Raw genomic sequence first — 55179 nt, forward strand, 5'->3', positions numbered from 1 at the left:
CACGGCCGTGGCAGCAACCACTGTATTGTTACGCTACTGGAGCGTAAAACCGGACTGGTCATGATAGGAAAGCTAGCTGACAAATCAACGAGATCGCTTAACAAAAAAGTTATCCGGTTAATTGCCAGAGACCCACTTAACTTTAAGACGATAACCGCGGACAACGGTACAGAATTCCATCAATACAAAATGATCGAAGCCCGATGCCAAACCAAGTTCTATTTTGCCACCCCCTATCACTCATGGGAAAGAGGTAGTAACGAAAATGTGAATGGGCTGATCCGTCAATACCTTCCGAAAACCCAGAGCATGGAAAGCCTAACTCAACAACAATGCGACGTAATAGCAAATAAATTAAATAGCCGCCCCAGGAAACGATACGACTATAAAACACCGGAGGAAATGTACTATGGAAAATAACTATCGGTGTCGCACTTCAAACTTGATACTAAGAGGCTCAAGGGCAATCGGAAAAAATGTGACGGCTTATTTTTCACAGATTCGATCAACGAAGGGCGGTAACAAATTGCTACCAACCGCAATTCAGCTGAACGCCACGGCTGCTCTGAGATACAGCGTTATTCAACGTGGTATGGTGAAATTTTTGGGCTACTGGGCGAAGCAAACAGTTACCTAACTTTACGCACGGCCCACTATGCACCTGTGCCTCAGCGGCAGCGTAAGGCTGCCGCTTAGCGGTTGAGGGTTTTTCCCAGGCAGGTTGCCACTGGCTCATTCTTTTCTGCAAGCTCCGCAAAGGGGCTGTCGTTTGTTGTTTCCAGTAACGCCAGATAACTGAAGGCGCTTTCGCTCATGGCAATAAAGTAAGACCGGTTTAACCCCCGTCGTTGCCAAACGGTTGGGAAGAACGCAGCCAGAAACAGGGCGGTATCGCCCAGGGTCTGTATTAAACCATTACGTTCTCTTTTGCTACTGGCAGACAGTGCATCGCGGTATAAAAAGGCCAGCGTTGGCAGGCTTTTGCCATCACCTTCCTGCATAAAAATCTGGTCGCTGTGGGCATAGCGTACCGCCAGGTTGACTACATAGTGCTGGCTTTTTTCGTCCAGTTTAAGTTCGATTTTTCGGCATTCGGCACGAAAATTTTGGTAGAAAAACTCAGTCATCGTCTGATCAGAAATATGCATATTGTTCACACGACAGATATCTCTTGGCTCAACAAAGAAATTACATTTTGATAATTTTTTAGCACTTGAAATTAAAAATAACAATCCCTATTTTTTTGCCCGAAGCAGGATTGGTATGAACGATGACTGTTTATAACACCTTCTTCAATAATTTTTATTCAGTTATTCATTATTGGAGAAAGCAAATGGCTTTAAAACCACTACATGATCGATTGGTTGTTCGGCAGGTCGAAGCTGAAAACACAACCGCTGGCGGTATTGTTATTCCGGATAAAGCAACTGAAAAACCGAACCAGGGCGAGGTAATCGCAGTGGGTTCCGGTCAGGTACTGAAAGACGGATCAACACGGGTTTTGGATGTCAAAGTAGGTGACCTTGTACTGTACAGTTCTTACGCAGGTAACAAAATCAAACATGCGGGAGAAGAGCTTCTTATCCTGAAAGAAAGTGATGTACTGGCAATTGTTGAAAAAGAAACCGCGAAGGAGAAAGCAGCATGAGCGCTAAAGAATTAATGTTTGCCGATGACGCCCGTCAGAAGATTTTATCTGGCGTCAATATTTTAGCCGATGCCGTAAAAGCTACCTTAGGCCCTAAAGGCCGCAATGTTATTCTGGACAAAAGCTTTGGCGCACCGCGTGTCACCAAAGACGGCGTATCTGTCGCCAAAGAAATTGAGCTGAGCGATAAGTTCCAGAACATGGGCGCGCAAATGGTGAAGGAGGTGTCTTCAAAAACGGCTGATGTCGCCGGTGATGGTACCACCACGGCCACCGTTTTGGCGCAGGCGCTGATGCGTGAAGGTCACAAAGCCATTGCTGCCGGTATGAACCCGATGGATCTGAAACGCGGTATCGATACCGTTGTCAAAGCGGCGGTGGAAGAGCTGCACGCCATCTCCAAGCCTTGTAACGATTCCAAATCTATCGGTCAGGTGGCGACGGTTTCTGCCAACTGGAATACCGACATTGGCGATATTCTTGCCGAAGCGATGGAAAAGGTCGGCCGCGACGGTGTGGTGACTGTTGAAGAAGGTAAATCACTGCAAAACGAACTGGATGTGGTGGAAGGTATGCAGTTTGACCGCGGTTACCTGTCACCGTACTTCATCAACAATCAGGAAAAGATGCAGGTGGAACTCGATAACCCGAGCATCCTGCTGGTGGATAAAAAAATCAACAACGTGCGCGAGTTGATCAGCATTCTTGAAGCCACCGCGAAAGACGGCAAGCCTTTGCTGCTGGTTGCCGAAGATGTGGAAGGCGAAGCGCTGTCGACGCTGGTGGTGAACCAGTTGCGCGGCATTATCAAGGTGGCGGCGGTGAAAGCGCCGGGCTTTGGTGATCGCCGTAAAGCCATGCTGGAAGATATTGCCATTCTGACCGGTGCGACGGTCATTAACGAAGAAGTCGGCCTGTCATTGGAAACCACCGAGCTTAGCCATTTGGGTTCCGCTAAGCGTGTGGTTATCGGGAAAGACTTCACCACCATTGTCGATGGCAGCGGCGAGAAAGCCGCTATTGAAAAACGCGTGGCGCAAATCCGTGCGGAAATTGACAAGAGCACTTCCGATTACGATAAAGAAAAGCTGCAGGAGCGCGTTGCCAAACTGGCCGGCGGTGTTGCTGTCATTAAAGTAGGCGCGGCCACCGAGGTGGAAATGAAAGAGCGCAAAGACCTGGTGGATGATGCCTTCCACGCGACCCGCGCGGCGGTTGAAGAGGGGATCGTCCCCGGTGGTGGCGTAGCGCTGGTACGCATTGCCGACAAGGTGAAAAACATGGATCTGCAATACGCTAATGAAGACCAGAAAGTGGGTGCCCGTATTGCGCTGAAGGCGATGGAAGAGCCGTTCCGTCAGATTGTGGCCAATGCCGGTGTGGAAGCCAGCGTGGTGCTCGAGCAGGTGCGAAAAGAAAGCACCGAAACCTACGGCTACAACGCGCAAACCGATGTCTATGGCGATATGTTGGAGATGGGCATTATCGACCCCGCCAAGGTGACCCGCTCAGCGCTGCAGAATGCCGGTTCCATTGCCGGGCTGTTGCTGACCACCGAAGTCATGGTGACCGACGCACCAAAGGAAGCTTCTAAGGCGCCTGCGATGCCGGATGCCGGTATGTACTAAGCCGCTCAGTACGAATGGAAATACCAAAGAGGAAGCGGATGCTTCCTCTTTGGTTGTGGATAACCCCGCCGCCGAAAAGGTATCACTTAAATGGACCGCTGCAAGTATCGTCCTGATACGCTCGACGAAAACATCCATGTTTTCGACGTCCATTTAAGTGATACCTTTTCACCGCCTCGAAGGCAGCGGTAGTTTTGTCATCAGTCTGAGAGGAAGCCGATTCCTCTTTTTTTATGGGTTTAATTCTGAATTCAGATAAGCATCCAGTATTTGGCTAATCGAGATATCCACCGCCGTCAAACCATAGCCAACGTTCCAGGCGTAAGGGTCCAGATAAACCATCTGATTTTTCTGAGCGGCCGGGGTTTGTGCGATCACCGCATTTTGCATCAGCGTCCGGGCCGCTGCTGCCTGCCCCAGGCCGGCATCCCGGTCGAGAATAAACAGCCAGTCCGGATGCACGGAAAGTATCCATTCAAATGAAACCAGCTGGCCATGATCGCTGCTTTCCGTGTTGTCTATCGCTGAAGGAATGGCTAAATCCTGATACACCCAACCCAGTCGGGAGGCCGTGTTAAACGCGTAAACCTTACCGCCTCGCACAACCAGCACTAACGCCTTGCCTCGCTCAGGGGCGATGCTTTTTACCCGGCTGACTTTCTGCTGAATGGCGGTGAGTTTGTTTATGGCCTCCGCCTCCTTATTGACTAAACGCGCAAGTGCCAGCGTCTGTTCGTGAAATTGCTGAAAGAAGCCACCGCCCCAAACCGAGGAGTCAAACACCTCGGTAATACCCGACAACTGTTTTTTAAACTTTGCCGAGCGCGGACCAATAACAATTAAATCCGGGTTGAGCGCGGCGATGGCTTCGACATCCGGTTCAAAAAAAGTCCCGATGTTTTGGTAGCTATCGTTTTGGTATTTTTGTAAATAGTCGAGTGCATATTGCTGCACCAGCCCCTGTACCGGCACACCGAGGGTATCGAGCGTATCCAGTGCGGCCAGGCTCAGGGTCGCGATCGTCTGTGGCTGCTGAACCGGCGCAGCTGCTAGCTCTGCAGCCTGCACGTTGTGGCGGGTCATCAGCAAAAGAATAAGGACGCAATGTGTTAAAAATTTATGCATGGTCAGGCTCGCTGTTTTTTCTTTTTTGCCATTACTGCGGCAGGTAGTGAAGGGTAAGGCTGTGGCTGATACGTGCCTGTGCCAGCTGATCGGGGTGGAACGGCACCGGACTGAGTTTTTTATTGGAAAACTGCCACACCGCTTTATGTTTGTTGCGCCTGTTGGCGTTCTCACTCTGGCCATGGCTGAGCAATGCAGCAACCTGCAGTCTGTCGTTCTGCCACTCGCTCAGCTGCACATAAGCGCTGCCGAACAGGATATGGGTAAAGCCATTAGAGGTGAGCTCTGCCGGCATTTCACTGTTGAGAATTCCTTCCTGGTAGTTGCCTCCGTGCAGTGGCACCCAGGCATCACCGGCCTGTTGTTTCAGTACCTTGCCCCATGCAATATCCGGCTCAATCGCCAGTTGCTGCAGCTGGGTACATGCGTCTTCCAGTGCTGAAAAAATGGTGGCTTCAGTGGCCTCATTTAATGTCAGTGAGGTGCCGAGTGCCGGGTCGCCATTCACCGGCACCTGCAACAGTTTGGCTTCAATTACCCGGTTCCAGAATTGATTAAACAGCAGGGCGCCTTTGCTTTCTGAATTGTTTTTCCGGTCCCAGCGCTGCAAAGCGGCCAGCGCCTGCTGCACGGTTTGCGAACGGTCTTCTCTGGGTAATGTCAGCAGTTCATCGAGAAAGGTTTCTGCCGCATAGTTGCGGTTATCAAAAAGTAGGGTCAGTGCCTGTTGGCTGTTGATTTTGCCGGTGCGCTGCAGCTCACCGATGCGCTTGTGAGACATCACCAGCCGTGGGTCGTAGCGTAAGCCGGCCGCGATATGCTTCCCCGCACTGTGCTCCGCTTTGTGCTGGCCGAACACGGCGGCGTAGTCGCGCTGCTCAATGCCCCATTCGGTAAATTTGTAGCTGTTATTGGTGTTGTGAATAATGCCGCGCGAAATGACGTTCGGGTAAAAATCGCTGTCGGCTTTCAGCGGTACGCCCTTGCTATCGCGAAAGCGGCTTTCATTTTTGCTGCCATCGAGCACGTTAAACGCAACAGCGTCGCCATTTATGCGGCAGCGCGCCAGCTGTTCATCACTGGCAGCCAGTACGTTACCGGCAACGCAATAGGCCACTTCGCCATAGCGGTCGGCGGCCAGCAGCTGGCAGAGAATGCCGCGATGGTTTTCAATCGCGTTAACAAAGCTCTGGCTCGAGGTGGATTTCGCGACGGCAAGAAACTGATCAATGCCTTTGGCATTTTGTTCACCGGCATTGGTGATGGCGTACCAGCCCTGTGGTTTGTTGGGGCGTTCCGGCAGGTGGTAAAGCGGGCCTAATTCAGAAAAGGCAAAGGTGAAGCATTGTGTTTCCAGATCGCCGGCTTCGGTGAGCACCTCAATGTGGATGTTTTTAAACTGTAGCGGTTTTGTTTGGCCACCCAGTTGGTAGCTGGGCTGTGCTGAATTGGGTTCCACCTGCATGCGCTGCATAACAAAGGCCGTTACCGTGACGGCATCCAGAATGGTCCAGGACACATCGGCGTTGTAACCGGTCATCGGCAGCGGGAAGCCCAAAAAGGAGCTGCCGGCCACATCGAGCTCACCGGGAATAGTCAGGTGATACTGATGCATGTAAATGCGCTGCTGATGCGGCGTTCTTTTCCAGGCTGAGTGCGGGTTGGCCAGCAGGATGGCGCTCTGGTTCTCGGTTACATCACCACCAAACGCCCAGCCGTTGCTGCCAAAACCGCCTTCAATGCCCACCGGTTGGCTGTGTGGCGATGGCGCAGTGGCGGTGGCCCGCTGGTGCTGCCAGTAGTCTGAGGTGGCGACCAGATGCGGGCCGATCTCGATCAGCTCTTTCATGATGCCGAAGCGCATGGTTGCGCGGACCACATCGTCGGTATGAAACCTCACCAGCGGCTCTTCGCTGAAGAGCTGTGATTTATCATATTCGCTGAGCTGGCTGGCGTACTCATTCAGGCCGTCCACATAGCCTTGCAGGTAGTCTCTGGCATCGTTACTCAGTTGCAGCCATGCCTGGTTGACCCAGTGCTGAGGCAGCCTCAGCCGGTACATTAAATCGGAATTCAGGTTGGTGGTAGTCAGAAACCCAATGGTCGAGCTGCGTTCTGCGCCAAAGTATTTGCTGCGTTCACCACGCAGTGCAATGGCCTGGGCAGAGAGCTCGGCCAGCCGGTCGTGCGCATGAGCATAGCCGTAGCCATAACCCAAAGCCCGATAGCTGCTGGCCTGAATATGAGGGATTTCGTGTTCTGTCCAGTGAATGGTGACATCTAAGGGGCTGGCATGCAGTGGTTGTTTCAAGCTCAGGGGGCTCCGCGGTCGCTGGCGTATTCGCGCAATAGGCGGAGTATTCTAAGAGTTGATGCTCTTTATGCAAATGATAATTATTATTGTTTGTGTGATGGCTGTGCCCAGCTGTGCAGCTTACGGCCTGGTGTTTGCCGCATAAGGGGTTACTCCAGCGGCTGAATGCTGCGGCAGAACAGCCGGTAATCCTCGCCGTAGGCATCGATGCAATACTGCAGTAACAGGCCTTCCTGCTTCATTTGGTTAAGCGCGCTTTCCATCTTCGGTGCGTACTCAAAGTGCCGGGTGTGAATGTAGGGGTAGAGCAGGGTGACATCCATTAACCCGGCGGCGGTCAGTACATCTTTGTACTCTTCGCCATCCAGGGCGGGTTCAACAGCGATGTTGCCGTGCACAAAAACATCGGTTCGGTTGTACTTCAGTTTAAGCAGGCCTTCGCGCAGGTCGGTGGAGTTTGTCAGGTTCTCCGGGGCAACCCATTGCTTCAAATTGAGGTCTGAAATAACGATGCCTCGCACATAGTCGATGCGCAGGTTCAGGCTTTCAAAACTCGACCAGCCATTGGGCAGAAACAGGTTGTCTTCCACTCTGGCATAAGCAACGGTGTTCAGTTTTATAACCGGCACGTTAATGCGCAGCTGGTCTTTAAAAAGCTTCTGATAGTCATAAATACGGGTGAACTGGCCGTCTATATCGCCAGCTTGCGCGGCCACGTTGGCGCGTTGCCCGGGGAAGTACACAACCTCCAACGGTACACCTATACGCCGGAACAGTTCGGCATAAACCCGTTTCAGCCAGTCTGAAGTTGGCGAGTTTGGGTCCTGGCTGGAATGCATTATAAACACCGGCCGGGCCTCATCTTCATTTGCCTGAACAGGGCTTAGAGCGATTGCACTCAGCAGCATCAGCACAAAACAGACTGGTTTTTTTACGCTGTTCGTCATCATGAATATGGATTATCACTACCCTATGGTCATTCATAGAGTAGATGGCTGTGGCTAATTTCGCGAACCGGGCGGCATGACATTTAAGTTGCACTATTATGAGGTGATAAACAGCGATCGCTCATCTGAAAACGGGCTTGGTGCGTATAAGTTCAAAACAGTCGAGGATGTAAAATGCAATTAGGTGTCTTCCCGTTACCGGTATTTCTGTTGCCGGGCGGCGTTACTAAACTGAGAATTTTTGAACCGCGTTACCTGCGCCTGGTGAAGGAGGCGGCCGGCGATACCGGCTTTGCACTCACGCTGTATCAACCTCAGCTGCCGTTTCAAACGTACCCGATTGGTGCCTGGGTAAAGTTTTCAGATTTCACACAGCTGGATGATGGGCTGCTGGGCGTGACGGTTGTGGCTCAGCAACTGGTCAGCCTTTCTAAACTGAATATGGAAGAGGATGAGCTGCGCATTGCGCAGGCCAGGCCAATCAGCCACTGGCCAGAGCTGGCGGTGCAGCCCGAGCATGCCGAGCGCACAGCCCATGTGTTGCGTGATGTATTCGCCGAATATGGCGAGCTTGCCGAGTTGTACCCGCAGCCGCGCTTTGGTGATGCGGCCTGGGTTTGCGGCCGCCTGCTGGAGCTGCTGCCTATACCGCTGCAGGAAAAGGTGAAGTTCTATCAGCCTGAAAGCTTTCCGGCGGCATGGCAGCTTTTGCAGAGTGTGATTACCGATGACCAGTAACCTGCAGCGCCGGCTCTACAGCGCCGCGCGTAACTCTTTCGCGGCATCCACCATGTTCTTCAGTGCCGGCAATACTTCCTGCCACTGGCGGGTTTTTAAGCCGCAATCCGGGTTGACCCACAGCCGCTCTGCTGGAATGCGCGCCTTGGCCTGATTCATCAGCTGCGCCATTTGCTCAACCGTAGGAATGTTCGGTGAGTGAATATCGTAAACGCCCGGTCCAATCTGGTTGGGGTATTCAAACTCATCAAACACATCGAGCAGTTCCATATCGGAGCGCGAGGTTTCAATGGTGATCACGTCGGCATCCATCTGCGCGATGGCTTCAATAATGTCGTTGAACTCGGAGTAGCACATGTGGGTGTGAATCTGAGTTTTATCATCAACGCCATTCGCGCTCAGGCGGAAGGCATCCACGGCCCAGTTCAGATAGTGCTGCCACTGTGATTTCCGTAATGGCAAGCCTTCGCGCAGGGCGGCTTCGTCTATCTGAATAATCTTAATACCGGCCTTTTCCAGATCTTGCACTTCATCGCGAATGGCCAGCGCCAGCTGCCGGCAGGTTTGGCTTCGGGGTTGATCATCGCGCACGAACGACCAGTTCAGAATCGTCACCGGGCCGGTGAGCATGCCCTTCATCGGTTTGTTGGTTAGCGATTGCGCATAGCGCGCCCAGTCGACAGTGATTGGCTTTGGCCGGCGAACATCGCCAAACAGGATGGGCGGCTTCACGCAGCGTGAACCATAACTCTGCACCCAACCGAAGCGGCTGAATACAAAGCCTTCCAGTTGCTCACCGAAGTACTCCACCATGTCGTTGCGCTCGGCCTCGCCGTGTACCAGAACGTCCAGGCCCAGTTCTTCCTGCTCTTTCACCGCGCGCCAGATTTCTGCCTGCATACGGGCTTCATATTCTTCGGCTGAAAGTTGCTGCTGGTTAAAGGCGCGCCGCGCCGCGCGGATTTCTGGTGTCTGCGGGAACGAGCCAATGGTGGTGGTGGGGAAGCTCGGCAATTGCAGTGCGTCGGCCTGTAACTTTGCCCTCTCAGCGAAGCTGCTCTGACGCTGGCCGTCGCTTTCGCCGATGGCTGCAACGGACTGTTCAACGGCTGCGTTGTGTACCCGCGTTGAGTGGCTGCGGCTTTCAATCGCCAGGCGGTTTTCTGCCAGCTGCTCTGCAACACTGGCGCGGCCCTGATTAATGGCGCTGGCCAGGGTATTCAGCTCGGTCAGCTTCTGGCGGGCAAAGGCCAGCCAGTTTTTAACTTCAGCATCCAGCGTTGGTTCGCTTTCCAGGCACACCGGTACATGCAGCAGCGAACAGGAGGGCGCCAGCCACAGCCGCTCTTTCAGTTGCTCTGCGACAGGCTCCAGCCAATCGAGCAGGCGGTTCAAATCGGTTTTCCAGATGTTGCGGCCATCGATCACGCCCAGCGACAGCACCTTGTGAGACGGCAGCCAGTCAATCACCTTGCAGACTTCACTGTGACCGCGCACGGCATCGATGTGCAAACCGGCCACCGGCAGCTCGCAGGCCAGGCGAAGGTTTTGTTCCAGAGTGCCAAAGTAGGTGGTTAGCAACAGCTTGGGCCGTTCAGACTTCAGTGTGTGGTAGCTGCGTTCTATTGCGGAGCGCCAGGCATCGTCGAGCTCGGTCACCAGAACCGGTTCGTCTATCTGAACCCATTCGGCCCCGGCGCTGGCCAGTTCATCCAGCAGTTGGCGGTAAACCGGCAGAAGTTTATCGAGCAGGTTCAGGCGGTTGCTGCTGTCTTTGCTTTTCGCCAGCCACAGGTAGGTAACCGGGCCAATGACAACCGGCTTGGCATGTACGCCCTGCTGCTGTGCTTCCGTAAACTGGGTCAGCAGGCGCTCTGAGTTGAGCGAAAACTCCGTATCGGCACTGACTTCCGGCACAATGTAGTGGTAGTTGGTGTCGAACCATTTGGTCATTTCACCGGCGGCGACACAGTGGCAGTCCGAATCGTGCGCGGAGCGGCCGCGGGCAATGCGGAAGTATTGATCCAGTTCGCTGCCGCCGTGCTGGCCACGTTCCGGCAGGTTGCCCAGGGTGTGGCTCATATCCAGCACCTGATCGTAAAGCGAGAAATCGCCAACCGGCACCCAATCCAAAGTGGCCTGTGTCTGCCAGTTCTGTTGGCGAAGGGTCAGCGCTGTATTTTGCAGCTCGGCAGCGTCGCTTTTGCCGTGCCAGAAATCTTCCAGTGCGAACTTCAGTTCGCGTTTTCCGCCGATGCGCGGAAAGCCTAAGTTGTGTTGTGTTGCCATGTGAGCGCTCTCAGTATTCGTTGTTGGCTGTAAGACAGAACGCAGAATAGGCAATAGTAATGATGAGTAAAAATGGTTTATTCTCATCAATCTATTAATTTAATTCATGGTTTGAAACGTGATTGAACGCATCCATTTGACCATTCTGCGGGAAATAGACCGGCGCGGCTCACTCACCGCAGCGGCTGAAAGCCTGAATCTGACCCAGTCGGCGCTGAGCCATACCATTAAAAAGCTGGAAGCCTTAAAGGGCGTGAGCCTGTGGCAGAAAGACGGCCGGAAGATCCGCCTGACCGAAGCCGGCGAGTACCTGCTGAGTCAGGCCAGCCGCGTTCTGCCGCAGCTGGAGCGCATCGATGAAGTGCTGGATCAGTTCGCCAAAAGCGAGCGCGGCAGTTTGCACATCGGTATGGAGTGTCACCCTTGCTACCAGTGGCTGCTGAAGGTGGTTGAGCCTTTTCTACAGCAATATAACGGCATCGATATCGACGTTAAGCAGCGCTTTCAGTTTGGCGGCATGGCGGCGTTGTTTAATCACGATATTGATATCCTGATCACGCCGGACCCGATCCTGAAAGACGGCATTGCCTTTGAAAAGGTGTTTCCTTACGAGCAGGTTTTACTGGTCAGTAACGCGAACCCGCTGGCGCAGAAAGCCTTCGTTGAAGCGGCCGATTTATCCGACCAAATACTCTTTACTTACCCGGTAGAAATTACCCGGCTGGATGTGTTTCAGCAGTTTTTACTACCTGCGCAGTGCCGGCCGAAGAAACATAAAACCCTGGAAGATACAGAAATTATTCTGCAGATGGTCGCCAATAATCGCGGTATTGCCACACTGCCTAAGTGGCTGGCGCAGGCCCACCAGAAAACGCTGCCCATCTCAACCGTGCGCCTGGGCAAAGAAGGCATCCATAAAAACATTCATGTGGGTTATCGGGTGCCGGATAAAGACGATATATACATTCGCGATTTTATTAAGCTGGCGCTTGGTCAGGCGCTGTAGTTGCACACAAACTGCTGAAATACTGCGAATTAATCTGCAAACAAATTGCCCGGTATTTATTTGGTTGGGAAGTGAGAGCTGACACTCAGATACCGTGGTCTGTTGTTTAAATTCTGAACTGATGGTCCTAAAGTAAAAGAACAAAATAATAATTTGGACTAACTACTGACGTCCGTAGCGGATCATGCGCATTCACTGGATTGCTCAATAGTAAAAGGTATTCAACGTGTTTCTGACTAAAAAGATTTGGCTGACAATCGGGTTGGCTGCTGGCCTGTTTCTGGTGGGTTGTGATTCCAGCTCTCTGGGGAGCAGCGAATCACTCAGCGATGGCGACGTTGCCGATCAGGTGGATAACGGTACAGAAGACAGCACCGATGAAAATACTGCTGACAACGACTCCGAAGATGACAGCAGCGCCGATGGTGATGATGGCGATATCGAGGACGCCGTCGATTATCTGGAAGGCGAAGATGTAACCTACGACGAATGTAATACCACAGCGCAGTGTCAGACGCTGTGGGGCAGCACCGCTTACGATTGTGTGAACAGTCAATCTGATACCAGCTATTGCATGTGCGCAGACGGCCTTTGTTCAGATGTCTTTGCCGACGACGATGACGACAGCAGTACAGACGATGATAATGATGAGGCATCGGAAGATCCCGGCTCGGATACAGAGACTGCCGGCACTTGTACGGTCACGGGTACGCTGGAGCAATGGCACCGTGTGGAACTGTTATGCCAGGGCTTTCAGGCGAGCGAGGCGGACGATGCCACCTTTACAGACTACCGCTTCAACGTGACCTTTAGTCAAAACGACTTAACCTATGCAGTGCCGGGGCACTTTGCGGCCGACGGTGCCGCCGCCTACACCGGTGCCGCGACCGGCGATACATGGCGGGCATACTTTGCGCCACCAACGACCGGTGAATGGCAGTACAGTGTGTCGTTCCGAACCGGCAGCAGTATTGCGGTTTCTGAAGAGCCCGGTGACGGTGTCGCTGTTGACGAGTTGGATGGACTTTCTGGCATGTTCTCGGTTGCCGATGCCAGCGCTTCAGCGACCGACCTGCGTAATCACGGTTTGCTGCGCCATGTTGCCGGTGAACACTATTTGCGATTCGCGGGTGATGGCTCGATATACATCGAGGGCGGCATGGACAGTCCGGAAAATATTTTCGGATACGACGAGTTTGATAATACCTACAAATACGATAATGCCAGCAGCTGCAAAGGCATACTGCATTCATTTGCTGAGCATGAAGATGACTGGCAAGACGGTGACCCTTCCTGGGGTGATGACGAGCGCGGTAAAAGTTTAATCGGGCTGATTAATTACATTGCCGGCCATAAGGTGAATGCAATGTATGTCATGGCCAACACCGTTAATGGAGATGGCTGCGATGCACACCCCTGGACGGAATACAATGAAAACAGCGATGTGAAAACCTTCGATATCAGCAAGTTGGATCAGTGGGAAATTGCCTTCGATCACATGACTGAAAACGGCATTATGATTCACCTGGTGACCCAGGAAACGGAAAACGACCAGGATTTAAATGGCGGTGACCTTGGGCTGGAGCGCAAGCTCTATTATCGCGAATTAATATCGCGCTTTGCGCACCACCCAGCCATTCAGTGGAACCTGGGCGAAGAGAATACCAATACCACCGCGCAACGTCAGGCGTTCGCCGAGTTCTTTAAAAGTTTCGATCCATACGGCCATCAGATCACCCTGCATACATACCCGTCTCAGCAGAGTGAATATGAAGGAATGCTGGGCGATTCAAACTTTGATGGCCTGACTATTCAGTACAGCGCCATTCCAGAAACTGATGGCCTGAACAGCAGCTATGGCGAAGGTGTTTACGGTGATGTGGTTTATTGGCATGAAGCCTCCGAAGCCGCCGGACATCGCTGGATCGTTAGCTTTACGGAAGCATCGGGCAGCAATGCACCGACACCGTATGATGAAGTCAGCGATCGTCAGCGAATTTACTGGATGTGGGCCAGTGTCATGTCTGGTGGCGCCGGCTTTGAATGGTATTTAAAGAATGATGGCTCTGGCCATGCTTACGATCTGGCGGTTGAAGACCTGCGCGAATTCGACAGCTATTGGGCGCAAAGTGGCTATCTGGTGAGCTTTTTTGCAGACACCCTGCAAGGCCAATTCGGTATGGATTTACAGGATCTCAGCCGAGATAACGATGCAACCGACACCGGAACCGATTGGGTACTGTCCGATGCCGGTAACGCTTATGTTATTTATCTGCGCGAAGGTGGGGCGACAAATATCACGCTGCCGAATGACGATACTTATCAGCTTCACTGGATGAACCCGCGCACAGGCGAATACAGCCAGACCACCAGTATCAGCGGGGCCGGAAATGTCAGTCTGAGCTACCCGGCAGATTACAGTGATGAAGATTGGGTGGTGCTCGTGGTTGCTGAAAGCTTCCTTAATGCAACGGCGGATGAAGCGACTGCAACGACCTATGCAGGCGCCGATGGCCTGGTCATTATAGAAGCGGAAAACACCCTGACCGAAGACCTGGGCGAATGGTTTGAAGATACCGCTGTTTCCGGCTACACCGGAGACGGTTATCTGGAGTTTGACGGCAATTCGGCCATCAGTGGCAACCCGAACTCACCACTGGAATATACGTTCACGGTGGACCAGAGTGGGCTCTACTATCTGCATATGCGAGCATCGAAGGAAATACTGGAAATTAATGGTGAAACCCGAACCGATGTGGCGAACGATGCTTATGTTCGTCTGGAAGGCAATTTCGATGCCGGTGATAACGTCTGTGATCAGCACGGCTGCGATGCCGATTTGGATACGCTGATGACCGATACAAAAATGTACGGTGGCAGCAACCTATCATTCAGCTGGATGTACGGCAACAGACTGGATTTAGGCGGTGATACCAACAAACGGGTTGCGGTTTACCGCCTCTATGCCGGCGAGCCATACACCTTTGTACTGTCGGGTCGCTCGCGTTACTTTAAGGTGGATCGGATTATGTTTCGCCACGAAGACTTATCAGCCTCCAGTGGCGATTACATTAGCTTGGCGGAAACCAAATAGGTTATCGGTTCAGGCGCGAATTGCCTTTCGACATGGCCGAGCGGATTTCGGCCTCGGTCACCAGGTTTAAATCGCCACTGATGGAAAGCTTCAGAACGCTCGCCGCAATGGCGAAGTCGATGCATTCCTGATCTGCAAAGTTATTCACAATGCCGTGGATTAACCCGGCACCAAAGGCATCGCCCGCCGCTACACCTTCCATCACATTGATGTTGTGGATCGGCGTTTCAAAGAACTGATCATCCTTATACAGAATGGCCATCCAGTCGCTCTGCTCCACCGAGTGGATGTTACGCAATACGCTGGCCACGGTTTTGCAGTTCGGGTATTGCTTGGTAATTTCCTTCATGCCCAGGCGGAAATCTTCAATCTGGTCGATGCCGTGCGCCAGGTTGCCATCGAACGCCTTAATGCCGAGCATGGCTTCAAAGTCTTCATCGTTGGCGATGCATACATCGACAAACGGCATGATGTCTTTCATGGCCTGCTGAGCCTGTTCCGGCGACCACATTTTGCCGCGGTAGTTGAGATCGCAGATAACGGTGATCTGGTTCTCTTTGCAGTAGCTCAGTGCCGCGCTCAGCGCCTTGGCCAGCTCGTCAGAAACCGCCGGTGTTACGCCAGAAAAGTAAAAGATGCCGACGTCTTTCATCAGCTCCGGCCAGTTGAATTCTTCGCTTTTCGCGGTCGCTACCGAACTGCCGGCACGGTCGTAAACCACGCCGGTACCGCGTGCGCCGTTACCCTTTTCAAATACATACATACCCAGACGCGGGCCGCCACGCAGAATACGGCGGGTATCCACACCGTATTTACGCAGTGTTGCCAGGGCGGCATCGCCCAGCGCGTTTTCAGGTAATTTGGTCAGGTAAGCGGCATCGTTATTGAGCAGCGCCAGCGAAACTGCTGTGTTTGCCTCGGCACCGCCGTAACCGGCTTCAAAGGTATCGGTTTGAATAACACGCTGAAAGCCAGCCGGTTTTAAACGCAGCATCATTTCGCCAAACGTTAATGTTTTCATGGGTTCTCCTTTTGCGAACAATGATTGAATGAAACACTCAGAAAGAGTGGCGAGTACAAGCGGTCGGTGCGATGGTTCTTCGTTATCTGATGCAGCCTGTTCCGGCTGCTTTTAAGAGGTGGAAAATGTAGCAGATTTGCCGGTTCATTAGGGCGGGTATTCACAATCTTTAATCAGGTGGTGAATCCAGATGGCCACGATGAGCGTACAAGGGATTGTTGAGGCTGAAAACGAACCTGAAATGAATATCTTTGTGCTCGATACCGATATAGAAACCTGCGCCCGCTACCATTGCGATCAACACGCCATAAAAATGATTCTCGAGAGCGTGCAGCTGCTTTGCACAGCACTGAACAAAAAGGGCTTTGAAACGCCCTATAAGTCGACGCATGTGAAGCACCCCTGTGTTTTGTGGGTGGAGGAGTCGTACGATAACTTTCTGTGGCTGCAGGAGCTGACGCTGGCACTGAACCGTGAATACCGTTATCGCTTCGAAAAGCCGCAGGATCATAAGTCGATTTCCGTGCTGCCGAAGATTGAAGCCTTCACCTTTGAAAGCAAAGGGCTTACCCCTTTCCCACAGGCAATGCCCGATGAATACAAGGTGCCGGGCGATGCCGTTGCCGCCTACCGCAACTTCTACAACGGCGATAAGCTGCGCTTCGCTAAATGGACCAAGCGGTCAGTGCCTGGCTGGGTGAAGGTGCCGGTGGTGTAGCCGCGAAGGGCGCCGTTTGCCAGTGTCGTCAGGCACAATTCCGGCCGTTTACTGCAAAGGCTGATTTCTGTCACAGCAGCGCCCGCCAAGGGTATTCATGCCTTGAAAATCGGGTATTATTAGCAGGTTTGTCGCTCGTACCCGCTGGTTCAAATAAGCCGGGCCTGGGGTGCTAAAATAACTTGCTCTGTTACTCAAAAGGTTAATCACGCCATGTTTTCACATCTACAGCCTCGCCCTGCAGACCCGATTCTGGGGCTTTCCGTTAAGTTCGCCGCCGACACTAACCCGAACAAGATTGACTTAGGTGCCGGTATCTACAAAGACGCAGCCGGTAATACCCCGGTTCTGGCCTGCGTTAAAGCCGCTGAACAATTCCGTGTAGATAATGAAAACACCAAGGCTTATATCAACTCAATGGGTTCAGCCCTGTTTAACGAAAAGTTCACCGAACTGATGCTGGGTGAGCACCGTGTGATTGCTGAAAAACGTATTCGCACGCTGTCTACTCCGGGCGGTACCGGCGCACTGCGTATTGCCGGTGAATTCATCAACAGCTGCAAGCCGGGCGCCACCATTTGGGTGAGCAACCCAACCTGGGCGAACCACCAGGGCGTATTCACGGCCGCTGGCTTAACGGTGAAAACCTACCCGTACTACGATTACGAAAACAACTGCCTGGATTTCAACGGCATGCTGGAAGCGCTGAAAGATGTGCCGGCCGAAGATGCCGTGCTGATTCACGCCTGCTGCCACAACCCTAGCGGTATGGATTTAAACAACGAGCAATGGCAACAGGTAGCCGAGCTGGTGAAAGAAGTGGGCTTCACGCCGGTGGTTGATATGGCCTATCAGGGCTTTGGTGATGGCCTGGAAGCCGATGCCTACGGCCTGCGTTTAATGGCAGATATCGTCGACCGCATGGTTATCTGTGGTTCCTGCTCGAAAAACTTCGGCCTGTACCGCGAGCGCATCGGTGCTTGTTCAGTCATCAGTGCCTCTGCTGCAGAAAGCGATACCGTGGGGACTATTCTGCCGGCGATTGTGCGCGTGAATTATTCCATGCCGCCAGCGCACGGTGCTGCGATTGTAGAAACCATTCTGAACTCGGCTGAACTGACACAGCAATGGTATGGCGAACTGGCCGAAATGCGCGACCGCATCAACGGCATGCGTCAGTTGCTGGTCGATAAACTGATTGAAAATGGCGTACAGCAAGACTTCAGCTTCATTACCCGCCAAAAGGGCATGTTCTCATTCCTGGGTATCAGCAAAGAGCAGGTGCAGCGCATTCAGGATGAATCGAGCATCTACATTGTTGGTTCCAGCCGAATTTCGATTGCCGGTATTTCACCGAGCAATGTCGATTACCTGGCGCAATCGATTGCGAAAGTGCTGTAAGTTTTAAGATTTTTTCTAGAAAGTAGAAGCCCGCTTTGAGTTTTCAAGCGGGCTTTTTATTGCTATTCCGGAAAACCCTCGGTCTTCTTCACATTCAAGCCTGCCTTATGCCAGCCTGTCTGCTCCGCACAAAATATTTGAGCATCGGGCATCTTAGATGGTTCTTCGTTTAATGAGCCGGCCGGTACCTTCAGGGCTTTTTTGTTTCCGCTCAAGTAGGGCAAGGCTGAACCGCACACACTGCAAAATGCTTTAGTAAAGGCGCGGGTTGGGTGTTGGTAACGGGTAATTTTATCTTCGCCCCGAATCCACTCAATGTTATCGGGCGCGGTGAATAGATTAGAAGCATGCGCTGAGCCTGTGAGTTTTCGGCATTGCTCACAATGGCAGAAAAAGAACTTGGTGAAATCGTCCTTCAGTTTAAAGGCCACGCTTGCACAGCAACAGCTGCCGGTAAGTTCTTTGGTCATGTTTAGCCTCGCACTTGGTCTGTTGGGTGATGTGTTGGGTCAACTGTATTTTGATCTGCTTTTGTTGATTGCAGCTTAAGGTACTCATCGGCCATTTTAGGGTTACTCAGGTGAACAAAATTAATATGGCTGTATTTCGGGTTCGCGCGTAACTGCTGGTATCGTTGGCGGTTGCTTTTGTGGGTTTTTATTGTCCACAGAACGATCGAGTCTTTGCTGAAAAATAATTTTTGGAATGACTCTTTGTTACCTGTACCCGGCCAGAGCTCTCGGCCACTTATTAAACGACTCAGTGCCCGTTTTACCGCCTGAAAGAGGGTTCTGCTGAAGGCGTAGTCCAGCCAGATAATGGTGTCGGCCTCGGCCCATTTGATTGGCCCGGTTCGGTTGTAATTGCCATCCAGTACCCAGCAAGGTCGAGCCAGACTTTGCTTTACAATGGCAAAGAATTCTTCATCCGCGGGCTTGCCCCAATTTGGTTGCCAATAGAGGGCATCCATTTCAATGTAGGGGTAATTCAGTTTGGCCGCTAACCTGCGGCTGAATGTCGATTTGCCGCTACCGCTGGTGCCGACTACGTTAATTTTCTTCATTACAGCCTCCTTAAATGCGATTTCACCGGCCAGTGAAGCTTACCTGGTAGACTATTGCGAAAGTGCTGTCGATTTTAAGATCGATTTATAGAAATAAGAAGCCCACGAATCGTTAAGATTAGCGGGCTATTTCTATCTTCTGCTGTTTAGCTGCAGTGAAAATTTAAACTGAAAAAACTAACCGGTTAAGAACGCGGGCGATAAGCAATTTCAATCATCGATTGGCTGTTCGCCGGTGCAAATGGCACCGTGCCGCCGGTAATCGGCTGAATATACACATGCTGCATGGTGATATATTCATTGTAGTTTTTCATCATATCGAAATCGTCCGGTGCGCCTTCAATCAGCAGGTAGTCTCCGTTATCCATTGTAAACAGCTTAAATTCCGGCAGTTCAGCCTGATAGAAGGCGAGAATTTCGTCTAATGAATCTGGCGAAGCGAAGGTGGCACCGGGCAATGCCTTTTGGCCTTCCCTGATTTCCATGCCGTCCACCAGGTGCATAATCACCTGGCTGTTGCTATAAATGGGTAAGCTAATAACGGCGAGTGTGCCTTCACTGGCTTTGGCCATCATAGCCATGGCTTGCTCCAGTTCAGCCATATCCTCTGCCTGATGTTGCATCATCTGTTCAGGCGCTATGGCTGCGTAATCGTCTTCATCGTCATCATCATTTCCAGGCTTACAGGCGTTGAGCTTTGCCTCACTTATGCCCATTCCCTGAACATTTTTGTCCATACCTTGTACAACGCAGTTTGACAGGATGTCAGGAAATTTGCCTGAATCTGCATTTTTATGCTGGCTATAACAACTGTCCATTACCTGAACAGCAATGCTTTCAAGTTTGGCAGAGCTCACGCCTAAGCACTGGGCAACAGGCTCAATCTCTTGCGCCATAGACTGCTTCATCATTGAAGACATCATGTTAAAGGTTGCCTCGTTCTGGGCTTCGCCAGCAAAACTACCTGCAGAGATTAAAAGAAGGGCGGTAACAGAGAATATAGATTTCATTTGCATTCCTTGATGTTGGGCTTCCCAGATAGCGAGGGGAGGCTTAATCTAGCTTTACCCCACGCGAAAGTAGCAACATTAACAGGGTTACAAAGTAAAGCTGTTTAGTGGTTCACACATCTGGAGATAGCCTACTCAACTAAGAGCCAACCCGCAATTGGTCCCGTTCCTCATACTCTTGAATAGCTGAGCCGAAACCCCTATGCCAGTCACGTCAGCGTCTTCGCCGATGGCTGTTAAACACCGGTTTTCATTATTTCCTGATCTATATTTCTATTTTTTTAAAGTGCTGTTCCTAAGTCGTAACGACGGTCTGAAATTTTCAGAATGACTTTTCTGGAAGCTTTTAATGTTTTTTAGGTTAAGAGTTAAATGCGCAGGTCAGTTCCGATTTATTATGGCTACTGACTCTAAAATATTCAGTGTGCTCGTTAAATATAGTGATTGAGTTAATAAATATATTTTTACTGTTAGGTGATTATCTCTCTTTAGTATCTTGTAAAAATATTTTTCAAAAAAAATAAATAACTGAATTATTTTATGAGAATTGCTGCTCAAATTAGTATTAAAAGTAGCATGGAGAGTGTGACATCTCTCGTGTTTTAAAGTAATCACACTGTCTTAGGAAATTAGAACGGCCTATGGTTCTCCGCATAATAATAAATGTTATCAATATTTATTTTTTAAAAATTATTGATACGAAACTAACTATTATTTTTTATTCTTAAGGAGAATTAGGTGAATAATTCACTATTCAATTTAACAGCAAGCTCATTACTGCTTGTGTTTTTAGCGGGTTGTTCCGTGGAGTCTGATGTAGTTGATGATATTTTATCTGATACAGAGGATACGTCTGAGCAGACGACCGATGATACAACGACCGATGATTCAACTGATGACTCTGAAGATTCAACCGATGACTCTGATGATTCAACTGATGACTCTGATGATTCAACTGACGACTCTGATGATTCAACTGATGACTCTGATGATTCAACTGACGACTCTGATGATTCAACTGACGACTCTGATGATTCAACCGATGACTCTGACGATTCAACCGATGACTCTGACGATTCAACCGACGACTCTGACGATTCAACCGATGACACGGCTTCCTCTGTCACGGGTATTTACCGTATTGACGAAAACGGCTATATCACTGAGAACGGCTCCCCCTTTGAACCTAACTGTGTAAGCTGGTTTGGTCTGGAAGGCCAGCATGAACCTAGCGATGCTGAATACAATGCCGGTGGCGCACCAATGGAGCTTTATGTAGGAAACATGTGGTGGGTCCAGGACGGCAGTGAATGGCCAGCCAACGGTACTGGTCGTACTATTGAACAGACTATCGAAGAAGCGATGGCTGAAGGTGTCAATCTGATTCGTCTGCCGATTGCACCGCAAACATTGGATGCTACCGACCCTCAAGGTGTTGGTTCTATTGGTGAGTATGCATTCAGTACTGTTTCAAGTGATTACTCATCAGACTACAGCGCTGATGAAGTTGTACTGAAAAACCACCCAGATGTAGTGCAGGAAAACTCTCGTCAGGCACTGGAAGATTTCATTACTACAGCAGATGCTTATGGCCTGAAAGTTATCATCGATATCCACTCATGCTCGAACTACATTGGCTGGCGCGCTGGTGACCTGGAAGCAACACCTCCATATGTAGATGCTGATCGTGTTGACTACGATTACACCCGTGAAGACTATGCCTGTGGTGTAGATGCTGGTGATGGTGTAACCGTACACGAGTATAACGAAGAGTTGTGGCTGGAAACATTGGCTGAAGTTGCTGGCCTGTCTGAAGAGTTAGGCGTAGACAACATCTTGGGTGTTGATATCTTCAACGAACCTTGGAACTACACTTGGTCTGAATGGAAAGATCTGGCAGAGAAAGCTTACGATACTATCAGTGCTGTAAACGACGATATGCTGATTATTGTTGAAGGTGTTGGTTCTGCACTGAAAGATGACACAGCTGTTGAACATGGTGATGAAAGCTCAGCGCCAAACTGGGGTGAAAACCTGTATGGCTTCGCAAGCGATCCATTGGATATTCCACAAGATCGTTTGATTCTGTCTCCACATACTTACGGTCCTTCTGTGTTTGTGAAAAATATATTCCTTGAACAGACTGAAGCATGTGAAGGTCTTGAAGGTGATGACGCAGGTGAAGCCGGTTGTGATATCGTGATTGATTCTGAAGCCTTGGAAGCCGCTTGGGAAGAACACTTCGGCTACCTGCGTGATGAAGGTTATGCGGTACTGGTTGGTGAATTCGGCGGAATGATTGATTGGCCAGCAGGTGCTGATGATTACTATCAAGATCTGTGGGATCACCTGAGTGACGATAATGTTGACGAGCAATGGCAGAATGCCTTGGTTGACTACATGGTTGATCAGGATATTGAAGGTTGTTACTGGTCTCTGAATCCAGAATCAGCAGATACTGGCGGTTTATATAATCATGCTTGGGAAGCTGACACCAACGAAGGTGGTTGGGGAACCTGGGAAGACTTCAACGATACTAAATTAGACATTGTGAAAAAGCTTTGGAACTAAGCTAAGAATTTAACGATAGTGTTCAATTTAAAAGGGGTATAGGTATATAAGTACTACTGCCCCGCAGTTTAACTTACAAGGCGATCCACATTAGAGATTCGCCTTTTTTGTTAGACTTCCCAATACCATTAACGGCCAATGGGTTCATTGCTCGCTTTTAGTCTCATACTTCGTTATTAGGTTGGTCTTCGGGCCCACTAGCCTGAGCATTTCAGGGGGTTGTCGGGCTAAAGCCCGACAGATGTGCTTTTGTAGGTTGGCCTTTAGGCCAACACCGGTTGCCGCTGGGTTTGTGGTTGGCATGTCGGGCTGAAGCCCGACCTACAGAAGCGATGTTTTTGTAGGTTGGCCTTTAGGCCAACACCGGTTGCCGTTGGGTTTGTGGTTGGCATGTCGGGCTGAAGCCCGACCTACAGGAGCGATGTTTTTTGTAGGTTGGCCTTTAGGCCAACACCGCTTGCCGCTGGGTTTGTGATTGGCTTGTCGGGCTGAAGCCCGACCTACAGGGGCTGAATTGCCGGTGAACTAAACGATTTTTGCTGGCGTCACAATTACGCCATCGGTATCGGCATACAGGTACTGGCCTTGTTTAAATTCCACACCACCGAATGAGAGATCATTACCGCGTTCACAACTGGTAACCGGTATCGATTTACGCGGGCAGGTGCCAATGGCATACAGTGCCACGGGAATGTCTTTAATCTGGAAGGTATCGCGAATATAGCCGTTGACGATTATGCCGGCGTAGTTGTTCTGGTGGGCGAATTTCATCAGGTTTTCTCCGACGACAGCGAAGTATTCGCGGCTCACATCCACCACCACCACCTTACCGGTGCCGTCTTCATCGCGCAGCAGCGAGATCAGCCCTGCATTGTTCTTATCCAGCTTAATGGTAACGATTTCGCCTTCGCATTTTTCGGCGCCGCCGTAGTTGTGGTAGCCCGCTTCCAGTACGTGGGTGATTTCGCTGTGTTCGTCACAAATATCGGCGGTAAAGAATGTCATGGTTGCTTCCTGTGTTGATGGGTTCAATTGGGGTTAATCGTGCGGCCAATAGCAGACTGTATGCCGCCATCAGCAATGCCGCACAGCCTTGATTGTTGGTAATATTAACGCACATAACCACATCTACATACAGGCATAGGGTAGTGAAGCCAATGAAGGTAGTCACCGGCGTTGTGGGTAACGACATTCACGTTGTCGCCAACCGCTTAATAGATTTGTCGTTACGGGCGCGAGGCTTTGATGTCTTTAACCTGGGCGTAAACACGTATTTGGAAGAGTTCTTTGATGCAGCCGTTGAAACGGGGGCTGATGTAATTCTTATCTCCTCGCTTAATGGTGAGGCAGAAGGCTGGGGCCGCGAGGTTCGGGCCATTAAATCGCGCTATAAAACACTGGACGACATCATCATGATGATTGGCGGCAACCTGGTGGTGGGCAGCGGTAATGCTGAAGATATTGAGCCGCGCTACAAGAACTATGGTTTCGATATCGTCTGTCATCAGATCGACCTGAACACCGGCCTGGATATGCTGGAAGAATTCATTAAAGAGAGAAATAACCCATGAGCCTGTTACAGGAAGAACGAGAAATCATCCTCAGTAACGAGTTTGTCGAATCCTTCGATTTCGCTGAGGTGACAGAATTCGTTAAGAACGCCAGTAAAGACCTGTTTATTTCTCACCATTTCAAGAATAAGCCCAAGGGTAAAATGCTGGTGCAGCCGCGTGGTGGATTCCCGACCTATAAGAAACAGTTTGAACTGAGCGAATTCTTCGTGAAGTCGAATGTGGATGTACTGCCACTGACCATCGATTCCAACACCCGCCTCAACGACTACGCCACAGCGCAAAAGATGCTGCGCCTGAGTGAAGAAAACGATGTCGATATGCTTAACGGCTACCCGCTGATTAACCACGGCTACCGCACCACGCGCAAAATGTTCACACACTTTAATAAGCCGGTGAGCCTGCGCCACGGTACGCCGGATGCGCGCCTTTTGATCGAAACCGCCATTGCCTCGGGCATTTTTGAGATTGAAGGCGGGCCTATTACCTACCTGTTGCCCTATTCCAAAAACTTCCCGCTCGATAAAGCCTTTTTGTACTGGAAGTATGTAGAGCGTGTGTGCGCCAACTACTCTGGCCTGAACGAGCCCATTAACCGCGAATCGTTCGGCCCGCTCACGGCGACGCTGGTACCGCCAGCCATTACTATTGTGGTTCAACTGCTGGAAATGCTGCTGTCGCTGGAAGAGGGCGTGAAGTCGTTCTCGGTATCGTTCGCGCAGCAGGGTTCCATGATGCAGGATGCCGTCACCAGTGAAGTTCTGATGAAGATGGCCCGGCACTATGCGGAAGAAATCGACTGTGGCGATGCCGCCATTAACCTGGTTTACCACCAGTGGATGGGCGCCTTCCCAACCAATAAAGACTACGCCGAGCAGCTGATTAACATGTCTACGGTGATCGCCAAGCTGGTGGGTGCCGATAAGATCATCACCAAAACCCGTGAAGAAGCTGCGGGCATCCCAACCAAGGAAGCCAACGCCAAAACCGTGGCCAACACTCAGTACACTCTGGGCATTTTGAATGGACTGCCGAAGATTGTGGACGCCGAAGAAGAAGAGATTCTGACTCTGGAAGTTCAGGCCATTATGGAAGCGGTATTCAACGACCCGGCCGATACCCTGTGGCGTAAGGTGTTCAACTGCATTAAGAACGGCATTATCGATGTGCCATTCTCGCCGCACATCATCAACCACAACAACATGATCACCATTCGCGATGCGCAGAAGAACATCCGTATCATCGATCGTGGCAATGTGCCCATTCCCGACCGTTGTTTTAAATACGAGCGCGCACAGTGCGATTTAACCAAAGATACCACCAGTATCGTTAATGACATCGTTCACGATATAGGAATTATGCAATGAGCCAGAACGTTGACAAGCAGCCCGAGCAGGCTGGCAACAAGCTGTTTATCGATGTCGGCAGTACCTACTTTAAGGTCAGCACGCCGACCAGTATTGAGCAGCACTTTCGCGATTTTAATAAGACCATTCTCGATGACCTGATGCATAAGTGCGGCAGCACGGTCGATCAGTTTGCGAAAGAAGATATCTACATCTGTTCCTCGGCGAACGGTGGTTTAAGCACGCTGTTGATCGGCATTACCAACTCGTTTTCGATCAAGTACGCCACCAACATTGCGTTTAACTCCGGCATTAACATTATCGATACCGTGCTGCTGCAGAACATTGAAGAGTACTCTATCCCCAGCGATTTGATCGATGTGGTGATCATTGTGGGTGGTACCGATTCGCACGGCAATATCTTTAACGACAGCCTGTACAACTATGTGCAGCAGCTGAATTACTCCAACATTGTCTATGTGGGTACCCAGCAGGATGCCGCCCGCGTGCAGGAGAATATTCCCGGCCTGGTGGTGCTGCCGAACATCATTGACGACCGCCTGCACATTGTGGAAGAGCACCTGAAAGAGTACCTGACCAACCTGTACCAGCAGGATATTGAAGGCAAGGAAGATATTAAGCACCTGTACGAGAAAACGGCGAATCAGATCTTCTCTACGCCTTACATCGTCAACAAGGCGCTGCCGCTGATCGATGCCTCCTTCACGGTGGCGAACCCCTTTATTCTGCTGGATATCGGCGGTGCCACCACCGACGTGCACTATTCCAAAGACCTGGTCGATGAAAACATCGTGACCGAAAACGAATACGACCGCTTAGTCTTTAAAAAGCTCGGGGTTTACAAATCGCGCCAGTCGCTGATTTTTGCCGCCAAGAATAACGAATTCGTTTACGAGCTGCTGATGCACCTGAAGGTGACGGAAAACATCTTCAACGAGCACGATGAAAAAGCGACTAAAATTTTAATGCAGCTGGCGATTTTCCTGGTGCTTTGCAAAATGTCGCATTACCGCAAGGCCTACATTACTCTGAAGTTGCTTTCGATTAACTCGATTGTGTTCACCGGTGGTATAACCAAGGTATTGTCGGTCGCCGAGGTGGAAGACATCATCGCTTTCTTCTATAAAAAGATATTGACGTCCGATCACAAGCCAACGGCCATCCTTGATACGAATTACGACATTTGGACTCTGGGTGCGAAGGAGAAAAATCTATGTCGATAAACACGGTAAGAGCTTTATTGGAAGACGCCGCGGCAACACATGGCGATAAAGTTGCGGTGAAACTGAACGAAAAGAGCATCAGCTACAGCGAGCTGCTCACCCGGGTCAATCAGGTGGCGTTCTACTTAACCGAGCTGAACCTGCCCAGCGGTGCCCGCGTGGGTATCTATTCCGATAAATGCATCGAGCAGGTGGTGGCCATTCTGGCGGTGCTTTCGACCGATACCATCTTAGTACCGCTCACCAAAATGCTGGTGGCCGAGCAGGTGGAGTACATCATCAACGATTGCGATATTCAGTGCGTGATCACCGATAAGCTGAAGCTGGAGAACATCGAAGATGTAAATTTCAAAGGCCATGTCATCAGCTATGAAAAAACCGAGCAGAACATCCCGTGCTTTGAAGAGATTTATAAGTACTACAACAAGCCGTTCCAGTGCGAAGTGAACAGCCACGATAACGCGGTGATCACCTATTCGTTTGGCTTAACCGGCACGCCCAAGGGCATTGTGATTTCGCACCGCAATCTCACTGATTCCGCCGCGGTCGTCTGCCGTTACTTAGGGTTACAGGAAGATGACGTTATTTCCGGCCTGCTGATTTTTAACCTCGATTACGGCCTGAACCAGATTTTCTGCTCGCTGTTTAAAAAGGCGACACTGGCACTGCACCGCTTTATTTTGCCGACCGATTTCTTCAATCATTTAATCGACGATAACGTCACGGTACTGGCACTGATGCCGGTGCACATTTCGCAGATATTCGATGAAGACTTAAGCCCAATTCCTAACGCCGAGCTGTTTGATAAACTGCGCATCATTACCTCATCGGGCGGTAACCTTTCGGCCAAGATGATCAAGTACAGCAAGCGCACCTTCCCCCAAGCCAACTTCTACTCGATGCATGGTTTAACTGAAGCGTTCCGCTCTACCTACCTCGACCCGGCGCAAATTCAGATTCGCCCGGATTCGATCGGTAAAGCCATTCCGGATGTTGAGCTGTATGTGGTCAATGAGCAGGGCAAAGAGTGCGCGCCGCGTGAAGTGGGCGAACTGATCCACCGCGGCGGTTACATCTATCGCGGTTACTGGAACGCGCCGGAAGAAAGCAAAGAGCGCTTTAAGTCGGTTCAAATTCTGAAAGACGTGATCAATCTGGAAGGCCAGCTGAACGATGAAATCGTGGTGGCTACCGGTGATTATGTTTATAAAGACGAGGAAGGCTACCTGTACTTTGTTTCCCGTCACGATGACATGATCAAGACCCGTGGCTTCCGTGTTTCGCCGTTCGAGATTGAATCCGTTGTTGAAAAGAACTTGCCGCAGATTAGCCAGTGCGCGGTGTTTGGTATCGATAACGAGCAGATTGAAGAAGAGATTGTGCTGGTTTATTCGGCACCGGGTGAACTCAGTGAAAAAGAAATTGAGTTTGAACTGAAGAAGCACCTGGCTTCTTACATGATTCCTTCACGCATTGTTTATAAGCGTTCTTTGCCGCTGATGCAGAGCGATAAGCACAGTGTTAATAAAGAAGCGCTGAAGCGGGAGCTGACGGCGGATTAACGACTGTTTAGTTAAACTGCTAGTGAAAGGGCTGCGCTGAAAGGTGCAGCCTTTTTTTATGCCGCAAAAACAATGTAAACCACAGGTTTCAAGCGATTGTTCAGACACCCTTTTTTGAGGCGTCGAAAAGCATGGATGCTTTTCGCCGAGCGATACATGGATGTACTCGAGCGATCTCAAAAAAGGGTGTCTGGATAATCGCGGGATTGACCACAGAATGTTCGGCAACCTAGAAATTTATTATCCAGAGTTCGTGGTTATGCCCGCGACTTTCCGGTCGCTTATTTTTAGGTCGCTGCAAGTATGTCCATATAAGCTCGGCGGGCGGGTCCATCCGCCCGACGCCTAAAAATAAGCGACCGGAAAGTCGCTACAGTATCGTGGCGAGGTTTGATTCAGAGCTTTTGAGTCATGCTCCTGACCAATAAGGGCATCTGAGGCATGGATGCCGAAGCTGAGCTCCATGGATGGATTTATGCGTCCCTTATTGGTCAGGAGCATGGCTTAAAAGCGGTGTAAAGCTCTGATGATCCAAGCATCCTTTTCGACGCCACAAAAAAGGCCACACCCATCGGTGCAGCCCTGCTCATTGAAGTAGGCTGAGTTGATCTAACCCTTAGTCTGCATCCCGTACCAGCAATGCATAGTTGAAAATACCAATATAGTCAGCGGCATTTTCAGACGCACTCAGGTCGAAGACGGTCGTCGTATCGCTTGGGTCAAACGCATACGGATAGGCTTCACCATACAAACGCTCCCACAACGCACGTGCCAGTGCTGGCTGCTGCGTTGCCGCACCGGTAATGTCTTTGTAGTCGTTACGCATAGCACCCGGGCCGTGGGTATCGACAAAATCATCAACCGTCGCTGTCGCCGCGGCAGAAGAAGAGCTATCGCTTTGCGGCGCTTCACCCGGAGGCGGGCCCTGTGGCATTTCACCGTCTGGCATATCCGTACCCTGACCGGCAGGCGCACCGTCTTCCATCAGGTTAATGCCCCAGGCACGGCCAAAGGCAAAGTACAGCGCGGTATCCGGGAAGTCACCACTGGTGGTGCTGGTCCACATGTAGCTGTCTGGGCGGCTCAGGTTAAAGTAGTTGGCATCGGTTGCCGGCAGCGCGGTTTTACCGTACTGCACAATGCTCTGCAGCTCTTTGGCATCCGGCAGACGCCAATCGTTATAGCCCAGGTAATTGATGTCGTTCATCTTCTGGACCCAAGCCAGAGTATCGACCCAGGTGCGGCCCAAGCCGAAGCTGGCGTCTTTCATATGACGGGTACTGCCGTCATCGTTGACCGCACCGCTGTCCTGCTTGGTCCACATAAAGCCGGTCGCATGGTCGGTGATGGTGCCGTCGCCATTGTCTTCAAAATCGTTTACGCCATAAACGTTTTCCTGCCCGCGCACAGCACGCACGCCAGCGGGGATCGAACTGCCCTCGGCAGAGCCATCAATCAGGTAACCATCACCGTACGATTTTAAATGACCATCGGCCCAGTTAAAGCCGTAATTCTTTTCGTTCAGTTCATAGTCGTTTTGTGCCGGCATGACGGTGACCGAGCTGGTCCAGTACGAGCCGGTGTACGGGCGGTTTTCATCGTAGAAGAAATCGAAATAGTCGGTATCGATGTATGGGATGGCATTCGAAACGTCCTGCGCATCCAGGTTGCCGCCCAGGTGCGCGATTGAGAACGATTCCTTAATGGTTGGTAACCGCCAGTCGCTGTAACCGCCAACATTCAGGCTAGCCACATAGGCGATGGCATCATCGTAGGTCATCTTGTCGGCAGGCGGTGTCTTCTGCCACATCAGGCCGGTGTTGTTGTCGGTGATGGTGCCGTCGCCGTTATCGGTATAGGAAGGCTGTAAGCCCTGGTATTGCGCATCCTGACCGTACAGCGGGTCGCCCTTTTCCGGGGCTTCAATAATGTTGCCATCGGCATCGTAAAAGTCGGTTTGCATCGCGTCGGTAACCGCGAATTTAACCTTAGGTAGTTCGGCGGCAGTGTCTTCTGCAGCCATGTAGGCGCATCCGCTGGTAACGGATAGGAGCCCGATCGAGAGTGTCAAGTAAGCGAGTCGGTTGGAATTCATTGTGTACCCCTGTAATCGAGTTTTTGGCTTGAGTAGTTGCCGATTTTTTCTGTTTGGAGTCAAAAAAAGAACCCGTGTGGCTTAGGGCTCGCGGAGAAACGTCACTACCAAGCGTTCGCAACAGGCCGGTAAAAAACGCTGCTGGCCGCTGCGGGGTGAAGGATATATTTATGAGTAATAGGAATCTATAGCGGAAAAAATCAGCACATTTCTGCCGTGAATAGAGGTAACAATCGGTATTCAGCCGCAGCCGTAACGGCCGCACAAAACAAACAGGCGTAGCTGATCATTTTGGATTCTTAATCGCCGGTAGCGATACAGGGGTCTCGTAAGTAGTGGTGTGAGAGGGATATTTCAGGTGGCCGGGCTCAACTAAGGCGGCGTCTGCAAAAGAAACGTGCAGCCGCCTGCCCAATGAAATTACCTAACACTGACAAAAAATATCAGTACTTTCGTGCCACAAAATGAACGGTGCTGGTGGCGCGTTCCATAAAGGCACCTTCGCAATAGCACAAATAAAATTGCCACAGGTTTTTGAAGCGGTCATCGTACCCGTGCTGACAGATATGCGGCCAGTTTTCCATAAAACGCTGGTGCCAGTGGTTCAGCGTTCTCGCGTAATCCAGGCCAATATCGCTGATGGATTCCGTCACCATGCGGGTGTTTTTGGTCAGTCGTTCGGTTAGCAATGTTACCGAAGGCAAAAAGCCACCGGGGAAAATATAGCGCTGAATAAAATCGACATTGTTTAAGTAGTGCTTCAGGCGCTGGTCGGCAATGGTAATGGCCTGCAACAGCATTTTGCCCTGTGGCTTCAGCAGTGCATCGCATTGCTTAAAAAAGGTGTTCAGGTGCTCGTAGCCAACGGCTTCGATCATTTCCACAGACACCAGCTTATCGTATTGGCCGGTCAGCAGGCGGTAATCCTTCTTCAGAAGCGTAATTTGCTCCTGAAGACCCAAGTCTTTGATCCGAGCTTCCGCATAGGCGTGTTGAGCATCGGAAATGGTCGTCGTGGTTACCTTGCAGCCGTAGTGCTGAGCCGCGTAAATCGCTAACCCGCCCCAGCCGGTGCCAATCTCCAGCAGGTGATCCTCCGGTTGCAGCGCAAGCGCATCGCAAATGGTTTTGAACTTGTTAAGCTGGGCATCGTCGAGCGTTTGCGACTCATCTGCAAACACCGCAGATGAATAAGCCATCTCTTGATCGAGAAACTGCCCGAACAACTCGTTGCCTAAATCGTAATGCGCCAGGATGTTTTCTTTGGAACCCTGCACACTGTTGCCGCGCTTGCGGTGAAAAATCTTATTTTTTGCTGCGCTGATCCAGCTGAAATACTTTTCTACCCTGTCGGTTACCTTTTGAGCACGAACAAAAAAACGGATCACGTTGGTCAGGTTATCGGTCTGCCACTTTTCATCCATATAGGCTTCGGCGGCACCAATGCTGCCGCCGCGAATGAACTGCTGGTAAACCGCCAGATCGTTGACAACAAGGGTTGCCGTCAACGGCTCGGCATTTTCAGGTTGCCTGCCAAAGCGGAAGCGTTCGTTACCTTCAATGATGTGCAGCACACCGTTATCGATCTGAGAGAAGAAGTAATGCACCAGGGCCCGGCAGCGCAGAGTCAACCAGCTGTGGTGTTCCTTACTCAGCAGTTTAAATGTCTGTTCCATTGTCTAAACCTCGTTAGCTGTTGCCTTACTTTATCGTTGGGCTTTCAGTTTTTGTCTGGTAGGGGACAAATTTAATCTTTTTTATAAACAGGCGCAGCGCCTGTACATAAATGCCTTTTAATACCGATAGCGTCATCATCGGCTGTTGGTGCCAAACGCTTTTTAGGTTCTGGTTATTCAGTGCCAGCTTTTTCATCGCCAGTGTAGCGTCAAAGGCCACGGCACCATCGGTGCGTTTGTTTTCAATGCGAACACTCACTGCCTCGCTGTCATCCAAGGGTGGTTTGACCTGCCAGAAATACTTCATGTCTAAATCCATAAAGGGCGAGACATGAAACGATTTCTCTGTTGGCTCCGGCCTGGCCATATCCACCAGATAATAGTGCCGCTGGTTCCACGGCGTATTGCTCACCTCTACCAGCATGTGACTGCACTCGCCGGTTTCGCTGTAGCAGAACACAAAGTTCGCCGGGCTGAAGTAAAGCCCAAAGCAACGGCACTGCACCAGCAGCCTGTAACTTGCCGGTGCTTCACGCAGACCCAGCTCTTTCAACTTGTCAGTTATACGCTCGCGCAGCGTAGGCCGATCACCCTTGATGTAATCGCTTTGCTTAAACCGGATCGGTTTAAAGCGGCCGGTGCCAAACAGGCGCAGGCCATCCAGTTTGTTTTGCTCCAGCTCGTCTACATCCAGCGCCAGCATATAGAGCGGGTAGGTAAAGCTGTGGTGCTTCTGCTCGAAACGCCGGTGATTAACCTTACCACTGTAAATAACGCTTTTTAGTGCCGCTGTGGTTGCCATAAATTACCCCGTCGTTTTCAGGAAGCAGCCGAAGCGCCCGGCAACATCGACCGCGCTTTTCACGCCATCTTCATGAAAGCCGTTGTACCAGTAAGCACCGGTAAAGTGGGTGTGGTTGATGCCGCATATTTCGTTGCGCCGTTGCTGTGCTTCGATCGACTGTAAGTTAAAAACCGGATGATGGTAGGTGAAGCGGCGCAGTATTTTGCCTGGGTCGATGGCGGCATCCTGGTTCAGTGTGACGCAATAGGTTTGCTCGGTCTGCAAACCCTGCAGAATGTTCATGTTGTAGGTGACGCTGGCCGGGCGATCGCGGTCGCCATCCAGCTGATAGTTCCAGGCCGCCCAGGCGCGTTTGCTGTTGGGCAGCATGTTGCTGTCGGTATGCAACACCACGCTGTTGGCGCGGTACGGAATGGCACCCAGTACCGCTTGTTCTGTGCTACTGGCATCGGCCAGCAGGGCCAGCGCTTCATCGCTGTGGCAGGCAAAGATGACTTCATCGAAGTGTTCACTGTCGGCGTTCTCGAAATCTATGCTGACGCCGCTAGTATTGCGGGTCACAGCCTTAATGTTTGCATTCAGTTTTATCCGCTCTGCAAACGGCTGGCACAGCGGCGCAATGTACTCTTTGGAGCCACCGGGAATGACATACCACTGAGGCCGGTTTTGAATATCCAGTAAGCCGTGGTGTTGAAAAAAGCGGATGAAAAACTTCAGCTCGAAGGCTTCCATCTCTTGCAGCGATGACGACCAGATGGCTGCACCCATCGGCAGAATGTAGTGCTCGGCAAAGAAGCGGGAGAAGTTTTCCCGCGCCAGAAAACTGCCCAGCGTTTCATCGTTGCCGTCCATGCCCATGTAGTAGAGCCGTTGGCAGCTTTTGTTGAACCGAAGAATCTCGCGGATCAGGCCGATAAATTTTGGGCTCAGCAGGTTTTTACGCTGGGCAAACAGCGTATCCAGATTGTGGCCGTTGTATTCCAGGCCGGTCTGCTGATTGCTGACAGAAAAGCTCATGGTGGTCGGCTGTTTTGCAATGCCGATCTCAGCCATTAGCTTTAAAAACAGCGGGTAGGTGCGGTCGTTAAAGACAATAAAGCCGGTATCCACACTCAGCGGCTTGCCGTTATCGTCAACCTCGACCGTAGCGGTGTGACCGCCAATGTAGTCGTTCTTTTCAAAAACGCTGACCCTGTGTTTTTTTGAAAGCAAATAGGCGGCGGTTAATCCGGAGATGCCGCTGCCGATCACTGCGATGTTTTTCACGTTGCATTCCTTGCCATAATTTTGCGCCAGATAATATCTGGCAATGTGTTAAATAATTTTAGTATGAAAATAAATTTCCCGGGGAATTCAATCGTGGCCTTGCCTTTTTGCAACCCCTTAAAAGCGGCTGCGGCAGCCTGTTCACTGCTGATTAAAAACGGCATATCAAAGTCGTTCTTATCGGTCAGTGGGGTTTTCACAAAGCCCGGTCGAATCAGCGAAACATGGATGTCGTGTTTTTTCAGATCCAGCGCCATGGTTTTTGCCAGGTAGTCGAGCCCGGCCTTGGAAGCACCATAAGCCTGCGCCCGTGGGAACGGCAGGTAAGTAACACTGGAGCTGACAAACGCAATGCGCCCGCCGGTTTTTATTTTGCTGACCAGTGCCTGCAGTAGATAGCCGGTCGCAATCAGGTTGGTGGTGATCACTCGCTGGAACAGGCTGGAATCAAAACGGGTGACGTCATCGATGTATTCGCAATCACCGGCATTAAGAATGGCCAGGTCGATATCTTCTATTGGGCCGAGCGTATGCAGTACATCCTGCTGATCGGTTATGTCGAAGTTCAGTGTGCGAATGTTGCCGTTACTGCGGGCCAGCTCGGCAAGGCGCTGCTGGTTGCGGCCGCAGGCAATTACGGTGCAGCCGTTTTCGGCATACAGCAGCGCCAGGCTTTTACCCAGGCCAGAGCTGGCACCGGTAATGAGAACTTTCTTCATTTCGATGCCCGCCTCTTCACCTGTTTAACGAACGCGCCGATCACCGGAATTTGCTCGTAAAGCATGGCGCCCAAATCCAGGTAGTCGCGGTGGTAGTGCACGCGGCCATCGTGGCCTTTCAGCCGTGAGTGACCCTCAACGGTGACGGTTTTGCCGTTGTTGAGTTTGGGGTGGCGGTAGTTCATCACCCAATAGATGGCCGCTTCACGTTCGTTGAAGATGACGTCGGTAATCTCAAACCGGCATTCTTTCAGGTTGGTGTACAGGTTATGGAAGTAGCTCTGCAGATTACTGAGGCCACTGACGAAATGCATAGGGTCCTGAAACTCAACGGACTCAGCGTAGATGTCTTCAAGCAGGGTCAGGTTGTCTGTACTCAGCTGTTGGTAAGTGGTAACAAACTTGCTCAGCCAGTCTGGTTGCCCAGTCGTGGTGGAGCGGTTGTGGTTATCCATAAAGCCCTCCGAAGGGTGCTCAGAGCGTTATTAACGTTGTATGAATATACGTGGCTACCTGGCTCTGAGATCACTGGTCTATAAAGAGTAGACGCTTTATCGGATTAATGGGTGTAGCGCAGCTTCAGCTCTTCCGGGTGCGGATTAAAGTAAAACTGCTGCTGCAGATAGCTTTGTGGGTACAGCTTCAGGTAGTGCTTTATTTGCTCGATGGGCACCAGCAGTGGCACCAGCCCTTGGCGGTAGCGGTGAATCTGCTCTGCCAGAATCTGTCGCTCCTGACTGGTCAGGTAATCGCCAAAATAACCCTGCAGGTGCTGCAGCGTGTTGGTGTGCTTTTTACGCGTGGCGATAATCTTCAGCGTTGCCATGCAACCGCTGATGTATTGCTCGGCCTGTTCCTCAACTGCCAGGCTGGCATCCGCCAGGATTTGCCCAAGGCGCTTCACCGCCAGTGGGTCGTGGCTCATCAGGGTGTATTTCATGCGGCTGTGAAAATCGATCAGGCGCTTGCGGGTGATGCCGGCCTGCTTCAGCTTTAACCATTGATTGTAGGCAAAGACGCGGGCGACAAAATTTTCGCGCAGGGCGGCGTCGTTCAGCCGGCCGTTTTCTTCACAGGGCAGCAGTGGGTTGGCCTGCATGATGGCCTGGGCAAATACGCCGACGCCATCGTGCCGGCTCGATTGACCGCTGGCGGCATACACCTTAACCCGTTCCATACCGCAACTTGGGCTTTTGGCGCAGAAGATAAAGCCGCTCAGGTGTGAAACATGCTGCGCCACCTGTTCGCTGTATTCCTGCATGGGCTCGGTCACATCGTTACTGCCATCGGCCGATGAAACAATGATGTTGCCGTCGATCTCGGTCTGGCGAATGGTCGGCCGTGGCACACTCATGCCAACGGCAACTTCCGGGCAGTAAGTTTTATAGGAAACATGCTTGCCCAGCTCTTCCACACAGAAGTGCGACTTTTTAGCGCTGCCATCGTAACGCACCTTTTGCCCGGTTAAACAGGCGCTGATGCCAATCAGAATTGAGTCAGATACAGAGTCCACGGCGACCTCCCTTAATTTATTATTTGGCCCTGGCGTTGTTCCACTAGTAAATAAGCTTACCAATCGGGTTCAGCAGCTTGTTCAGGCCCTTGTTAAAGTGCATGGAATTGTTGAGCACAGTGTAGCAGAGACAGCCTTCATCGGTGACGGGGCTATGATGGTGCTCGCCGTTCAGCATGATGAAATCACCCGCAACATAGCTGCCCATATCGTCATGGAAGCTGCCATCAAGAATCAGCGTCAGCTCAAAGCCATTGTGGGTATGCTCCGGTACGCTGTTGTTGGGCAGAATCTGCAGCAGGCTGGCGCGAATGTCGCCATCATCGAGCGAAAGCCGGCTACGGGCAATGCCGCCAATGCCGCTCCACTTACCGGCGGCAACATTATTCAGCGCTGCCGGCAGTTGATAGCTGACACCGTTCACCGTCAGTGTTTTGTGCTGATAGCTGTTTGCCACGTCAATGGCATCGCTGCTGGTAATGGCATCGATCATGGCGCTCATATCCAGGCCGATCGGTTCGGCTTCGGCCAATTCAAAGTGCTGCTCGGCGTGCACCTCGTTCAACTGGGCAATGTCTGCCTGGCAGGCCGGGCACAACTCACGGTGCATGGCGATGCCGGCAGCCAGTGCGGCCGGCAGTTCGCCCTGTGTGTAGGCAACAAGGAGGTCATGGCTTGGGTGGTGCTTAATCATGGTTGTCTCCTATGTTTTGTTTCAGTTTGGCCAGCGCCAGACGCAGGCGGGATTTAACGGTGCCCAGCGGAATATTCAATTGTTCAGCCAGTTGTTCGTGGGTGAGTTCCTGAAAGTAAAAGCCCTGCACCACTTCTTTTTGTGCTTCGGGCAACTCTTGCAGGTGTTCGTTAATCAGTGTTCTGTTTTTATCTTCAGCGAGGTCGGCAACCGGGTCGTCATCGGCCTCCATCAGTGGCCAGAAGTCGTCACTGAGGCAGTCTTCCTTGCTGTTATTGATTTTGCGCAGCAGGTCGAAGGCTGCGTTACGCATCACCGTAAACACCCAGGTGGTGGGCGCGCCCTTGTCCTGATTGTAAAGGTGTGCCTTGCGCCAGACGTTAGTCATGGTTTCCTGCACGATCTCATGGGCCAGCGCCTCATTGCCGAATTTGCTGATCGCAAACTGGCGAATTTTAGGTGCAAAGAATTTAAACAGCTCAGTAAAGGCTGCTTTGCTTCGGCTGCCGGCGACATCGCTTAACCAACGAGCCAGCTGCTGATGTTCAGTTTCTGTTTTCTCAGTTTCTGTTTTCATAGCTATAGGTTTAATGCCAATTGCGTTGCTTGGCAATAAACCGATTGAATGAGCTTGCATGAATCATCGCCTCGGATCCGTTTTTTGCTGGTAGGTTTTACGCAGCAGCCGGCCGGCCGGATCACACTAATAAGGTTTTTATCGTAATTTTTAAGCGGCCGGCTCAGGCCTGCGTTCATTTCAGCTTAGATGTACTTAAAAGATCGCATTGCCAGAATGGCTGAGCTGGTCTTTGCTTGTGCTGACTCGTTCAAGGCGTTTTTACCTTTGCAAAGCAGGAGGCAGTTTATGAAACAGCTTGTTTATTCCATCAGCATTCATCAGCCACGGGATATTGTTTTTCAGAAACTCACCGACAGAGCGCTGTTCCCGCACTGGGCAACGCCCTGGGGCCCGGACATGATCTGTGAGGGCGATTGGCGGCAGGGTGGGCACGTATCCTATATCGGCCAATCCGAGGGTGGCACCAAAATGCACATTGAAACCCTGGTGCTCGATGAAATGATCCGCGCGCACCACGTGGCCATGGTGAACCCGCAGAATGTTGAAGTGCCGCTCAGCGACGACATGATGAGAAAGTGGATCGGCACCGAAGAAAGCTACTATCTCAGGGAAGAATCGCCCTCTATAACCACGCTGGAAGTCGTCATCGTGACCGATGATGCGTTTGAAGAAATGATGTCCGCCTGGCCAAAGGCTCTGCAGCTGTTTAAAGAGCTGTGCGAAGCCTGAGCTGTCTCTGATTGGAGCTCAACCGGGCCCCATCCTGAATTGCCTGCATGCTGATTGGCAGCAGGCTTGCCCCTTCGTTTTATTAATCCGCGCATTAACAGTGTTCGCATCAATTAAATGGCACGCCATTGTGAAGTTGCATCCACGAATACTGTTCGATTTATGCGCTATTCAATTTGATAACTACACTGAGTTTATAAGGAAAGTTGCAGGTTTCGCCGTTTAAGGGTGCCGGCATGCTTTTAACGTGACGTTGTTCGGATCATCAAATCTACAGAAGGAGTTCCCGATGAACCATCCATCGCGTTCACTGCGCGGCGGCCTGGCTTCGTATTCAGGTTGTTTGGCTGCGGTGATTCTGGCCATGATTGGGTCGGCGGTTCAGGCATCAGACGTTGAAGATTTACTGGATCTGTCGCTGCAGGATCTTCTCGATACCAAGGTGACATCGGTTTCCCGGCATCAGCAAAATTTGCTCAGTGCACCGGCTGCGGTCTATGTGGTGACCAGCGAAGAGATTCGCCGGCACGGCTTTACGTCGATTCCGGAAGCGCTGCGCATGGTACCGGGCCTGCATGTCGCCTCAATTGACGGCAATAAATGGATGGTCAGCAGCCGCGGACTTTCTTCCCGCTATGGCAACAAGCTGCTGGTGCTGATCGACGGCCGTTCGGTCTACATCCCTTCGTTTTCCGGTGTTTACTGGGATACGCTGGATGTCATGATGGCCGACATCGACCGCATTGAGGTTATCCGAGGCCCCGGAGCCGCGCTCTGGGGGGCGAATGCGGTAAACGGCGTTATTAATATTATTACGCTGTCAGCCGACCAGACCCAGGGCGGTCTGATCGAGGTTGCCACCGGCACCTATCTGGAGCATGAAGCCAACTTTCGCTATGGCGCTGAACTGAACGAGAACACCCACAGCCGGGTGTATGTAAAAAGCCGCGGCTACGGAGAAAACACCCTCTGGGAAGATGGCGAGGATGCCAACGACGACTGGCAGATTGCCAGTGCCGGCTTCCGTATTGATGGCACGGTTGACCACGATGACCGCTGGACGCTTCAGGGCGATGCCTATCAGGCGGATGAAAACCAGCTGATCAGTACGCTCTATGTGCCGACAACAGAAGTCGTGCAGTTTGGCGTGGAAGATGACTATGAAGCCTCCGGCTGGAATGTGCTGGGCCGCTGGGAGCATTCATTTGACGATCAGGCCAGCGCACAACTGCAGATGTACTGGGATCACACCGAGCGCGATGAAATATACATTGGCCAGCAGCACGATACCTACGATTTAGACTTCCAGCACCATGTCAGCCCCGGCAGTAAGCATTCGGTCCTTTGGGGCATGGGCTATCGCCACATTGATGCCGAATATGACAACAGCTATGTCATTCAGATGCTGCCGGAAGACCAGACGCTGGATCTGTACAGCGCCTTTGTTCAGGATGAAATCACCCTGGTGCCGGATACCCTGACCCTGACGCTGGGCACCAAACTGGAGTACAACTCGTTTACCGAATTTGAAGTACAGCCATCGGCACGCCTGCTGTGGATTCCGGCCGCGGGTAAAAGTGTGTGGGCCAGTGTTTCCCGAGCGGTACGCACGCCTTCTTTTTTAGAAGACTCCAGCGTGTTGCTCACCACGCCCACCATGACGCTTTCCAGTGGCAGCTCTTTGGAAGCAGAAGAGCTGATTGCCTATGAGCTTGGCTACCGCTATCACGGCAGTAACCGGCTGACCTTCGACGCCAGCCTGTTTTTCAATCAGTACGATAACTATGAATCCTACGAACTGGTTTCAGCGACCGAGCTCTACTATGACAACAACCTGTATGGCTACACCTACGGCGTTGAGTTTTCCACCGTCTGGCAGGCCAAGCCCTGGTGGCAGCTGAAGGCCAATTACGGCCTGGTGCAGATAGAAATGGATAAAACCGATGACAGCCTCGACTTAACGAGCGATGACAACGTTGAGGCCGCCTCGGCAGAGCACATCTGGTCGCTGCAGTCGTCGATTAACGCCGGTGCGAAATGGGAATGGGATACCTGGCTGTACTTCGTCAGTGAGATTGAAAAACCCAGCAACACCACCGATACCAGCGTAGACAGCTACATCAGCCTGAACACCCGCCTGGCGCGCAAAATTATGCCGGGCATGGAGCTTTCCATAGTCGGCAACAATCTCACCGACAGTTACCACATGGAGTACATCGGCGAACTCTATTCATCACCGACCGAGATGCAGCGCTCGGTGTACGCAAAACTTCGTTGGGAGTTTTAGCGCAATTCTATCAATGCACGGAGTATGTGGCATGTTATGAAAAGATTCGCAATCACGGTAAAAGCAGTAACACTGATCCTTCTGGTTTTTATGAGCGCCCAATTGGTTGCTCAGGATCAACTGCGTGATTACGAATTGAAAGCGGTACTGATATACAAACTCGCTAAGTTTGTAACCTGGCCGGAAGACTCCGGCACCACCTTCAACATTTGTGTTTATGGCCAGAACCCCTTTGGTGAGGCCCTGGATAAGCTAACGGGCGAGCTGGTGAACAACCAGCCGATCACCATCCGCTACCGCTCGCGCATTACCACTGATCTGAACGATTGTAATGTGCTGTTTATTGCCACCAGCGCGAACGGTCACCTTAACCGCATTTTACTGGCAACCTCCTACAGCCCTGTGCTGACGATCAGCGATATTCAGAATTTCGCCAGCTTTGGCGGCATGATTGAGCTGACCAATGCGAACCAGCAAATAGGCTTTCGTATCAATGTAAAGGCAGCAAAAGCGGTTGAGCTGAACATTGCCTCGCCGCTGCTGGAGCTGGCCACCATAGTGGGGGGGCGCTGATATGCCCGGGCTGCACAACCTCTCCGTTGCAGCGAAGATCCGTTGGATGATCGTCTCGGTTGCGGCCTTCGCGTTGCTGCTGACAACCGCAATTTCGGTTTCCGTCGAGGTGAACAATACCCGTAATGCGCTGTTAGACCGCGTACAGATACTTTCCAATGTCATCAGCACCCACGTTACCGCGGCATTGAGCTTTGGCGATGCCCAAACCGCAACCCGGCTGTTGCAATCCATGGATTTCGATGCCGATATCATCCATGCGCAAATATATGAAATAGCTGAAGATGCACAGGCGTTTGCGAGCTATGACAACCCAGACTTTAAAGCAGCACACGAAATAGACAGCAGCCATCATGACTATTCTGTGCTGGAGCCAGGTCACGACTTTACCCTGGGCCGGCTGAATCTCGCCAGCCCGATTGAATTGGATGGCGAGACCATCGGCATGCTCTGCATTGAAGTGAGCCTTGCCAGTTTATGGCTGCAAATTTTACGTTACCTGCTGTCATCGCTGGCGATACTGCTGGTGGTACTGTTCTTCGTTTACCTGCTGGCGCGAAGGCTGCAACGGCGTATTGCCGGTCCGTTTGAAAACCTGGTGCAGGGCATGAAAAACATTTCGGCCAGCAATGATTTTTCTCACCGCATTGAAAAGGGTGAGAACGATGAAGTCGGCCAGATCATTGATAACTTCAATGAAATGATCGGGCAGATAGAACGCAGTAATCTGCAGATTCAGGCGAAAAACAAAGAGGTAGAGCAGCATGCCTTTTATGATGCCCTGACTGGCCTGCCTAACCGGCGCATGCTGATGCAGCAGTTGAGCAAAGAGCTGAACCGCTGCTCGCGAACCTTTAAAACCGGTGCATTGCTGTATCTGGATCTCGATCATTTCAAGACCATTAACGACTCACTCGGCCATACCACCGGCGATATGCTTCTGAAAGAGGTTGCCCATCGGTTGCGCTCTCATCTTAGAAAGGGCGATACCCCGGCAAGGGTCGGTGGTGATGAGTTTGTGGTGATTCTCACCGATCTGGATGAGAACGTCGGTGTGGCTGCAGAAAACGCACTGTCGGTCGCCGAGGCGCTGCGTAAGCAGCTTTCGTCACCCTACGTTATTGAAGAGCGCCGCTTGCATTCTTCGCCCAGTATTGGCATTGCGCTGTTTCATCACGCCAATGACAGCGCCGATGATCTGATTAAGCAGGCTGACCTGGCCATGTATAAAGCCAAAGAAGACGGCCGTAACCTGGTGCAGTTCTTTGCAGCCGATATGCAAAAGCTGGCCTTGCGGCGTATGCATATAGAAGAGGACTTGCGCCACGCGTTGGAAAGCGACCCAAACCAGCTGGAGCTGCACTATCAGCCGCAGGTGAATCACAACGGGGAGATCTTTGGTGCAGAGGCGTTAATCCGCTGGAATCACCCAACCAATGGCCGTATCAGCCCGGAAGAGTTTATCCCGGTTGCCGAGGTGACCGGTTTGATACACCCGCTGGGCAAATGGGTGTTGAGCCATGGTTTACAGCAGCTTTCGGTGTGGCAATCGAAGGGGTTAAACACGCAACTGGCCATTAACATCAGCCCCAATCAGTTTTTGCAGGAAGGCTTTCTGGAGACAGTGACCGAGGCGGTAAAAACCTGCGGCGTAAATGCCGAGCGCTTTGAGCTGGAGATTACCGAAAGCGTGATCATGCGCGATATCGATGAAGTGGTGGAGCTGATGAAAGAGCTGAAAACTCTGGGCATCAAGTTTTCAATCGATGATTTCGGCACCGGCTATTCGTCACTGCAATACCTGACCAAGCTACCCATTTCAAAGCTGAAGATCGATAAATCGTTCATCAACGACCTGTTTACCGACCCGAACGATGCCGCCATTGTGAATACCATTATTGCCATGACCAAACACCTGGGTGTGGCGGTTATTGCCGAAGGTGTGGAAACCCTGGAGGAAGCCAACTTCCTGTTCGAAAACGGTTGCGATGCCTTTCAGGGGTATTACTACGACCGGCCCATGCCGGCCACCGATATGGAAGGCCGCCTGCTGCAGCAAAAGGCCGGCTTTACTGCAATAGAAGCCGACACCGGCGAAGCTGCCAGTGCCGGTGGGCACTAGTGGCTCAGCTTTCGATCACATCAAACCCAGCCATTTCAACGGCTTCTGTCAGCGCTTCTTTATCGGCATTGCCGGTAATTTGCGCCAGCTTGGTCTCCAGTGAAAAGCTAACACCTTCCACGCCCTTTACCTGAGTCAGTGCTTTTTCGATAGACTTCACGCAGCCGTTGCAGGTTGCCCCTTCAATTTTCAGTTCAATCATGTGTTGTTTCCTTCAGGTTGATGTTCAGACAGGCTTTTTGGGTTCCAGCGCAGCAGCAACACCGAGCTGCTGACCACGCTGACACTGGAAAACGCCATCGCCGCACCGGCAACAATAGGGCTGAGCAGGCCAAAGGCCGCCAGCGGAATACCAATGCAGTTGTAAATAAAGGCCCAGAACAGGTTCTGATAAATCTTCTGCTGGGTTTTTTGTGCAATCTGAATGGCCTCGGCCACCAGGTTAATATCCGGGCGCATCAGGGTAATGCCGGCGGTTTCCATCGCAACATCGGCACCACTGCCCATGGCGATGCTGACATCGGCCTGCGCCAGAGCCGGGGCATCGTTAATGCCATCGCCCACCATCACCACCGGGCTGGCCTTTTTCTGCAGCTGAATCACGGCCTGCGATTTATGCTCGGGCAGTAATTCGGCCATCTGGTGATCCAGCGCCAGGGTTTGCTGCACCGAGTCGGCCACGCTTTTGCGGTCGCCGGTGAGCAACCAGATTGCCCAGTTGCGCTGCTTCAGCCATTGAATCAGCCCGGCTGATTCAGCACGGATGGCATCCGAAATATCGAAGCGGGCCATCAGCTGATCATCCATGGCCACCCAAACCGGGGTGGCGTCGCCGGCCAGATGTTCAAAGTGAGGTGGTTCGAGCGTCAGGCCCTGTTCGCTGAACAGCCGCTGGTTGCCGATGATCAGCCGGTGTTGCAGCGTTGAGGCAATTACACCTCGGCCGGAGACGTTTTCGAACGTCATCTCATCGCTGCTGGCGTCGGCATCCTTGAGCGACTCGACCATGGCCCGCGCCAGTGGGTGCTGGCTTTGCTGCTGAGCCTGTTTAACCAGCGCCAGCAGGGCCGGCGTGGCTGACCAGTTTTCCAAATTCTGCACCTGTGGCGTACCCACGGTGAGGGTGCCGGTTTTATCGAAAGCGATGGTGCCGGCGCGCTGCAAAAGATGCAGCTGATTGATATCGCGCACCAGTACCCCGCGGCGGGCACCGACACCGGTAGCGGCCATAATGGCTGTTGGCGTAGCCAGCCCGAGCGCGCAAGGGCAGGCAATCACCAGCACGCTGACGGCCGCCACCACGGCGGCATCGAACGAGACCAGCCAGCTTTGCAATGCAAAGGTGAGCACCGCAATGGCGACCACCACCGGCACAAACACGGCGGAAATTTTATCGACCTGCTTCTGGATTTCCGGCTTTTGCATCTGCGCGTTGTTGACCAGTGAAACAATCTGCTTAAGGCGGAAATGCTCCGGTGATTTATGCACACGCACGCGTACGCTGCCGTCCATATTACGGGTGCCGGCCAGAACGGTATCTTCGGCCGCCTTGCTCACCGGCAGACTTTCCCCGGTCAGCATCGACTCGTTCACCGCAGTTGTGCCGGAAATAATAATGCCATCGGCAGGGACGGTATCGCCCGGCTGAATTTGAATTTCATCGCCCACCGCCAGTTGTGAAACCGGCGTCTCTATCAATTGCCCGGCCTGCCACTGTTGCGCCACCGGTGGCTGCAACGCCATCAGCTGATGAATGGCATCGCCGGCCATGTTTTTGGCGCGTGCCTCCATCCATTTACCGAGCATCACCAGGCTGATGACCACGGCCGCGGCTTCAAAGTAGAGGTGATGACTGCCCACCACCAGCCACAGGTACAGGCTGTAGCCATAGGCGGCCGATGTGCCCAGCGCCACCAGCACATCCATGTTGGCACCGCCGTTTTTCAGCGCGTGGTAAGCGCCTTTATAGAAGCGGGCACCCAGCCAAAACTGCACCGGCGTGGTCAGTGCAAACTGCAACCAGCCGGGCAGCATCCACGGCAGCCCGATCATGCTGGCGACCATGCCGATGACCATAGGTAAGCTCAGCGCAAGGCCGATCAGCGCCTGCTGCAACAGTTGCGTGTGTGAATCCTGATGGGTCTTTTCGGCGCTGCTGGCTTTAACCACGGGGTAGTTGATGGCGGCCAGGCGCTCCTGAATCTGTGCCTGCGAGCAGACGCCTTCGGTCCATTCAACCTGAATCTGACTGGTCGCCGGGTTGGCCGAAACCGAGACAACGCCGGGCATACGCCGCAGCGCTTTTTCTATGCGCGCGGTACAGGCGGCACAGGTGACATTGGCAACATTCATCTGCGCGCGGCTGGTTTCGGTACTGAAGCCTGCCTGTTCAATCCACTGGGCAACCTCGGCCAGTTGCCGGTTGGAATCGACACGCAGATCGAGCGTTTCCAGCGCCAGGTTCACGCTGGCCTGCTCCACGCCGGGCCGTTTACTGAGGGATTTTTCCAGCCGGTTAACGCAGGCTGCGCAGGTCAAGCCGTTCACCGGGATAATAACGTGGCTGCTCAAGGGGGAGCCTCCTGCTTAACAGTTAATCGCCTTCAGCATGTCATTTAGAGCCGCTCTAACGTCAAGGGCTTTAAACAGCGTTTACATAAAATGCTTGGCAAATTATTTTAAGGGCACCTCTAATAACTCTGATATGTCTCTGCGGAGTCTAAAAAGCTCAGCGGCAAGGCGACGATGAAAAATCATAGTTATTCTATCTTTTGAAATCGTCAACGCAGTCGATGGGCTTTTTAGGACCGCCCTTTGGGGCCTTCAGGAAAAACATCTGTCGTTGTTGCGATTCTTGCAAAGGTCTCGACATTCGCTGCGAACCGCGCCTAGTCAGCTGTTTTTCCTGAAGGCCAGAGATATATCAGAGTTATTAGAGGTGCCCTTAAATAAATCAGCCCCGTTTGAGCATCAGTTTGGTAAACTGCAGGCAACCCACAGGAATCTGCATGATCACTAAAAGCTACAGAAAATTAATCTCTATTTTCGCCAGCGCTGTAATGTTCAGCGTGATGCTTTTGCCTGTTTCCAGCTTCAGCAATGCCGGCGAGCCGCTGACGGCCTGCGCCGATCAGATGGCGCATGTCACTGTGATGCAACCCCAAGCTGCCGACCAGACGATGCCTGTGGTCGCAGGTTGCGATGCAGATCTCAGCTGTGACGCTGGTCAGTGCCCGCAGGCCTCCTGTTGTGTGGTGTCCATTGCCCTGCCGGCCACCTTCAGTTTTAACCTGCTGCCGCCGGCGGCAACGCAATTGACCGTGCTCGCTGTTTTTGGGGTGTCTGCGCCCCGGGAGCTTTGGCAACGCCCTCCTATCGCCTGAAACGCGCCCTTCTTTTAAATACGTTAATTAACAATTCGTTTCAGGAGTTTTTATGAATTCATTCCGTCTGATGCTGGTTGCCGGCATTCAAATTTTTGTTTTTGCCATGGCCGAAAGCATAACCGTTTATAAATCGCCCACCTGCGGCTGCTGTTCACAGTGGGTCTCTATTATGGAAGAGGCCGGGCATGAGGTGACCGTGCATCACAGTGACAGTCTTCAGAGCATTAAGGATGATCTGGGCTTACCGCCTCAGCTGGCTTCGTGCCACTCTGCGGTCATTAATGGCTATGTTTTTGAAGGCCATATCCCGGAAGCAGATATCCTTTCGTTTCTTGAAAACCCACCGCAGGGCGCCAGGGGCTTAGCGGTGCCGGGCATGCCAGCGCGTTCGCCGGGTATGGCGCGACCGGGGCAATCTTATAAAGATTTCAACGTTATCGCCTTTCACGAAGACAACCGCTTCACGCTGTACCGGAAGTATTAACCATGCGCATAGCATGGCTGATGCTTCCGCTGCTCTGCGCGGCTGTTTGGGCCAGTGACGCGCAGCTGGAATACGGGCGAGAGCTGTTTTTAACCTCCGGCGGCTATGGTTGTGCCGTTTGTCACGGCCCGGTGGCTGACGGTGCCGGCCAGGCCGGTGGTTACATTCGCGGTGCCTCGCTGGAATCGTTGCAGCAAAGCCTGCAGCAGGTGGCACCCATGCAGCCTCTGGCCAGCCTGTTCAGTGAGCAGGATGTGAACGCACTGGCGGCCTACCTTTCGTCGCTGGCACAAACGCCGCTGCTGTCTCTGACCTTCAGTGAGGGCAGCTGGCAGGTGCAATATGAGCGCTGGCAGGCGGGGGATGTCGTCGATGTTGTGGTGTTTAACAACAGCTTCGAAAGCCTGCCGGTGAACCTGTCACCGCTGGGGATCGAGCCTTTTCAACTCGCGCCGTTGGAACGGCAAGCGAAAACCGGCCAGGTGACCGATTTAGCGCAGAACCTGGCGCACCTGAAGGCAAGGTTCTCGTTACTGGAGTAACCCTGCTCAGGCGGTTGCCGATTGTTCGGCACCGCCTGCTATTCAAGACCGGCTGTTGGCAGCAATGGCGTATTGCGGCACCGGCTGACCGGCGCTTCTTTATCGAAGAAGATGGAAAGCTCGGCCACCTGAATGCCAAATTTTTTCATTTTGGTGCGGTTAAACAGGCGGTGTTCGTCGATCTGGTAAATCCAGTCGTCCAGAAACAGCTGATAGGTTTTATCGCCCACATCCACATTCAACTTGTACTGCCAGCGGAATACGCTGCCACGAATGCTGCCCTTGGCAGTGCCGACTACATCGTGCGCGGTGCCGGTGTATTGGCCTTCGGCTGTCTTCTGCAGGCGCCAGATGCGCTGATCGGTTTCACCGTCGTCGAAGTAAAAGGCTTCGTCCAGCGTGCCGGTGTTGCCGTCCCAGGAGCCGATGATGTCGACACAGAAGCGGCGCGTCACCTTGCTCTGATAATCCTCCAGAATCCCCCAGGCGGTCACCGGGCCGTTGAAGTAGGTGGCCAGATCAAACGCCGGTTGGCTTTCCGGGTAGTCACTCAGTTGGGTGGTGCAGGCGGTCAGCGTCAGGCTGAAAAAAACGATCAACAACGGCTTCATTTAAACGCCTCCCAGAAGTTTTTTGCGCATCTTCGGCTGGCTGGTTTCCGGCGACAGCCAGATGCTGACGAACATCGGTCCAAACTCCGGTTCGGCAATTTCACCGGTCAGCACGCCATTGAAATAAAAGTGGGTGCGGCCATTGGCAACGTGCATGCTCAGCGTGTCGCCTTCGGAAACATCCGGCCAGTAGTTGAGCAGCTCTTCCATGAACGGCTCAACATCGGCTTGCGGTACGCCCAGGTGTTGCCACTGCTTGTAGGTTTGCTCCACCAGATCGCTGCTTTTGATGTTTTGCAGGTAGGTGATTTCCAGCATGTACTCACCGGCGTGTGGCTGGTTGTAGCCTTCAAAACGGCCGCTGGGGGTATAAAGCCGGCTCTGATACACATTCCAGAACATGATCTTGAGCGTCGCCTCGCCCACTAGCTGAAGGTTGGCAGGCTTGTAGGCCAGGGCGTTGCCGGCCAGCACAACGGCGGCCAGCAGCAGAAGCTTACTGAAGAGATTTCGCATAATTGAATCGCCTTGCGGTACTGATCAAAACAAAGACATTAAGAAGCAGCAGCCAAACCACGCCGAGTAACAGGTAGGTTGAAAGGGTGGAAAGGCCAAAGCTGACCGCGCCGAGGCGTTCTGCCGCCAGATAACTGAGCGGCGCAAAAAGAAGACCGGAGATATGCGCAGCATAGGGCAGCCTGGCAACCCACTTCAGGCTGTGGTTGATGGTGCTGGCAAACGCCAGCCACAGGAACAGCAACCAGTAGGGTGTGGCGGTGAACTCGAACACACCGGCGAAGGTCAGCAGAACATCGGCCAGCAGGCCGATACCCGCAACCGCCGCCATCACCTTGGCTTCGTGCAGGGTGTTGTTGACGATGCACAGGTGAAAGCACAGACCAATGATTGCCAGCGGAATAAAGGCATTGCCGATTACAACCAGGCCAAGCCACAGCGCGTTAAACAGAAGGGCATTGATAATCATGGGAACATCCGCTTTAACAGGGTTGCTGTGATTACGCGGCCGGCTGCTCTTTGGATCAGCAAAAACAGAAAGAAATGCAGGCGAATGCTGTTCTAAAATTGCCTGCGATTCGGTTGGTGTATTTGTTAGCTGGTTGACTGGCTGAAGAACAGCCCGATTCTGAAATCGCCACCCAGATAATCTTTGATCTCCTGGGTGTATTCGTTTCGGTTCAGAGCCTTGGTGATGGACAGCTCGGGGTATTCGGCCAGGTTCAGCATCAGCGCCTGCTTGGCCGGGATATCCGGGTTGAAAATGATCACCGTCGGGTTCAGCAAGTCATCGCTGTTGCAAGCGCTGACCAGCGCAATGGATTCATCACTGAGCAATACAATGGTGCCCGGCGGGTATACGCCAAAGTTGCGAACGAACAGCTGAACGTAAGTGTTATCCAGCTTGCCTTTGAAGTTAGAGTAGAGGTTGGCCATCGCCGTTTTTGGGCTTTGGCTTTCTGTTTCATGGTGCGGATTGCACAGCGTATCGTATTGGTTTGCCACCTGCAGTATGCGCGTCAGGTGAGAAAGCTCTGCGTTGGTGGCAGATTCCGGATACCCCGTACCGTCCAGAAAAACATGGTGATGAGCGATCATGTTAACCACCTCTTCCGGCACAATGTTCAAATGCTCCAGCAGAAAAGCCCCTTTTTCGACATGGGTTTCCATGATCTTTTCTTCCGCCTCGGTCAGTGGCGTCTTTTTATCTGTCACAGCCGGTGGCAGCAGTGCCTTACCCACGTCATGTAAAATAGAAGCAAGCCCAACCAGGCTGATATCGCGCGCTGGCAAGCCCAGGCTTTTGGCCAGTGCCATGGTGAGAATGGTGACGTTGATGGCGTGGCTGGAAGCGGTAAATTCATTGTTGGTCAGGCTGACCAGGCTGACAACGATACTGGGTTCCTCTTCAACCTGCGCCGAAATATGCTCAATCACCTCAGAGGCATCTCTGACGGCATTGGCCGGTGCCGATTTAAGATCGCGGATGAGTGTATTCACCCGCTTCTGGGTTTCATGGTATTGCTGCTCGGTTTTAATTCTTTCGCGCCGGAAGTCTCTGGCTTTATCCAGGCTGCGCTTCTTCTCCTGCCACAGCTCTGAAAGCACCTCGTCGACTTCATCGTCACTGTCAAGCAGGGTTGCGACCTGCTCGCGCTCAGGCACTTTATTGCCCTTCTCCAGCACCGCTTTGACCACCTTCCCCGAAGATTTGTGCACGAGCACCTTAACCTTACGCAGACCCAGCTTTTTAATCTGGTCAATCTCGGCATCGTTCTTTAACGTGAATGACCGAAACAGAAAGGGGTGCTCTGTCCAATTGAGCTCCAGGTCTATGTATAAACCGGGCTGTAAATGCTCAACAGGGATGTAGGTGGATTGCGTCATAGGTGCGTTCTGTGGCCGATGTTACTTTATGTTTGTTCCATTAACAGAGTGTAGCTGTACATGGAACGCTGTGTAGTATTGTCTTGCCGTTAATCACGGCCGGCACTGCGGGTGGTGGCAAACAGCCCGGCAAAAATCAGCGCCATGCCGGCTAGCTGGTACAGGTGAATGCTCTCGCCGAGAAACAGCAGCGACAGCACCACACCAAACACCGGCAACAGATTAATCGATTGCCCGGCACGGGCCGGCCCTAACCGCGCGACGCTGGTCGAGTAAATAAGGTACGCCACTACCGACGGCATGATGCCAACATAGGCCAGGGCAAAGGCCGCATGGTAAGACCATTGCGGCGCGCCAACCGTTGTAAGCTCACCCAGATAAAAGGGCAGCAGAATGACAACACCGATCATCATTTGAATGCTCATCAGGCCATAGCGGTTTATTGCCGCCGGCATGTTTTTGATGGTCAGGGTATAAACCGCCCAGCAGATCATAGCGCTGAACACCCAGATATCGCCGGGGTTTAAGCTGAACGACAACAGCTGCTGCAGGCTGCCGTGAGAAACAATGGCAAGCACACCCATGAACGAAATAATCATGCCCAGCCACTGATTAACGCGCAGCTGCAGTTTTAAAAACAGTACACCAAACAGGCTGATCAGCAGTGGAATGAAGGCGTTCAGAATCATGGCGTTGTTGGCCGTGGTCGATTGCAAACCAACGTAGATCAGCGAGTTAAAGGCGCAGATGCCGGTGACCGAGGCCAGTAAAATACGGCGGCGGTGTTGCCGGTACAGTGGCCATTCTTTAGCCAGAATGCGCCAGGTAAAGGGCAGCAGCACCAAGCTGGCGATCACCCAGCGTAAAAAGGAAAGCGTGAGCGGCGGCACTACACCGCTGACCGAGCGGCCGACAATAAAGTTGCCGGCCCAGAACAACGGTGGCAGTGTCAGCAGAGCAATGGTGGTGAAGAGCGCTTTTAGGTTGGGTGACGAAATCGTTGCTGTCTGTTGCATGCTGAACCTTTTGTTGATTGAGCCGACCAAAGATGCCGGCATTGCGGTGCCATCCAGAGCGATGGCTACGCAGCTTATCAAAAAAAAAGGCGGCTGAAATACTCTGATAAGCCGGCCGCCCTGTATGACCCGGCAACCCGCCGGAGCATTAAGAAAACGGCTTAAGCATGGCGCTGTTGCCTTCGCTCTGGGTATAGCGCAGAAACACATTGGCGATCGGCGATAACGCCTTGCCGTTCGGCCAGACAAACGACCAGTGGCTGGGAATGGGCATGTCTTTAACATCGAGTTTAACCGTGCCTTCATCGCCACCAAAGCTCAGCGCGTGAGACGACAGAATGGAAAACCCAAGGTTGGCCAGCACGCAGTGCTTAATGGCCTCGTTACTTTCAATGGTCATCTTGGTTTTCAGTTCCAGCCCGTGAATTTTAAAAAACTGCTCAATAGAACGGCGCGTACCAGAGCCGGGTTCGCGGGCAATAAAGTGATGCTCGGTCAAATCTGCCAGCGTTAAATTTTGCTGGCGCGCCAGCGGATGCTCCGGTGCGCAAATGGCAATCAGCGGGTTGGGCAGAAACTCTTTGCTGCTGATATGGGCTAAATCGGGCACATGACTGAACACATAAAAATCGTCTTCGGCTTCTTCCAGGCGCGCCACCACCTGATCGCGGTTGCCCACCTTCAGCTGAATTTCAATGCCCGGGTAGCGTTCGCAAAACGGCCCCAATAAGTGCGGAATAAAATATTTAGCCGAAGTGACCACCGCCAGCTTGAGCGTGCCGCGGGTCAGGCCGCTGAGGCTGCTTAGATTGGTTTGCAGCTGTTCAATTTCGCGCAGAATTTCATTGGCCGAGTGCGTTAACAACTCGCCGGCTTCGGTAAAAACCAGCTTCTTACCGATTTGATCGTAAAGCCGTACATCGTTTTGATTGGCCAGTTTTTTCAGCTGCATAGACAGCGTGGGCTGCGTCAGGTTCAGGAATTGCGCCGCCTTGCTGATCGATTTAAAGCGATACACCGCAGAAAGAATCTCAAGCTGCCTTAATGTGCCTAAACGATTCGATTGCATGCTGTTACCCCAGATCAAAATGTATAGATTTTATTCTATAGCTTTAATAGTAATTATCTATTTTTATTTATACCTGTGTTTGTGGAGGATAAAGCCAACCCTCAACAGGCAGGTGAACAACATGCATGACCCAAACGTGATTGTACCCATTTTTAGTTCTCAACCGCTGGATCAACAATACGATCAGGCGTTTGCCTTTTTGAACGCCCGTAATGCAACGCTGCATCTGGTTGCGGTTAATAACACACCCGCGGTGATCCATGCCGACTCAGCAGAGCTGCGCGACCAGCAAGCGCAAATTCTGAAAATGGCGCAGTACCTGAAGTTTGAAACGCTCGACCGCATGGCCGTTCAGGTGCAGCAACGGTTTCCCTGTTTGCGCTTTGAATACCACGCAGGTCGCGAGCTGATGGTGCAGCAGGTTCAGCAGCTTACACACAAGCTGTCTGCCGATTTGCTGCTGTTGCCGGCGCACCTGGCAGCCAGCGACTGCGCCGAGCGTGACCAGGCCGCCAGCCTGATCAGCCAAGCCAGTGTGCCGGTGTGGGCGGTAAGCGCAGCCCAGCCCGATAGCGGTATGATTTTGGGCGCACTGGATATTCCGGTGAATAACCGCCACGCCGATCGCTTTAATCGAATCCTGGTGATTACCGCATCGCAGCTGGCCGCCGGCCAGGGGGTAGAGCTGTTGTTGCTGCACGGCTGGATGAACGGCAACGAGCAGTTTTTGAAAAAGTGGCTGCGCCTGAACGAGATGGACATCGCGCGCATCTCCCGCGCTGATAAACAACAACGGCTGTCGTACCTTAAAGACTATGCCCAGGCGGCAGAGCTGGCCGGTGCTGCAGTGCGTTGCCAGGTGAGCGCGGCCGGTTCTGCGGAGGCGTTGGCAGAGTTGTGCAATCAGCTGAGCCCGCAACTGGTTGTCGCCGGTATCTCGCAACACGGCAGCGGCACCCTGGGTGCCAATGCTCAACAGTTACTGAGCAAAGCCAACGCCGATGTGCTGCTGATCCCCGAAGCGACACAACCTGGCAATCTGTTTGCTGCCCAACGTGCAGCCGACGTAAAACTGAGGAATAAAGAAACCTAATGGTTAAAAATGAAGAACGTCTCATAAAGCAGCTGAAAAAGGTTATTCGTTTTTCCGTTCGGCTGCTCTCCATCATGATGGTTTTTGTCATCGTGATGGGCGTGGTAGATGTTGCGTGGACACTCTATGAAAAGCTGGTGGCGGCACCGAAATTTATTCTGACCATATCCGATATGCTGGCCACCTTTGGTGCTTTTATGGCGGTGCTGATCGCGATAGAGATATTCGTCAACATCACCATTTACCTGCGTGATGATGTCATTCACGTAAAAATTGTTATCGCCACCGCGCTGATGGCCATTGCCCGGAAAGTAATTATTCTCGACTTCAGCGAAATAGAGGCTGTTTATGTGTTCGCCATCGCGGCCGTAACACTGGCTATGGCGGTTGCCTATTACTTAATACACAGCCTCAACGATAAGCAGCATGAGGAAGAGCCTTAGTGGCCGAACTTTACGCATGGCCCTCTAGCTGTAATTCCAATCCCAAACCCTAAAGTGCAATAGCAGTGCTTTAGGGGTTTTGCATTATCTGAAAATAACGCACTCCGCTACGGAGTGCTTATTACACGCCCCTCGCGATATAGAATAACACTACCCACGGTGACCCTAACCCTTGAAGAGAGTCATCACATACAACAAAGCAACGAGGTATTGCGGGCTTAACGGAGCAGGCACAAAAAACACAGCTTGCCAGCAAACAGAGAGCGGTTGGTGAAACCAACCCAGTGTTTCTACGGTTTGCTATCTGTCGCTTTTTGCGGAAATTTCGTGGTTTTACGACAGCTGTCGCAATTGCTGGAAATTACAAGAAATCCGAAGATTACAAGCATTAAAACATTGTTTTAAGTATGGGCTGTAATCTGTTGATTTTATTGGTTTTTAGGGTTATCGCGTATCTCCGAACATTGCGACACATGTCGCTTTTTATGGAATATTGACATTGACAGAAAATGCCGAGGTGCTCAATATGACTGGTCTGTAGCGGCGTTTTATATGTCGCGTTAATTTGAAAACTACGACACGGAAGAAAGCGACAGGTGTCGTAGAACAAACTGTTGAACATGCCCGAGCGGAGCTCGGAGGTGCCCCATCCTAAACTCTTTCCTTGAAACTGGATGTCCAAGGGTCTTCACCTTTTACGGTGGGTTAATGTTTCAGAGTTAGTCCACCCAGATAGAACATTATCGCGGTTTTGTAGCGTGTCTCACTTCTAAATCC

Annotated in this window: 49 protein-coding genes; 22 read left to right on the plus strand and 27 right to left on the minus strand. The window is 51.9% G+C overall.

All coding sequences use genetic code 11. The annotated features are described in order from the left end of the window. A partial coding sequence (locus BCF53_RS16795) for an IS30 family transposase (protein ID WP_132703499.1) occupies positions 1–420 on the plus strand: 420 nt, incomplete at its 5' end. Between the two features lie 272 nt (positions 421–692). Here BCF53_RS16795 and BCF53_RS16800 read toward each other — a convergent pair. Beyond that, a complete protein-coding gene (locus BCF53_RS16800) occupies positions 693–1148 on the minus strand; it encodes a hypothetical protein (protein WP_132703501.1) in 456 nt (151 codons plus the stop codon). A gap of 122 nt (positions 1149–1270) precedes the next feature. Here BCF53_RS16800 and BCF53_RS16805 point away from each other — a divergent pair, with 122 nt between their 5' ends. Together BCF53_RS16805 and groL are read left to right on the plus strand one after the other, a co-directional pair. Then, on the plus strand, positions 1271–1648 hold the full coding sequence (locus BCF53_RS16805) for a co-chaperone GroES (protein WP_424511410.1): 378 nt from the start codon (positions 1271–1273) through the stop codon (positions 1646–1648). Then, positions 1645–3276, plus strand: a complete 1632-nt coding sequence (gene groL, locus BCF53_RS16810) for a chaperonin GroEL (RefSeq protein ID WP_132703503.1) — start codon at positions 1645–1647, stop codon at positions 3274–3276. Before BCF53_RS16805 ends, groL begins: the two co-directional genes overlap by 4 nt. 231 nt (positions 3277–3507) lie before the next feature. Here groL and BCF53_RS16820 read toward each other — a convergent pair whose 3' ends face one another. The 3 genes from BCF53_RS16820 to BCF53_RS16830 form a co-directional block, all read right to left on the minus strand. After that, a complete protein-coding gene (locus tag BCF53_RS16820) occupies positions 3508–4401 on the minus strand; it encodes a siderophore ABC transporter substrate-binding protein (RefSeq protein WP_165901964.1) in 894 nt (297 codons plus the stop codon). A gap of 31 nt (positions 4402–4432) precedes the next feature. After that, positions 4433–6712 (minus strand): penicillin acylase family protein, encoded by a 2280-nt coding sequence (locus BCF53_RS16825; protein WP_207902765.1) that lies wholly within the window; start codon positions 6710–6712, stop codon positions 4433–4435. Positions 6713–6864: 152 nt separating this feature from the next. Continuing rightward, positions 6865–7554 (minus strand): hypothetical protein, encoded by a 690-nt coding sequence (locus tag BCF53_RS16830; RefSeq protein ID WP_132703507.1) that lies wholly within the window; start codon positions 7552–7554, stop codon positions 6865–6867. A gap of 282 nt (positions 7555–7836) precedes the next feature. On the opposite strand from BCF53_RS16830, the gene BCF53_RS16835 reads away from it, so the two are divergent. Further along, entirely contained in the window at positions 7837–8400 is a 564-nt protein-coding gene (locus BCF53_RS16835; protein WP_132703509.1) for an LON peptidase substrate-binding domain-containing protein, read from the plus strand. 15 nt (positions 8401–8415) lie between these two features. Here BCF53_RS16835 and metE read toward each other — a convergent pair whose 3' ends face one another. Then, positions 8416–10689: a 5-methyltetrahydropteroyltriglutamate--homocysteine S-methyltransferase gene (metE, locus tag BCF53_RS16840; protein WP_132703511.1), complete on the minus strand. Its 2274-nt coding sequence runs from the start codon at positions 10687–10689 to the stop codon at positions 8416–8418. Positions 10690–10807: 118 nt separating this feature from the next. Between metE and BCF53_RS16845 the strand changes: the two genes are divergently transcribed. Continuing rightward, entirely contained in the window at positions 10808–11695 is an 888-nt protein-coding gene (locus BCF53_RS16845) for a LysR family transcriptional regulator (protein WP_132703513.1), read from the plus strand. 226 nt (positions 11696–11921) lie between these two features. Further along, the gene (locus tag BCF53_RS16850) at positions 11922–14789 is read left to right on the plus strand and encodes a DUF5060 domain-containing protein (protein WP_132703515.1); all 2868 of its coding nucleotides are present in this window, start codon (positions 11922–11924) and stop codon (positions 14787–14789) included. A 1-nt stretch (position 14790) separates the two neighbouring features. On the opposite strand, the gene BCF53_RS16855 is transcribed toward BCF53_RS16850, so the two are convergent. Beyond that, a complete protein-coding gene (locus tag BCF53_RS16855; protein WP_132703517.1) occupies positions 14791–15810 on the minus strand; it encodes a sugar kinase in 1020 nt (339 codons plus the stop codon). Between the two features lie 190 nt (positions 15811–16000). Here BCF53_RS16855 and BCF53_RS16860 point away from each other — a divergent pair, with 190 nt between their 5' ends. After that, entirely contained in the window at positions 16001–16528 is a 528-nt protein-coding gene (locus tag BCF53_RS16860; RefSeq protein ID WP_132703519.1) for a pyrimidine dimer DNA glycosylase/endonuclease V, read from the plus strand. Positions 16529–16741: 213 nt separating this feature from the next. After that, on the plus strand, positions 16742–17929 hold the full coding sequence (locus tag BCF53_RS16865) for an amino acid aminotransferase (protein ID WP_132703521.1): 1188 nt from the start codon (positions 16742–16744) through the stop codon (positions 17927–17929). 62 nt (positions 17930–17991) lie between these two features. Here the strand turns inward: BCF53_RS16865 and BCF53_RS16870 are convergent, their stop codons facing one another. The 3 genes from BCF53_RS16870 to BCF53_RS16880 all read right to left on the minus strand — a co-directional run bounded on the left by BCF53_RS16870 (position 17992) and on the right by BCF53_RS16880 (position 20002). Beyond that, positions 17992–18399, minus strand: a complete 408-nt coding sequence (locus BCF53_RS16870; protein ID WP_132703523.1) for a GFA family protein — start codon at positions 18397–18399, stop codon at positions 17992–17994. A gap of 2 nt (positions 18400–18401) precedes the next feature. Continuing rightward, positions 18402–18992 carry a shikimate kinase gene (locus BCF53_RS16875; protein WP_132703525.1) on the minus strand — a complete coding sequence of 197 codons (591 nt, stop codon included), beginning with the start codon at positions 18990–18992 and terminating at the stop codon, positions 18402–18404. A gap of 185 nt (positions 18993–19177) precedes the next feature. Then, positions 19178–20002, minus strand: a complete 825-nt coding sequence (locus BCF53_RS16880) for a hypothetical protein (RefSeq protein ID WP_132703527.1) — start codon at positions 20000–20002, stop codon at positions 19178–19180. A gap of 738 nt (positions 20003–20740) precedes the next feature. Between BCF53_RS16880 and BCF53_RS16885 the strand changes: the two genes are divergently transcribed. After that, positions 20741–22573 (plus strand): glycoside hydrolase family 5 protein, encoded by a 1833-nt coding sequence (locus BCF53_RS16885; protein WP_207902766.1) that lies wholly within the window; start codon positions 20741–20743, stop codon positions 22571–22573. A 525-nt stretch (positions 22574–23098) separates the two neighbouring features. Here BCF53_RS16885 and BCF53_RS16890 read toward each other — a convergent pair. Continuing rightward, entirely contained in the window at positions 23099–23578 is a 480-nt protein-coding gene (locus tag BCF53_RS16890; protein ID WP_132703529.1) for an RraA family protein, read from the minus strand. 152 nt (positions 23579–23730) lie between these two features. On the opposite strand from BCF53_RS16890, the gene glmS reads away from it, so the two are divergent. The 4 genes from glmS to BCF53_RS16910 are packed head-to-tail and all read left to right on the plus strand — an operon-like array spanning position 23731 to position 28296. Then, on the plus strand, positions 23731–24144 hold the full coding sequence (gene glmS, locus BCF53_RS16895; protein WP_132703531.1) for a methylaspartate mutase subunit S: 414 nt from the start codon (positions 23731–23733) through the stop codon (positions 24142–24144). Then, on the plus strand, positions 24141–25511 hold the full coding sequence (locus BCF53_RS16900) for a methylaspartate mutase (RefSeq protein WP_132703533.1): 1371 nt from the start codon (positions 24141–24143) through the stop codon (positions 25509–25511). Before glmS ends, BCF53_RS16900 begins: the two co-directional genes overlap by 4 nt. Next, a complete protein-coding gene (locus BCF53_RS16905) occupies positions 25508–26734 on the plus strand; it encodes a glutamate mutase L (RefSeq protein ID WP_132703535.1) in 1227 nt (408 codons plus the stop codon). The genes BCF53_RS16900 and BCF53_RS16905 overlap by 4 nt, the downstream gene beginning before the upstream one ends. Next, positions 26725–28296 carry an AMP-binding protein gene (locus tag BCF53_RS16910; protein ID WP_132703537.1) on the plus strand — a complete coding sequence of 524 codons (1572 nt, stop codon included), beginning with the start codon at positions 26725–26727 and terminating at the stop codon, positions 28294–28296. The genes BCF53_RS16905 and BCF53_RS16910 overlap by 10 nt, the downstream gene beginning before the upstream one ends. A gap of 616 nt (positions 28297–28912) precedes the next feature. On the opposite strand, the gene BCF53_RS16915 is transcribed toward BCF53_RS16910, so the two are convergent. From BCF53_RS16915 to BCF53_RS16955, 9 genes are all read right to left on the minus strand, one after another. Then, on the minus strand, positions 28913–30391 hold the full coding sequence (locus BCF53_RS16915) for an Lcl C-terminal domain-containing protein (RefSeq protein WP_132703539.1): 1479 nt from the start codon (positions 30389–30391) through the stop codon (positions 28913–28915). 443 nt (positions 30392–30834) lie between these two features. After that, entirely contained in the window at positions 30835–32067 is a 1233-nt protein-coding gene (locus BCF53_RS16920; protein ID WP_207902767.1) for an SAM-dependent methyltransferase, read from the minus strand. Between the two features lie 25 nt (positions 32068–32092). Continuing rightward, positions 32093–32869, minus strand: coding sequence for a DUF1365 domain-containing protein (locus BCF53_RS16925; RefSeq protein WP_132703541.1), 777 nt, complete (start codon positions 32867–32869; stop codon positions 32093–32095). A 3-nt stretch (positions 32870–32872) separates the two neighbouring features. Beyond that, positions 32873–34138 (minus strand): NAD(P)/FAD-dependent oxidoreductase, encoded by a 1266-nt coding sequence (locus BCF53_RS16930; protein WP_132703543.1) that lies wholly within the window; start codon positions 34136–34138, stop codon positions 32873–32875. Next, positions 34135–34857: an SDR family NAD(P)-dependent oxidoreductase gene (locus BCF53_RS16935; protein WP_132703545.1), complete on the minus strand. Its 723-nt coding sequence runs from the start codon at positions 34855–34857 to the stop codon at positions 34135–34137. Before BCF53_RS16935 ends, BCF53_RS16930 begins: the two co-directional genes overlap by 4 nt. Next, on the minus strand, positions 34854–35312 hold the full coding sequence (locus BCF53_RS16940; protein ID WP_132703547.1) for a nuclear transport factor 2 family protein: 459 nt from the start codon (positions 35310–35312) through the stop codon (positions 34854–34856). The genes BCF53_RS16935 and BCF53_RS16940 overlap by 4 nt, the downstream gene beginning before the upstream one ends. A gap of 104 nt (positions 35313–35416) precedes the next feature. Next, the gene (locus tag BCF53_RS16945; protein WP_132703549.1) at positions 35417–36370 is read right to left on the minus strand and encodes a YbgA family protein; all 954 of its coding nucleotides are present in this window, start codon (positions 36368–36370) and stop codon (positions 35417–35419) included. 43 nt (positions 36371–36413) lie between these two features. Then, on the minus strand, positions 36414–37064 hold the full coding sequence (locus BCF53_RS16950; RefSeq protein WP_132703551.1) for a ChrR family anti-sigma-E factor: 651 nt from the start codon (positions 37062–37064) through the stop codon (positions 36414–36416). Then, on the minus strand, positions 37057–37641 hold the full coding sequence (locus BCF53_RS16955; protein WP_132703553.1) for a sigma-70 family RNA polymerase sigma factor: 585 nt from the start codon (positions 37639–37641) through the stop codon (positions 37057–37059). Before BCF53_RS16955 ends, BCF53_RS16950 begins: the two co-directional genes overlap by 8 nt. A gap of 288 nt (positions 37642–37929) precedes the next feature. Between BCF53_RS16955 and BCF53_RS16960 the strand changes: the two genes are divergently transcribed. From BCF53_RS16960 to BCF53_RS16975, 4 genes are all read left to right on the plus strand, one after another. After that, complete coding sequence (locus tag BCF53_RS16960) at positions 37930–38373, plus strand: SRPBCC family protein (protein WP_165901965.1); 444 nt, start codon at positions 37930–37932, stop codon at positions 38371–38373. Between the two features lie 289 nt (positions 38374–38662). Continuing rightward, positions 38663–40660 (plus strand): TonB-dependent receptor plug domain-containing protein, encoded by a 1998-nt coding sequence (locus tag BCF53_RS16965; protein WP_132703557.1) that lies wholly within the window; start codon positions 38663–38665, stop codon positions 40658–40660. A gap of 36 nt (positions 40661–40696) precedes the next feature. Further along, positions 40697–41233: a YfiR family protein gene (locus BCF53_RS16970; protein ID WP_165901966.1), complete on the plus strand. Its 537-nt coding sequence runs from the start codon at positions 40697–40699 to the stop codon at positions 41231–41233. Position 41234: 1 nt separating this feature from the next. Then, positions 41235–43355, plus strand: coding sequence for a putative bifunctional diguanylate cyclase/phosphodiesterase (locus BCF53_RS16975; RefSeq protein ID WP_132703561.1), 2121 nt, complete (start codon positions 41235–41237; stop codon positions 43353–43355). A gap of 4 nt (positions 43356–43359) precedes the next feature. Here the strand turns inward: BCF53_RS16975 and BCF53_RS16980 are convergent, their stop codons facing one another. Together BCF53_RS16980 and BCF53_RS16985 are read right to left on the minus strand one after the other, a co-directional pair. Continuing rightward, positions 43360–43557, minus strand: coding sequence for a heavy-metal-associated domain-containing protein (locus BCF53_RS16980; RefSeq protein ID WP_132703563.1), 198 nt, complete (start codon positions 43555–43557; stop codon positions 43360–43362). Then, positions 43554–45926 carry a heavy metal translocating P-type ATPase gene (locus tag BCF53_RS16985; protein WP_132703565.1) on the minus strand — a complete coding sequence of 791 codons (2373 nt, stop codon included), beginning with the start codon at positions 45924–45926 and terminating at the stop codon, positions 43554–43556. Before BCF53_RS16985 ends, BCF53_RS16980 begins: the two co-directional genes overlap by 4 nt. A gap of 437 nt (positions 45927–46363) precedes the next feature. Between BCF53_RS16985 and BCF53_RS16990 the strand changes: the two genes are divergently transcribed. The 3 genes from BCF53_RS16990 to BCF53_RS17000 are packed head-to-tail and all read left to right on the plus strand — an operon-like array spanning position 46364 to position 47767. Then, positions 46364–46738: a hypothetical protein gene (locus BCF53_RS16990; protein ID WP_132703567.1), complete on the plus strand. Its 375-nt coding sequence runs from the start codon at positions 46364–46366 to the stop codon at positions 46736–46738. Between the two features lie 52 nt (positions 46739–46790). Beyond that, positions 46791–47225, plus strand: a complete 435-nt coding sequence (locus BCF53_RS16995; RefSeq protein WP_132703569.1) for a DUF411 domain-containing protein — start codon at positions 46791–46793, stop codon at positions 47223–47225. Positions 47226–47227: 2 nt separating this feature from the next. Continuing rightward, entirely contained in the window at positions 47228–47767 is a 540-nt protein-coding gene (locus BCF53_RS17000) for a c-type cytochrome (RefSeq protein ID WP_132703571.1), read from the plus strand. A gap of 38 nt (positions 47768–47805) precedes the next feature. On the opposite strand, the gene BCF53_RS17005 is transcribed toward BCF53_RS17000, so the two are convergent. The 6 genes from BCF53_RS17005 to BCF53_RS17030 form a co-directional block, all read right to left on the minus strand. Next, a complete protein-coding gene (locus BCF53_RS17005; protein WP_132703573.1) occupies positions 47806–48378 on the minus strand; it encodes a DUF3833 domain-containing protein in 573 nt (190 codons plus the stop codon). Further along, positions 48379–48894 (minus strand): chalcone isomerase family protein, encoded by a 516-nt coding sequence (locus BCF53_RS17010; RefSeq protein ID WP_132703575.1) that lies wholly within the window; start codon positions 48892–48894, stop codon positions 48379–48381. Next, entirely contained in the window at positions 48875–49363 is a 489-nt protein-coding gene (locus BCF53_RS17015; protein ID WP_132703577.1) for a DUF2878 domain-containing protein, read from the minus strand. Before BCF53_RS17015 ends, BCF53_RS17010 begins: the two co-directional genes overlap by 20 nt. 125 nt (positions 49364–49488) lie before the next feature. Further along, complete coding sequence (locus BCF53_RS17020; protein WP_132703579.1) at positions 49489–50781, minus strand: HD-GYP domain-containing protein; 1293 nt, start codon at positions 50779–50781, stop codon at positions 49489–49491. An 89-nt stretch (positions 50782–50870) separates the two neighbouring features. Beyond that, positions 50871–51878: a DMT family transporter gene (locus BCF53_RS17025; protein ID WP_207902768.1), complete on the minus strand. Its 1008-nt coding sequence runs from the start codon at positions 51876–51878 to the stop codon at positions 50871–50873. A gap of 67 nt (positions 51879–51945) precedes the next feature. Then, the gene (locus tag BCF53_RS17030; protein WP_132703581.1) at positions 51946–52866 is read right to left on the minus strand and encodes a LysR family transcriptional regulator; all 921 of its coding nucleotides are present in this window, start codon (positions 52864–52866) and stop codon (positions 51946–51948) included. A gap of 121 nt (positions 52867–52987) precedes the next feature. On the opposite strand from BCF53_RS17030, the gene BCF53_RS17035 reads away from it, so the two are divergent. After that, a complete protein-coding gene (locus tag BCF53_RS17035; protein WP_165901967.1) occupies positions 52988–53959 on the plus strand; it encodes a universal stress protein in 972 nt (323 codons plus the stop codon). Then, the gene (locus BCF53_RS17040; RefSeq protein WP_132703585.1) at positions 53959–54402 is read left to right on the plus strand and encodes a phosphate-starvation-inducible PsiE family protein; all 444 of its coding nucleotides are present in this window, start codon (positions 53959–53961) and stop codon (positions 54400–54402) included. Before BCF53_RS17035 ends, BCF53_RS17040 begins: the two co-directional genes overlap by 1 nt. The last annotated feature ends 777 nt before the right edge of the window (positions 54403–55179 follow it).

The sequence above is a fragment of the Reinekea marinisedimentorum genome, from assembly GCF_004341165.1.
GTDB classification, from domain to species: Bacteria; Pseudomonadota; Gammaproteobacteria; order Pseudomonadales; family Natronospirillaceae; genus Reinekea; species Reinekea marinisedimentorum.

Bases quoted from the DNA above. Each gene is read 5' to 3' on its own strand.
- BCF53_RS17005 (WP_132703573.1), bottom strand. From the start codon at position 48,378: ATGAAGCCGTTGTTGATCGTTTTTTTCAGCCTGACGCTGACCGCCTGC.
- BCF53_RS16960 (WP_165901965.1), top strand. From the start codon at position 37,930: ATGAAACAGCTTGTTTATTCCATCAGCATTCATCAGCCACGGGATATT.
- BCF53_RS16880 (WP_132703527.1), bottom strand. From the start codon at position 20,002: ATGAAATCTATATTCTCTGTTACCGCCCTTCTTTTAATCTCTGCAGGT.
- BCF53_RS16940 (WP_132703547.1), bottom strand. From the start codon at position 35,312: ATGGATAACCACAACCGCTCCACCACGACTGGGCAACCAGACTGGCTG.
- BCF53_RS16925 (WP_132703541.1), bottom strand. From the start codon at position 32,869: ATGGCAACCACAGCGGCACTAAAAAGCGTTATTTACAGTGGTAAGGTT.
- metE (WP_132703511.1), bottom strand. From the start codon at position 10,689: ATGGCAACACAACACAACTTAGGCTTTCCGCGCATCGGCGGAAAACGC.
- glmS (WP_132703531.1), top strand. From the start codon at position 23,731: ATGAAGGTAGTCACCGGCGTTGTGGGTAACGACATTCACGTTGTCGCC.
- BCF53_RS16855 (WP_132703517.1), bottom strand. From the start codon at position 15,810: ATGAAAACATTAACGTTTGGCGAAATGATGCTGCGTTTAAAACCGGCT.
- BCF53_RS17040 (WP_132703585.1), top strand. From the start codon at position 53,959: ATGGTTAAAAATGAAGAACGTCTCATAAAGCAGCTGAAAAAGGTTATT.
- BCF53_RS16995 (WP_132703569.1), top strand. From the start codon at position 46,791: ATGAATTCATTCCGTCTGATGCTGGTTGCCGGCATTCAAATTTTTGTT.
- BCF53_RS16955 (WP_132703553.1), bottom strand. From the start codon at position 37,641: ATGAAAACAGAAACTGAGAAAACAGAAACTGAACATCAGCAGCTGGCT.
- groL (WP_132703503.1), top strand. From the start codon at position 1,645: ATGAGCGCTAAAGAATTAATGTTTGCCGATGACGCCCGTCAGAAGATT.
- BCF53_RS16910 (WP_132703537.1), top strand. From the start codon at position 26,725: ATGTCGATAAACACGGTAAGAGCTTTATTGGAAGACGCCGCGGCAACA.
- BCF53_RS17015 (WP_132703577.1), bottom strand. From the start codon at position 49,363: ATGATTATCAATGCCCTTCTGTTTAACGCGCTGTGGCTTGGCCTGGTT.
- BCF53_RS17020 (WP_132703579.1), bottom strand. From the start codon at position 50,781: ATGACGCAATCCACCTACATCCCTGTTGAGCATTTACAGCCCGGTTTA.
- BCF53_RS16800 (WP_132703501.1), bottom strand. From the start codon at position 1,148: ATGCATATTTCTGATCAGACGATGACTGAGTTTTTCTACCAAAATTTT.
- BCF53_RS16890 (WP_132703529.1), bottom strand. From the start codon at position 23,578: ATGACATTCTTTACCGCCGATATTTGTGACGAACACAGCGAAATCACC.
- BCF53_RS16830 (WP_132703507.1), bottom strand. From the start codon at position 7,554: ATGCATTCCAGCCAGGACCCAAACTCGCCAACTTCAGACTGGCTGAAA.
- BCF53_RS16905 (WP_132703535.1), top strand. From the start codon at position 25,508: ATGAGCCAGAACGTTGACAAGCAGCCCGAGCAGGCTGGCAACAAGCTG.
- BCF53_RS17035 (WP_165901967.1), top strand. From the start codon at position 52,988: ATGCATGACCCAAACGTGATTGTACCCATTTTTAGTTCTCAACCGCTG.
- BCF53_RS16915 (WP_132703539.1), bottom strand. From the start codon at position 30,391: ATGAATTCCAACCGACTCGCTTACTTGACACTCTCGATCGGGCTCCTA.
- BCF53_RS16965 (WP_132703557.1), top strand. From the start codon at position 38,663: ATGAACCATCCATCGCGTTCACTGCGCGGCGGCCTGGCTTCGTATTCA.
- BCF53_RS16805 (WP_424511410.1), top strand. From the start codon at position 1,271: ATGACTGTTTATAACACCTTCTTCAATAATTTTTATTCAGTTATTCAT.
- BCF53_RS17010 (WP_132703575.1), bottom strand. From the start codon at position 48,894: ATGCGAAATCTCTTCAGTAAGCTTCTGCTGCTGGCCGCCGTTGTGCTG.
- BCF53_RS17000 (WP_132703571.1), top strand. From the start codon at position 47,228: ATGCGCATAGCATGGCTGATGCTTCCGCTGCTCTGCGCGGCTGTTTGG.
- BCF53_RS16950 (WP_132703551.1), bottom strand. From the start codon at position 37,064: ATGATTAAGCACCACCCAAGCCATGACCTCCTTGTTGCCTACACACAG.
- BCF53_RS16900 (WP_132703533.1), top strand. From the start codon at position 24,141: ATGAGCCTGTTACAGGAAGAACGAGAAATCATCCTCAGTAACGAGTTT.
- BCF53_RS16990 (WP_132703567.1), top strand. From the start codon at position 46,364: ATGATCACTAAAAGCTACAGAAAATTAATCTCTATTTTCGCCAGCGCT.
- BCF53_RS17030 (WP_132703581.1), bottom strand. From the start codon at position 52,866: ATGCAATCGAATCGTTTAGGCACATTAAGGCAGCTTGAGATTCTTTCT.
- BCF53_RS16820 (WP_165901964.1), bottom strand. From the start codon at position 4,401: ATGCATAAATTTTTAACACATTGCGTCCTTATTCTTTTGCTGATGACC.
- BCF53_RS16980 (WP_132703563.1), bottom strand. From the start codon at position 43,557: ATGATTGAACTGAAAATTGAAGGGGCAACCTGCAACGGCTGCGTGAAG.
- BCF53_RS16935 (WP_132703545.1), bottom strand. From the start codon at position 34,857: ATGAAGAAAGTTCTCATTACCGGTGCCAGCTCTGGCCTGGGTAAAAGC.
- BCF53_RS16970 (WP_165901966.1), top strand. From the start codon at position 40,697: ATGAAAAGATTCGCAATCACGGTAAAAGCAGTAACACTGATCCTTCTG.
- BCF53_RS16920 (WP_207902767.1), bottom strand. From the start codon at position 32,067: ATGGAACAGACATTTAAACTGCTGAGTAAGGAACACCACAGCTGGTTG.
- BCF53_RS16860 (WP_132703519.1), top strand. From the start codon at position 16,001: ATGGCCACGATGAGCGTACAAGGGATTGTTGAGGCTGAAAACGAACCT.
- BCF53_RS16870 (WP_132703523.1), bottom strand. From the start codon at position 18,399: ATGACCAAAGAACTTACCGGCAGCTGTTGCTGTGCAAGCGTGGCCTTT.
- BCF53_RS16835 (WP_132703509.1), top strand. From the start codon at position 7,837: ATGCAATTAGGTGTCTTCCCGTTACCGGTATTTCTGTTGCCGGGCGGC.
- BCF53_RS16865 (WP_132703521.1), top strand. From the start codon at position 16,742: ATGTTTTCACATCTACAGCCTCGCCCTGCAGACCCGATTCTGGGGCTT.
- BCF53_RS16875 (WP_132703525.1), bottom strand. From the start codon at position 18,992: ATGAAGAAAATTAACGTAGTCGGCACCAGCGGTAGCGGCAAATCGACA.
- BCF53_RS16975 (WP_132703561.1), top strand. From the start codon at position 41,235: ATGCCCGGGCTGCACAACCTCTCCGTTGCAGCGAAGATCCGTTGGATG.